Raw genomic sequence first — 57,671 nt, 5'->3', positions numbered from 1 at the left:
GCCCAGAATTGTATCGTCACCGAGATTACCGGCCAAGGAATCATCGGCAAAACCGCCGTCTAAAACATCATTACCTTTGCCACCAAAGAGGAAGTCATTGCCTTCATCTCCCAGTACCGAGTCATCGCCTAAATCGCCGCGAAGCGTATCGGAACCGATGCCGCCAAAAACCGTATCGTCAGCCTTGCCCCCGAATATTTGGTCGTTGCCGGAGTCACCGAAGAGCGAATCAGTGCCGTCATTGCCATACAAAGTGTCGTCACCGTCGGCACCGAGGAGATAGTCGTTGCCGTCACCGCCAAACAGTTGATCTCCGCCACTACCGCCGTTGAGAGAATCATTCCCGACATCCCCGTAGAGAAAATCTTCATCAGCATTCCCGAACACCGAATCGTCTCCGTCACCCCCCACCAGGCTGTCATTGCCAGTACCGCCGGCAATCACATCAAAGTTCGCGTTGCCGCGAATCACATCGTCGCCGGCATCTCCGAATAAGGTGTCTAACCCGTCGTTGCCTTCGATGATGTCGTTGCCCAAACCGCCGAGAATTGAGTCGTCGCCGTTTCCGCCTAAAGCAAAATCGCGGCCTTGGTTGCCAATGAGTTCGTCATTTCCTTCGCCCCCAAACAGCGAATCTCCTCCGTCGCCTCCGAGCAGTTGGTCGTTGCCCGCGTCCCCCTCTAGGGTGTCATCTCCACTGGCGCCCAGGAGCGTGTCATCGCCATCTAAAGCGCGAATTCGATCGCCCTGCGGAGTTCCTAAAATAAAGTCGTTGCTGTCTGTGCCAATCAGGTTTGCCATAGGGAATACACCGCTCCTCAATAAAAGAATTCTTTAAATTAGGTTAATAGCCTTGGTAGCAGGGCATTACTGCTTGCCTACGTTAGCATAGTTGAGATTTTGGCAATAGTCGCGAAGCAGCGGGGGAGATTGGTGCGAGTGTCTTGATGTGCGATCGACAAATAGGTTCGTAGTGCGTCCTCGCGTCCGCTGAAATTGATGAGCTGACTAAAGTCCGCGCTACGAACCTATTTTATTAAATGACGAAGGGCTGCAATTTTTGTTCGCTAACAGGTAAAACTATCACAAATTCACTCCCCTCTCCCTCATGGGAATTCACATCAATTGTGCCGCCATGTTTTTCGACTACAATCTGGCGGGCGATCGCCAATCCTAACCCAGTACCTTTTCCTACGGCCTTCGTTGTGAACAAATGGTCAAAAATCCGTTGTTTCACAGCTTCTGTCATCCCCGCCCCGTTATCAGCAATTGTAATTTTGATATGCCGATCGCCCGATCGACCAATCCTCACCTTGATACAATTGGGATTAGCTGCGATTGCCGCAAAACTGCGTCCTTGACTTGACTCTTCTAGAGCATCGATCGCATTTGCGAGCAAATTCATAAATACTTGGTTAAGTTGACCGGGAAAGCATTCTATTTGAGGAAGATTCCCGTAATCTGTGACAACTTCGATCGCCGGACGGTGTTCGTTAGCTTTCAGCCGGTGTTTAAGAATTAAGATGGTGCTCTCAATCCCTTCATGAACATTAAAGGGAACTTTGTAGTCTTGATCGGCTCTAGAAAACGTTCGCAAACTCGTGCTAATATCACAAATACGTTGAACGCCCAACTTCATCGAGTCAATTAGCTTCGGTAAATCGTCACGGATATAATCTAGGTCGATCGCCTCAATTTCATCTTGAATCACGTCACTGACATTGGGATATTCTTGCTGATACAACTCAAGCAAACCGAATACATCTTGAATGTAATCCACAGCCGGTTTAATATTGCCACTGATAAAGCCGACAGGATTATTGATTTCGTGTGCCACGCCTGCAACGAGATTGCCTAGCGCCGACATTTTTTCACTTTGCACAAGCTGCATCTGAGTGCGCTGGAGTTTTTCAAGGGCTTGTTCCAGATTTTGTTTTTGCTGTTTTAGTAGCTCTTGGGCCTGCTGACGTTCCGTAATATCTTCTGTTATTAATAAAATGCCGAACACACGATCGTTGGCATCGCGCAGAGGTATCTTATTGGTATCTAACCAGATTTGTTGACCATCTATTCCTCGCGATGGCTCAATAATATGGAGTTCTGCTTGACCAGAATCCATAATGCGCCGATCGCCGTTTCGATACGAGTCTGCTTCTTCCTGACTCCACGGAAAATCGTAGTCATTTTTACCAATAAGTTCATCAGGTGAACTTAAGCCCGCAGCTTTAGCAAAACTATGATTACAACCCAAATATACTGAATTGATATCCTTCCACGCCACCCATTGCGGGACAGTATCAAATACCAAACGCAGTAAGTTTTGGGTTTGTTGGAGGGTGTCAATTGATGCAAACAATTCCTGAGTTCGTTCAGCAACTCGTTGCTCCAGTTCCTCTGTGAGTTCTTGCAGTTCTGCATTTCTGGCTTCCAGAGCTTGACTCAATTGACTGAGCTTGAGATGCGATCGCACCCGTGCTAACACTTCACTCTGTTGAAATGGCTTAGTAATGTAGTCAACCGCCCCTAATTCAAAACCTTTAACTTTATTCACAGGATCGGACAAAGCCGTCATGAAGATCACAGGAATATTCGCAGTTGCCGGATTTGCTTTGAGACGCTCACAGGTTTCAAAACCATCAATTCCTGGCATCATCACATCGAGCAAAATCAACGACACTGGAGTATGTTGCAATTGTTGAAGCGCACCTTCACCACTGGTCGCGATTGCCACTTCAAAGCTGGCATCTGCTAGCGTGTCTGAAAGCACCTTCAAATTACTTGGCATATCATCAACGATCAGAATAATGCTAGTATCAAATAACGGTAGGGTAGGATTTGTTAACATTTTATTAAATTCAATCATGGTAAACATCTCGCAGATAGTTGGATAGAGCCGAATCTCAGGTTTCTGGAGGTAGATACGAAAGCTTTAAATAAAAGCTTGACATTCAAAAAGTGGGGCGTATCTGATGGAGGGTGAGAGCCGCTATAATAGAATTACGGAATTATTCTGCTGGCAGATAGCGTTCGAGAAAAGGTGGAATCTTTTCAATTTGGAAATTTTCTGCATAGTAACGAACTTCCTGTACAAACGGTTTGTACTGTCGATCGACCTCTAATATTTTAAGCTGTTGTTCGATCGCCATTAAGCGTCCCTGCAAGGCTAATTTGTGCAACTGAGACAACACCTCATTGGTTGGTGGCACGATCTCTGGGGTTGATGAAGATGGTTCTAAGGAGTCGGCTGTTGCGTCCTCGCTGGCGATCGACTCATTGTCGTAGAGCCATTCTAGGTTAAGATACTTCTGTACTAGCTCTAGCAACTTTAACGCTTCAATCGGTTTTGGCAAAAAGACATTTGCACCAGCCTGAATGCTCTCGTTCTGATTGCTCTCAAACACACTAGCAGACGAGGCGATCGCCGCAACATCTTGCAGTTGGGAACAGGAGCGAATCTGCCGCAGCATCTGATAGCCATCCATCTCTGGCATCATCAGATCGGTAATAATCAGGTCAGGATGATGCTCCTTTGCCTTCTCTAACCCTTCTCGACCATTACTGGCTTCCATCATCTCAAATCCCAACGGTTCCAGTAAACTGACTACAACTGATCGATTCTCCCAGCGATCGTCCACCACCAGCACCAAGCGCTTGCCGCCCCCAAATCCCACAATCTTACCTTCGTGGGTTGTTCGCAAAGTTGTTGCCCAATCCTTAGCTTCGGGGAGTTCCACCTCAAACCAAAAAGTGCTACCCTGTCCCAACTGGCTTTTCACATTGAGCGTACTACCCATCAGAGTAACAATTTGCTGACTGATTGCGAGTCCCAAACCAGTACCTTCTGCTTGTTTTTTGACCTCACCTACTTGTTCAAAAGGTTGGAAAATTTTTGTGAGTCCATCTGGCGATATTCCCACCCCTGTATCTTCGATCTCAAAGCGAATTTGATAGGTTGCACGTTCGATTTTGTGACTTTTCGTGCGAAACGTCACCCCGCCTTTGTCAGTAAACTTAATGGCATTGCCCAACAAATTAATCAACACCTGTCTGAGGCGTTTTTCATCGATTGTCACCCCAGTAGGTAAATCAGCATCAGGCTCATAGGTAAAAGGAATTCCTTTTTGGTTAGCGCGGACACGCACAATCTCCGCAATGCCTTCGAGAAAGGCTGGCAAATGTACCTCGCTAGAGCTTAATTCCAATTTACGGGCTTCGATTTTTGCCAGGTCAAGAATATCGTTGATCAGGTTAAGTAAATGATTGCCACACTGGTAGATGACATCTACGCCTTTCTTGCCCCGTTCCGTCAGCGGTTCGTTCCCCTGAAGAATTTGAGCATAGCCCAGGATGCCATTGAGCGGGGTTCTCAGTTCGTGGCTCATACTTGCTAGAAAGTCGCTTTTGGCTTGGTTGGCGCTATCAGCGAGTTGCATAGCTGCTTCGAGTTCAGTCGTGCGTTCTTGAACTCGTTGTTCCAGGGTTTCAAAGGATTCTTTGAGTTGTCCTGCCATGTGGTTGAATGATGTTGCCAACTCGCCCAGTTCATCGCTGCGATCGGTAGGTAATGTCTGACTCCACTCTCCGTTAGCAAGTTGTTTAGATGCCTGATTTAACTGTAGGATTGGGCGGACTACTAACGATTGAGCTAACCGCCTGATCGCAATCAATGTCAGCAACAGGACAACACCAAAAATCGTGATGGCGATCGCTCCCACTTGCAGCTCACTTTGAATAATCGCACTGGCATTGAGCTCAATCACTAACAGGCCATTGGTTCGCCCAAACTGATTTTTAATGGGTGAATATCCATATAAAACCGGCAGCCCCTCAGAGTTTTTCTGAATATCCCGCTCGACAGTTGGCTGTTGCAGATTAGCAATGCCAGCTTGCAGCACAGACGTAGAGTTCTCTAAAGGCTCCCCAACTACTGCAAGAGGACGATTTTTTTGAGGTAAATCCAAGACAAAAACAACTTGACCGTTGGATTGTTGCCGCAGGGTGTAAATGTGCTGAATGGATGGACTGGCAGTTTGAATATTTTGCAGCCGTTCCTGGTTGATTTTGTAGAAAGGCTCTTTCATGTTGTCTGCGGTGACAGTGAGGGCAAGATAGTCACTGTCAATTTGTGGGGTTGCCAAGCGCAGTAATTCCAACAAACGATCGCGCATCTCCTGACGCTGAACTGTGCGTAACTGCCAGTACAATCCCGATGTCAGCAATCCAGCGGCCAATGTGATGAGGAGCGAATACGCTAAAACAATTTTTCGGCTAAGACTCTGTTGACGCATACTTTTTATCCTCAAGATTGTAGACCCAGGCTAGACCGATAAACTGTTTTTTGGGAGTCTCGCCCGACTGCGTTGGTAATCTCCTCCCATCCCTGTTCAATTCGCTGCATTGCTTCCTGTTTTGTAATTTTGTCTGCTAAGAAATCCGCTCGCACAGTATCAAGGAAATTTATATATTCCTGAGTTTTAGGAATTTTGAGATCCAAAACCATGTTGGGACTACTCAAACTCACACCGATCGCCCCTAAGTAGTTATTGGCAGCAGTAAAGGACATCCCTGATTTAATCCAGGGATCGGAATTTTTAAATTGGGAGATCCGATAGGGATTTAAGCCCGTGTTACCATGAGTAACGTTAATATTAGCCTGGGCAGGCTGACTCATGTAAGAGAGAAATGCGTAGGCAGCATCCTTTACTTTTGGTGGTGATTTTGCCGCCACTACACCCACCCAGCCCCCGTTGGCAGCGTAGGGTGCGTGATTAACTCCGCCAATGGCGTAAGGACAGGTAAACTTATCGCAGGCGACCAGTTTGTTAGTTTTGCGATCGAGCACTTGAGTCGTCCCCGGTGTAATTGAAGCCCCCACTTTATCTGTCACCTTAGACACCGCCTTATCAATAGCGAAGGGGCCAATATCACCCCAATCAAGGGTCATGGCACACCGCCCACTCAGAAATATTTTTCTCGCTGTAGCTAGATTCAGATTTTGATCATCGGGAACTCCATATTTCATGGTTTGTTTATATATCTCTAGCGCCTTAGCAAATCCTGGATTATTTACTAGAGGTTTCATTGTCTCTGGATCAAAAAATATTCCTTGGGCTGTTCCCTGAGATTGTAGAAAGGGAGCAAAAAATGAACCCAAGAATGTTGTACTGATTTCGTTGGCAACCTTGGGGATACAAGAGCCGTAGTCTGGTTCCCCATCGCCATTAAGGTCTTTGCCATGAAACTGTTTAGCTACTGCTAGATAGTCATCCCAAGTTTCGGGAGGCTTTAACCCTGCTTGCTTCAACAAATCCGTGCGGTAATAAACCATATGAAAATCACCATCTAAGGGAATTGTGTAGGTGCGTCCCTTGTAGTTGGCGCTGAAATCTCGGAATAGGGGTGCAATATCATCCCACTCTAAAGCAGGATCGGATTTTCGGCGATCGGTTAAATCTTCTATATAGCCAGCATCAGCAAAATCGATTTGCCACTGAGGCAAAATAATAGCTAGATCGTACTCTGAAGCATTGCCAGACCAGTTCTTCTGTAACAAGTTGCGATAATTTATAAAAGGAACCTCCTTTAGATCGATCTTAGCTCCAGTCAATGCCTCAAACCCAGCAATATTTCTCCCATCCGCTAGATTAAGTCCTCCAGGATTGGTAACAACATTAATTGTCACTCCATCAAATCGCTGAGGGGGCAAGGTGGTAGCGATAGAAGTAGTTGGGGTTAGCCCTGGGGATGAAAGCGTTGGGGGATTGGATTGAAAGAAGCTACATCCGGGCACTGCGATGCTGAGCCATAAGGCTGTTAACATTACAGCCAGATACTGGAATGGTTTCCTCCAAGAGTGTAAGCGTTGCTGCCAAGAAAAAATCATGGGTAGTAAGAGTGTGTCAATGTGAGGTTTACGTTTTGCAAAGCAGCACTTATTCTCAAGATTGCAGACCTAAACTAGAACGATAGGCTGCCCGTTGAGAGTCGCGGCCTACTTTGTTGGTAATCTGCTGCCATCTTTGTTCGATCTGCTGCATGGCTTGCTCTTTTGTAATTTTGTCTGCTAAGAAATCCGATCGCACAGTATCGAGGACTTCCAGATATTCCTGATTGTGAGGAATTGTCAAATCCAATACCATGTTTGGATTGCTCAAACTCACGCCGATCGCACCTAAATAGTTGTTGGCAGCATCGGTTGACATCCCTGATTTAATCCAGGGGTCTACGTTTTTAAATTGCGAAACCCGGTAGGGGTTGAAGCCGGTTTCGCCGATCGTCACATCTACATTCGATTGAGCGGGTTGACTCATATAGGAGAGAAACGCATAGGCGACATCCTTCACCTTTGGCGCTGCTTTTGACGCCACGACACCAACCCATTCCCCATAGGCTGCATAGGGCGCGTGATTGACTCCATCAATGGCGTAAGGACAGATAAACTTATTGCAGGCGACGAGTTTGTTAGTTTTGCGATCGAGAATTTGAGTCGTACCCGGAGTGATAAAGGCTCCTATTTTATTAATCACTTTAGACTTGGCAGGATCGATCGCCAGCGTACCAACATCTCCCCAGTCAAGAGTCATCGCACACCTCCCACCCAGAAATAATGCTCTTGCTTTGGCTTGACTCAGATTTTGATCCTGGGGAACTCCATAGTTCATTGTTTGTTTATAGATTTCTAGTGCTCTAGCAAATCCGGGATTGTTGACTAAGGGTTTCATCGTATCTGGGTCAAAAAATACCCCTTGTGCCGTTCCCTGAGATTGTAAAAAGGGAGTGACAAATGAACCCAATATCGATGCACTATATTCCTTGGGAACCTTTTCAATACAAGAGCCCTAGTCTAGTTCGCCATCGCCATTCAGGTCTTTGCCGTGAAACCGTTTGGCTACTGCTAGATAGTCATCCCACGTTGCTGGAGGCGTTATACCATTTTTCTAAAGTTATGCTAGAGTTACATGAAAAGTAAAGGAGAACATTAAAATGTCTGGGCGTCCTCATATAACGATTACCGAATCTATAGAAGTATTGCTAGAGATTCGGAAAAAACAAAAAAGAATTTTAGCATATAATAAAGTTCAAATGCTTTATTTATTTCAGTCAAAACAAGTAGAAACAGTCCGAGAAGTATCGTCAGTTTTGGGTAAAAGTGAAACCACAATTCATCGCTGGCTCTTTCAATATAAAGAGGGTGGTCTGGAAAACTTGTTAAAAAATCGGCAGATTTTTGGCAGACCCAAGAAGTTTTCAGTTGAAGTAGCGGCTTCAGTACAACAAGAATTGAGAGACTCCGAAGGATTTTCCAGTTATAAAGAAGTTCATCTCTGGCTCTGGCTAATCAAAGAGATACCTAGTAGTTATCAAGCTGTATACTCCTTGGTAAAAGGGGAGTTAAAAAGTAAATTAAAAATCCCAAGACCTCGAAGTGTTGAACAAAAGCCAACGGCAATTAATGAATTCAAAAATAGTCTGTCTCATCAAGTCAAAACCTTACTGGAAAAAGCTCCTGATCAAGTCAACAAATACAAAAGATTTCTATTTTGATGTAGTGATGAAACTCGATTAGGACTACATACAATTCAGAGACGAAGGCTAACACTACGGGGTGTAAAACCCCTGGGAAAACATCAATGGAAATTTAAATGTTTCTGGCTTTACGGAGCCGTATCCCCATCTACTGGCAGAAGTTTTTTTTGGGAGTTTTCCCATTTAGATAAAGTTTGTTTTCAAGCATATTTGCAACAATTATCGCTTCAATATCCCGATGAATTGCATATCATTCAAGTCGATAATGCTCCCGGTCATCTTTTAAGCATATCTGAATTGCCAGACAATATTATTTTACTATTTCAGCCTCCTCACTGCCCTGAAGTAAATCCAACAGAAAGAGTGTGGGAATACATCAAAGAATTTTTAGCTTGGTTAGTTTTTAGTAATCTTGACGAACTCCGCGTAAAAGTTCAGGAAATCTTAGCATCTTTAACGAATCATGTCATTGGTTTTCTCACAGGATGGTCTTGGATTTTACATTCTTTATCTCTAGCACATCTTTAAAAAAATGGTATTAACCCCGCTTGCTTCACTAAATCCGTGCGGTAATAAACCATATGAAAGTCACCATCCAACGGAATCGTGTAGGTGCGTCCCTTATAATTTGCGCTGAAATTCCGAAATAGGGGAGCAATATCGTCCCACTGTAAAGCAGCGTCAGACTTCCTTCGTTCCGTTAAATCTTCCAAATAGCCAGCATCAGCAAAGTCGATTTGCCACTGAGGCAAAACAACTGCCATATCGTATTTTGAAGCAGTACCAGACCAGTTCTGTTGCAATATGTTGTATAAATCTTTAAACGGAACACCCGTCAGCTTAACTTTCGCTCCAGTCAATGCTTCAAACCCAGCAATGTGTCGCATAGTCGCTGTTTTTTGCGCTCCATCATGGGTGATGACATTAATCGTTACACCATCGAAGCGTTGAGCGGGGGAGGTTGTAGCGATAGAAGTTGTTGGTGTTGGCCCTGGCGATGAAACCGTTGGGGAATGGGATTGAAAGAAGCTACAGCCTGGAACTGCGATGCTGAGCCATAAGGCTGTTAGCAACATGGCAAGATACTTGAGTGGTTTGATGCAAGCGCATAAGCGTTGGTTTATAGAAAATTCATGGTTTGATACAGATCCAGTACAGGTGATAATAAAGACTATTTGATGGACATTTCGATCGCAAATTCTGTCCCCTCACCAACCGCAGAGTAGCAACTCAACTTACCGCCGTGGGTTTCTTCGACAATCTGGCGGGCGATCGCCAACCCCAACCCTGTACCCTTACCCACAGCTTTTGTAGTAAATAAATGGTCAAATATTTTTTGTTTAAGCTCTTCATTCATTCCCTTACCATTATCAGAAATGGTAATTTTTACTAGATTATCTGCCGTTGAAGTGGTAACAGTAATTCGGTTGAGATTGGCTTTAATTGACTGAAAGTTTCGTCCAACATTCGACTCATCCAATGCGTCAATGGCATTAGCCAAAATATTCATAAACACCTGATTTAGTTGTCCGGGGAAACACTCGATTTGAGGTAAATTGCCATAGTGGGTAATCACTTCAATAGCGGGACGTTGATCATTGGCTTTCAGACGATGTTTGAGAATCAAAATCGTGCTATCAATGCCTTCGTGAATGTTGAAAAGAACTTTATGATCGCGATCTGCACGGGAAAATGTTCGGAGTGAAGTGCTGATCTTACTTAACCTGTCGCACGCGATAGACATGGCATCAATGACTTTTGGTAAGTCTTCCAAGCTATAATTCAAGTCAATTTCTTCGGCATGAGCGATAATTTTCTCAGTTGGCTCTGTTAGCGTTTTTTGATATAGTTCTAAGTGTTCAACAATGTCATTAAAGGTTGGTTTGGCTTGGTGGAGACTAGCAGAAATAAAACCCAAAGGATTATTCATTTCGTGAGCTACCCCAGCCACAAGATTACCCAGTGCCGACATTTTTTCACTTTGGACTATTTGTAATTGAGCGTTTTGTAACTCGGTTAATGCTTGTGCTAAATCTTGCGTCTTTTGCTGCACAGCAAGTTCTGCTCGCTTGCGATCGCTAATATCAATTACCACTCCATCCCATAAGATTGCACCATCTGCTTGGCGCGCTGGCCTAGCAGCAGAGAAAACCCATTTTACGATTCCTGAAGGCACAATAATACGCCATTGTTGCTCAAATGGTGTTAGATTTTGGGCAGAGTAGATCATTGCTTGTGTAATAGTTAGGTCATCATCAGGATGATGCATAGCGTTAAGGCTATGTACACCTGCCATCACTAACTCTGGTGCTAACTCATATAAGTCGAAACAGCCAGAGCTGACATAAGGTGTTGAAATTGAACCGTCAGCCCCCAGACGTAATTGGTACACCGTACCAGGAATATTATTTGCTAAATTTTGGAAACGGATTTCACTAGCCTGCAATTTTGTTAGAGATTGTGTTAACTGTTGTGCATATTTTTGAGAATTTTCATAGAGTCGCGCATTTTCTAGGGAAATAGCAGCTTGAGCGCAAAGTAAATTTAGCAGTTCGACGCGATCGCGCGTGAAAGCACCCTTTGCTAAATTATTTTCTAGATATAAAATGCCCATCAACTTGCCTTGATGCAAAATCGGGCTGCACAAAATACTCTTCGGCTGCTGGCGCATGATATAATGGTCATTGGCTAAAGTCAGATCGGCACTCGCATCAACTATTACGGCAGTCTGCTGGTTGTGATTAACTTTGTAAATCAGCTTTAAGGGAATATCTTGACTCTCTTCAATGGGAAGGCGCTGAAACACAACTGGCTCCGTCCCCACGCTTATTGAGCCTTTAATGAGCAGGCGATCGTCTCGCAACAGCATTAACACGCATTTGTCAGCCCCCGCATTTTCAATGACAATGGAAAGCAACGATGAAAGTAGTTTTTCGAGTTCGATTTCACTGGAAATAGTTTGGGAAGCTTTAAGAATCGCTTTTAAATCTAGGGTATCTGAGACACTGCTGCTAGAAGTAGCCGAACTCGTGGATGTGACAGTTGCTAATGCGAAGATGGTTGCGTCAGTTGACAGGGGAGAACGGGTTTGTTTTAATATGGGGGCAAGTAATTGGGGATAGCGTTTTTCCAGGTCGGCGGCTTTGGCTATTGCACCCCAACGAGCGTAGCAATAGTAGGCGTCCTGCATATATCCGGCTGCTACTTTTGCTTTGCTCCATTCAAGGTAGAATCTAGCGGCGAGTTCGTTAGCAAGTGCTTCTTCTTGGATGTATTTGTTGGTTTTGGCTGTTGCGATCGCTCGATCATAGAACTCAATGGCTTCGGCTTTTCGCCCTAACACTCGACATTTTTCGGCTTCTACCAAATCAAATTTATGCTGATAATTCATCGGGGCATGGTGCGCCCAGTGTTGCAACTGAGTTTGGTTTTCTATTACACTCTGCAATTCTGCTGATGTTTCATCTAATTGTGGATTCAATTGTGCCAAAGTCAGCAGAGAATCATAAAGATAAAATACTGGTTCGGTGACTAATCCCGCACCAGCCATAAAATAGCGCCTGACTTCAACAGCATGATTTTTCGCTGGCTCAATTTCTCCAAATAAGAAACAAAGCAGCAGTTTATACAAATGGAAAATATACAATCCATATCCATCATTTGCCGACTGTAGCTGCTGGAGAAATTCTGTTTCTTCAAGGGCTTTTCCAGATAAAAAAGTGGGATGTTCTGCAAAACCTAGCAGATTTAAAACTGGTTGCCAATAGATCCGGCTATAATTTGCGGTTGTCAATTGATTTAATTGCATCAAACTATGGCAGTAGGCGCTAATATCCTGCTCTAAGGTAGCCAGGGATTGATTACACCAAAAAGAATTGAGACAAAAAGTGTGCCCATTATATCCAGCCATTACCAGGTTTCCAAATTCTAGGGCAGCGGTGTAACCTTCTTGCAACAGGGGTAGTGTTTCTTTAATGTGAGATTTGCGGTGTACAACAAATATCCCCAAGATCATCAAAACATCTGTTTTACTTGCTTTGGCATCGAGTTTTGAAATGATCTGGAGTCCCAGGGAACCAAATTGCGATCCTGTATCTACGGCTTGTAAGAAATTGCAGAGAATACTGCCATAGGTCGCATAGCCTAAAGCAGAAGTGGATGTGTTACCGTACTGAATTGAGAGTTTAACGGACAAACTATTCAGCAATTGGTACAGCGCAGAGCCAGAGAGGTAAGCTGCTGGGATTATGATATTGACAATCTTAAGAGTAGCGAGTTTTTCTGCATCCCTCATCTCAGGCAAGTTAACCAAATCGGCAATTTCCCTATCTCCAATGAGTTCCTCAATCTCTTGGATTTCCTGTTGAAGATCTGATGGTGCGGGTGTTTCAGGAAAGGTAACGCCAAGCTGTTGTAAGACTTGTTGGCCAATCGCGATCGCTGAGGTTAATTTACTTTGGGAAATATGAAATTGAATTCTAATACAGTAAACATTGACCTTTTCCGGTAAGGAGCGTGCCTGTTGAATCACAATATCAATGAACTTTTCCATCGCCTCAAATTCACCATTTAGCATTGCCACTTCCGCCGCTAATTCATAGAAGGCGAGACTCATTTCATACTGCTGTTGCCAAGTATTTTCTACTAACAGGGATAATCCCACTGTGGCATATTCACTCGCCGCTTGATAGGCGGTGGCACTTTTTGCTTTGCGACAGGCAATCAGATTGAGTTTTGCTAATTCTTCTCGTTCTGTTTGTTTGGTAATTAAAGAAGTTCCGTGATTTAATTGATTGACGATTTCAAAAATCCGGTCTTCTCTTGCTTGTGCGGAAATCTGTTGCAGCAGTAGTTGTCCGATTTTGAGATGAGTTGCTTGTTTTTGGTCATCGGGAATCAAAGAATAAGCGGCTTGTTGGACGCGATCGTGTAAAAATTTGTAGTTAACAGTCTGTTGATTTTCTTGAGTAACTGCTAGATTTTCTTCCCCAACATAAAACTTATAAACATCGCCGATCGGTAAAATCAATCCTTCTTGCAAGGCTTTCCACAATGCAGCCGCCGTCTCTACCTCCGATTGTTCCGAAACAATTGCCAAAGTATTTAAATCAAAAGAGTTGCCAATACAAGCAGCTAACTGCAATAATTCTTGAGTTGATGGCGGGAGTTTTCGTAGTTGCAAACTCATAAAAGCCACAACATCATCTGTAACCGATTGAATTGTCACTTCTGCAAGGTCACAATGCCAACAGCCTAATTTCACATCAAATTGAATCAGTTTTTCTTGATGTAATGCTTTGAGAAATTGGGTGGCAAAAAACGGATTTCCTTGAGTTCTCTGAGCTACCAATTTAGATAGAGGGGATGCCAAACTTAACGAACATTTTAGCGTCTCAGCAACTAACTGATTTACCGTTATTTGATTCAGGGGTGCTAAAGTAATTGTATTAATCGTTGCTTGGTTTTTTTGAATCTCACTCAAAGTCAACATCAATGGATGTGCTGGATTGACTTCGTTATCACGATATGCACCAATTAATAAAAGATGACTGCTATCAGACATTAATAGCTGCATTAACTTCAGCGATGCCGAATCTGCCCATTGCAAGTCATCTAAAAACATCACCAAGGGGTGTTCTGGGCTGGTAAAGACTTGGGTAAATTTCTGAAATAATAAATTAAATCGATTTTGGGCTGCTGTTCCCGATAATTCGACTGCGGGTGGTTGTTGTCCGATAATTATTTCTAGTTCGGGTATAACTTCGATAATTACTTGTCCGTTTTCTCCCACAGCTTCTAAAATCTTATTTTTCCATTGCTGGATTTGAGAATCACTTTCGGCGAGCAATTGCCCCATTAAATCTCGAAATGCTTGGACGAAAGCACTTAAGGGAATATTCCGTTGAAATTGGTCAAATTTTCCTTTGATGAAATAACCCCGTTGTCGTACAATGGGTTTGTGAACTTCGTTGACAACGGCTGTTTTTCCAATGCCGGAAAATCCAGCGACTAGCATCATTTCTGTTTTCCCTAAACTGACTCTTTCAAAAGCTTGGAGTAGGGTTTCTATTTCAGTTTCTCGTCCATAAAGTTTGTCGGGGATGATGAAGCGATCGCACAGATCCTTTTGAGCTATTTTAAAGCTTTCAATGTTCCCAGATTCTTGGAGTTGACGTAAACATTTTTCTAGATCGGATTTCAGTCCTAACGCACTCTGATAGCGCTCTTCCACATTTTTCGCCATCAATTTGCTGACAATCTCTGAAAGTACAAATGGAATTTGTGGCTTGATTTCATGTACTAATGGTACTGCTTTGGCGATATGGCAATGCACTAACTCCATTGGATCATTTGATTGAAATGGCAATTTTCCTGCCAGCAATTCGTAGAAAGTCACCCCTAAAGAATAAAAATCAGTCCGATAATCAATCCCCCGATTCATTCTGCCTGTTTGTTCTGGGGAAATGTAAGCCAGCGTTCCTTCTAACACATTGGGATTGAGCAAAGCTTGGGTTTCTCGTGGCAGTAGAGAAGCGATACTAAAGTCAATTAATTTAACTTGTTTGGTTTCGGGATTAATGAGAATATTACTGGGTTTGATGTCTTTGTGAATGATGCGCTCGCGATATAATACATCTAAGGCATCGCACAGAGCGATCGCTAGAACTAAAAACTCCCTCAAAGATAGTGCATTTTTCTCTTTAAGTGCCCATTCCTGAAGGGAAATCCCCCCAAAATCTTCCATCACCAAGGCATAGCCATTTCGATAGGGTTCTAGACTGTAGGTTTGGATAATTAGGGGTGAGTTAAGGTTTTTAGCAATAGTGTATTGATTGCGAAACTGCACCAGTTCGCTAAAGGTGGGATACTCATTTTTCAGTAGTTTAATAACAACAGGTAGTTGGTCATCGGTACGGATGGCTTGATAAACCAAGGTGCGAGTTCCTTCATCAATTGTTTTGATAATTTGACAGTTAAAAAGTTGAGATTTTGTGTTTTTGTTGTGGTTTGGGTGGGAGTTGTTCATGGCTATTGTTGACGTAAAATTAGTGAGTGGTTTGTTAATGAGTCTGAATGTCAGGAAAAAAATTAACTGTTTCGTTCTACTTAAGTTGGTAAGCTGATGATAAATTCTGTTCCCCTTCCCAGTATAGACTGAACGTTCAGGGAACCGCCATGTTTTTCGACGACGATTTGACGGGCGATCGCCAGTCCCAATCCTGTGCCTTTACCTACTGCTTTAGTGGTAAATAAATGCTCAAATATCTTAGCTTGAACTTCTTCATTCATCCCCTTTCCATTATCAGTAATGGTAATTTTAACGAGATTATTTTCGACGGAGGTTGTAATGGCAATGCAGTTATAATTTGCCTGAATCTCGGCAAAAATTCGACCTATATTTGATTCATCCAACGCATCGATAGCATTGGCAAGAATATTCATAAACACCTGATTTAATTGACCTGGAAAGCAATTAATCGCCGGAATTTTCCCGTAGTTAGTGACAACTTCAATCGCGGGACGAGTATCCGAAGCCTTGAGGCGATGGCGTAAAATCAAGATGGTGCTATCAATCCCTTCGTGCAGGTTGAACTTTTGTTTTTGGTCGCTATCGGCACGGGAGAAAGTGCGGAGACTCTTGCTGATGCTGGTGATGCGATCGCCCCCATCTTTCATGGCTCTAATTAACTTGGGTAAATCAGAGCGTAAATATTCCAGGTCAATTGTCTCTAATTCCTCTTCAATTTCCGTCCCAGGTTGGGGGAATTTATCGTTGTAGAGGTCAATCAGCCCAAATAGATCATTGATGGAATCTTGGACAGCACCAACGTTGCCAATAATGCAGCCGACGGGATTGTTGATTTCGTGGGCAACTCCGGCGACTAAGTTACCTAGCGCCGACATTTTTTCACTTTGGACAATTTGGAGTTGGGCTTGTTGTAACGAGTTTAAGGCCTTTTCTAAGGCAAGGGATTTCTGCTGTAGGGCAATTTCTGCTTGTTTGCGATCGGTAATATCTAAATATAATCCATCCCAAACCATAGACCCATCGGCAAATCTTTGGATTTGAGATTCCCCATGAATCCACTTGATAATTCCTGATGGCGTGATGATTCGCCCTGACCACTGCCAGGAAGATTCGCTTTGAATGGTGTGAGTTTGGGACTGTAGAAAACTTGCGATGTCATCTGGATGCACCATATTTTGGAAAAACTGCCAATTGGACATAGCTTGCTCTGGGGTAATTTCCAGCAAGCTGTAACAGTCAGCACTGATGTAGCTCAACGATATAATCCCATCGGCACTCATGGGATATTGAAAAACTACCCCAGGCACATTGTTTACCAAGTTATGGAAGCGAGTGTTACTCGCACTCAACGAGTTCAGTGATTCCTGTAGTTGTTGAGCATATTGCTGCGATCGCTCATAAAGTTGGGCATTTTGTAGGGAAATAGCCGCTTGAGCGCACAGCAAGTTAAGCAGTTCCACGCGATCGCTCGTGAATGCCCCCGTTACTAAACTGTTTTCCAGATATAAAATCCCCAGCAATTTACCTTGATGCAAAATCGGGCTACATAAAATACTCTTGGGTTGCTGGCTCACAACATAGGGATCATTAGCTAAGGTCGGATCAATACTGGCATTGATTAACACCACAGTCTGCCTATTATTCTTGACTTTGTTGATCAACTTTAGGGGAATCTCTTGACTCTCCTCAACGGGTAAGCGTTGCAACACCAATGGCTCTGAGCCTAGGGTCATTGATCCTTTAATGAGTAAGCGATCATCTTGCACGAGCATTAACACACATTTATCAGCCCCCGCATTTTCAATGACGATCAAAAGCAGAGTTGAAAGCAGTTTTTCCAGTTCAATCTCACTAGAAATACTTTGAGATGCTTTGAGAATCGTCGCTAAGTCTAAAGCAATGGAGGCACTATTACTACTGGAACTGGCAGAACTAGTATAGGTAACAGTCCCTAAAGTAAAGATAGTTTCCTGAGTTGAGAGAGAAGAACGGGTTTGTTGGAGGATAGGGGCGAGTAATTGGGGATAATGTTTTTCTAAGTCGGCGACTTTGGCTTTAGCTCCCCAACGGGCATAACAATAATAGGCTTGGGTCATATAGTCTTGAGCAATCCGTTCTTTGCCCCAGTTGAGGTAGAATTTAGCAGCTAGTTCGTTTGCTAAAGCTTCTTCGTTAATATATTCGTTGGCTTTGGCTCCAGATATGGCACGATCGTAATGTTCAATTGCTTCGGCTTTATTGCCTAAAACCCGATGCTTTTCTGCCTCAACTAAATACCATTTATGCTGATGATTCATCGGGGCATTTTGCGCCCACTGATGCAGAACAGTTTGATGGGTTGTGGCAACAGCAAGCATTTCGGCTTGTTCTAGTTCCGGTTGTGTGGGGAATAGTGCCAGATGAGTTAGTGCAGCATAAAAATGAAAAATGGGAATAAAAACTAATCCCGATACTGCCATCAAGTAGGACTTGCTTTGAGCGATGTAGTCGAAGGCAGCCTGGTAATTGCCAAAGTAGTAGGCAAGCAGCAGTTTATAGATGTAGGCAACGGCGAGCGAGGTGAGAGCTTTGTCCTGTCGGTGCTTAGGCAGCATCACTGTTTCATCGTAAATAGTGCCAATTAAGCAATCGGGTTGGCTCACCGTTTCTCTCAAATGCTGCACCGTCTGCCGCGCTATGTCCAAATTAATACACGCCGAATCTTGTTTCATCTGAGCCAGGACAACATTGTAAGCAGCCAATTCGGATGACAATGCGTCCACCTCTACGCCTGCCAACAGCGCATCCCAGGCGTAAGTTGTTATGTTGTAGCCCCCGGAGAGAAAATCGCCTGTTTCTATGCCAGTTGTGTAGCCATCTTTAAACGTCGGTAATGTTGCCAAGAGTGCTTGCCGATGATGTTGAATGAAAGACCCAAACACGTTGAGAGTGGATGACTTCATGGCCTGAGCATTCAACCTCTCTAGTAACGAGAGCGCTAATCTACCAAACTCGTAGCCTGTTTCGACTTCACCCCAAAAGGCACAAAGCACCAAACCATGAGTGCAATAGCCAACCGCTGAGGTGGGAGTATTGCCAAACTGGAGTGACAACCTCACCATCGTCGCGCTCATGAAGGGTAGTAAACCTGGCATTCCCTGGAACACTGGTCCCAAGAGGATTACTAACATTTGCATCGCGGCGATCGCAGTGCGATCGCTCATCATCGGCAAGTCAATCAGTCCAGCAATCTCTCTGCCGCTTTGTTGCTGATTTAGGTCTTGTAAGGCTTTATCAATCTTGGCTGATTCTACTTCCGTCGGCAGTTCTACCCCCAACTGTGCTAGAACCTCTCTGCCCATTGCGATCGACACTAAAATTTGGCTTCTAGCCGTTTGTGCCGCGATTTGAATTTCGTAGATTTTAACCTTGTCGAAAATTGTCAGTGCTTCCTGCAATACCAACCCTGCTAGCTGTTCCATATCCTCAAAGTCACCATTCAAATAGCTGGCTTCCGTTGCTGCCACATGGAGGTTCAAGGCTAATTCGTACTCTGTTTTCCAGCAGTCTAGTTGTAATAGCTCAATCCCTGTTTTGAAATAACTCCTTGCGGCGGCGTAGGCTGTGGAATTTTTCGCCTTACCTCCAGCGTTCAAATTCATCTGTGCTAATTCTGTCCGTTCCGACGGTTGAATCATCAGATATCTGCCAATATTAAGATGATTGACAATATCAAACAGTTTCTCTTCCTTTGTACTCGGTGACGCATCTTGCAGCAAAAGTTGCCCGATTTGCAGATGAGTAATTTGTTTTTGGTCATCGGGAATCAGGGAATAAGCAGCTTGCTGGACGCGATCGTGGAGGAACTTATAATTGAGCGTTTCAGTTTGTGTGTTTTGGGTTGTATCCAGTTCGCCCACATAGAACTTATAAATTTCACTTTGAGGGATAATTAGTCCTTCCTGCAAGGCTTTCCAGAGGGCAACGGCGGTATCAGATTCCGATTGTTGGGAGACGATCGCCAGCGTATTCAAATCAAACTGTGCGCCAATACAAGCGGCTAATTTCAGAATATCTTGCGTATCAGAGGGCAGCTTTTGTAACTGTAATGCCATAAATTCCACAACATCATCTGACATGGCAACAGAGCGAATCTCTGCCAGATCACACTGCCAATTTCCTAGGTTGCGATCGAACTGAATCAATCCATCTTCATACAATGCTTTGAGAAACTGGGTAGCAAAAAAGGGATTACCTTTTGTTTTGAGGGCAATCAGTTCTGCTAAGGCTTGTGCGCTCAAGATATGGCAGTTGAGGGTGTCAGCGACTAGCTGGTTTAAGCTACCCTGACTGAGGGGATCTAAGGTAATCGTATTGATGGTGGCGTTGGCTTTAGCGATTGTATCCAATGTCAACATTAAGGGATGCACTGGTGAAACTTCATTATCTCGGTAAGCCCCGATCATCAATAAATAGTGGCTTTCCAACTCATTCATTAAAAGTTGCATCAAATTGAGTGAGGCAGAATCAGCCCACTGTAAATCATCCAAAAATATCACTAAGGGATGTTCTTTAGTTGTGAAGACTTGAATGAACTTCTGAAATAGTAAATTAAATCTATTTTGTGCCGCTGTTCCTGATAATTCTGTTGCAGGTGCTTGCTTACCAATGATGCGTTCTAATTCGGGAATGACTTCAATAATTACCTGCCCATTGTCCCCTAAAGCCTGAAGAATCTGAGTTTTCCAGATGTGTAATTCGCCATCGCTTTCACTAAGCAACTGCCCCATCAAATCGCGGAAGGCTTGCACAACTGCAGAGAAGGGAATATTGCGATTGAATTGGTCAAATTTTCCTTTGATAAAATAGCCGCGTTGCCTAACGATCGGTTTATGAACTTCGTTGACAACCGCAGTTTTCCCAATCCCCGAAAAACCAGCTACCAACATCATTTCTGTTGCCCCTTGGCTAACTCGTTCAAATGCTTGCAGTAGGGTTGAAACTTCGGTTTCTCGTCCATATAATTTATCAGGGATGAGGAAGCGATCGCACACATCCCTTGTTGCAATTTCAAAATTCTGAATTTCACCAGTTTCTCTTAGCTGCTGTAAACATTTTTCTAAATCAAATTTTAATCCCAATGCACTTTGATATCTATCCTCAGCATTTTTCGCCATTAACTTGCTGACGATTTCTGAGAGGACAGAGGGAATTTGCGGATTAATTTCATGTATTAATCTTGGTGCTTGGGCAATGTGAGAATGTACCAACTCCATCGCATCATTTGATTGAAAAGGTAAAACTCCAGTCAGCAATTCGTAAAAAGTTACACCAAGGGAATAAAAGTCTGTCCGATAATCAATTCCCCGGTTCATTCTCCCGGTTTGTTCGGGAGATATATAAGCGAGTGTACCTTCTAAAACATTAGGATTGATTAATGTTTGCGTTTCTCGCGGTAACAAGGAAGCAATGCTAAAGTCAATTAATTTAACTTGTTTTGTTTCGGGATTAATTAGGATATTGCTGGGTTTGATGTCTTTATGGATAATCCGCTCTCGATAAAGTATATCTAAGGTGTTGCAGAGTGCGATCGCCACTTCTAAAAATTCCCCCAATGAGAGTCTATTTCCCTCTTTCAGGGCCCATTCTTTCAGGGAAATTCCCCCAAAGTCTTCCATCACCAAGGCATAGCCATTGTGATAGGGTTCTAGACTGTAGGTTTGGATAATTAGGGGTGAGTTAAGGTTTTTGGCAATGGTGTACTGATTGCGAAATTGTACGAGTTCGCTGAACGTGGGATACTCATTTTTCAGAAGTTTGATAACTACAGGTTGTTGGTCATTGGTACGGATGGCTTGATAAACTAAGGTGCGATTTCCGTCATAAATTGTTTGGATAATTTGATAGTTGATAATTTGAGCGATTGTGTTTAGATTGTGGTTTTGGGGAGAGTTATTCATGGCTATTTTTGACGTAAAGTTAGTGAATGGTTAAATGAATCTGAAGCTCAGGAAAAAAATAACTCTTTGGCTCTACTTAAGTTGGTAAGCTGATGATAAATTCTGTTCCCCTTCCCAGTATAGACTGAACGTTCAGGGAACCGCCATGTTTTTCGACGACGATTTGACGGGCGATCGCCAGTCCCAATCCTGTGCCTTTACCTACTGCTTTAGTGGTAAATAAATGCTCAAATATCTTAGCTTGAACCTCTTCATTCATCCCCTTTCCATTATCAGTAATGGTAATTTTAACGAGATTATTTTCGACGGAGGTTGTAATGGCAATGCAGTTATAATTTGCCTGAATCTCGGCAAAAATTCGACCTGTATTTGATTCATCCAACGCATCGATCGCATTAGCCATAATATTCATAAACACCTGATTTAATTGTCCGGGGAAGCATTCGATCGCCGGAATATTCCCGTAGTGAGTGACAACTTCAATCGCTGGACGAGTCTCATTAGCTTTGAGGCGATGGCGTAAAATCAAGATCGTGCTATCAATCCCTTCGTGGAGGTTGAACTTTTGTTTTTGGTCGCTATCGGCACGGGAGAAAGTGCGGAGACTCTTGCTGATGCTGGTGATGCGATCGCCTCCATCTTTCATGGCTCTGATTAACTTGGGTAAATCAGAGCGTAAATATTCCAGGTCGATTGTCTCTAATTCCTCTTCAATTTCAGTCCCTGGTTGAGGGAATTTATCGTTGTAGAGGTCAATCAGCCCAAATAGGTCCTTGATGGAATCTTGGACAGCACCAACGTTGCCAATAATACAGCCGACGGGATTGTTGATTTCGTGGGCTACCCCGGCAACTAAGTTACCTAGGGCAGACATTTTTTCACTTTGGACAATTTGGAGTTGAGCATTTTGCAGGTCGGTGAGGGTCTGCTTGACTTGATTGTAAAGCCGGGCATTTTCTAGAGAAATAGCCACTTGGGAGCAGAGAAAGTCTAGAATAATGATGCGATCGCTGGTAAACACACCACTGGTTAAGCGATTCTTCAGATACAAAATACCAACCAAATTTCCTTGATTGAGAATTGGTAAACACAGGACACTTTTCGGCTGCTGTAGTGTCAAATAATTATCAATTACGGGTAAATCGGTTTCTAGATCGTCAATCACCACGACTTTGTGAGTGTTTTTGACATATTGAATCAGTTTGATGGGGAGATTGGGGTTGTTTTCCAGGGGTTCGGTGTACAGTTCGGTGGCGGTGGGTGTGGCGATCGCCCGTACTTCCCAAACTTGATTCTCCGAAGGTAAGATTAACGCACAGCGATCGCCCCCCGAATTTTGCAGAATAATTTGCGTCAGTTGGTAGATCAGATCCTCTAATTGAATCGTCCTCGCAAGTGCTTGGGAGGCTTTGAGAATGGCAGCAAAATCAAGGGTTGTATTGATGCTAGAACTGCTAGAACTTTTGCGGGTGTTGGAGTGAAGGGAATAGCCGGGAGATGCGATCGTTGTTAGTGTGCCTAACATTGTCATCGAGGGTTCGGACTGCTGCAAAATCGGGCAAAGCAATTCGGGATAGCGGTTTTCCAAATCATCAGTTTTGGCTTTTGCTCCCCAACGGGCATAACAATAATAGGCTTCTTGCATATAACCTGCGGCAACTTTCTCTTTACCCCAGTTGAGGTAGAATTTAGCAGCTAGTTCGTTTGCTAGGGCTTCTTCTTGGATGTATTCGTTGGCTTTGGCTCCAGCGATGGCGCGATCGTAGCAATCCCCTGCTTCATAATTCTTGCCTAAAACCCGATGTTGTTCAGCTTCTACTAGGTCATATTTATGTTGAAAATTCATCGGTGCGGAAACTGCACGATGGTGGAGTATGGCTTGATTTTTGGAAACCCGCTCCAGCAGTTCGGTTTTGTCTGTGGCTTCGGTATGGGTAGCTAGTGCTGTCAGGGAATCGTAAAAGTAAAAAACTAATTCGCTAATCCCGCTTCCTGCAACTGCTATGGTTTGACGCACTTCTATTGCATCTTGAATTGCCTGTGGATATTGATTGAGGAGATAGGAAGTAGTCAGGCTATAGACCCAATAATAATGCAATCCAATTAAATCATTAGTAGCGGTGAGTGCAGCGTGTATTTGCTCTGTTTTATTTGTCAAAATTGACTGGTTTTGACTATTTTGGAGCCGCTCAACTGCTTGTAAAATAATGTAAGAGTAGTTTAAAGATGTTTTGAGATTGAGCTTGGATAGGGTATTTAAATAAGGTTCTGTTTCTGTCACCAAAGTATTTAAATCCTTACCAGCTATATAAGCGCACTGACACAAATGGTGGACGTTATAGCCTGCAAACTCTGAATCGCCGACTTCCTGGGCTGTCTGGAAACCTTCCTTGTATAAAGCTAAACTGTTGCGAAAATGAGATTTATAATGGATAAAAAATGCGGCTAAGAGAAGATTAACTTTTGGCTCCATAAAACGTGCATTGAGCTTTGCCACTAATTGTGATGACATCTGAGCAAAGTCATAAGCTGTATCCAAATCCCCTAACATCTTGTTCAATAAAACCGCATAGTTACTGTAACTAAAGGCTGATAGGGAGTTATTACCTTTCTGAATCGACAATATAACTTGAGTCAGAACAATAAATGGAAATAGTTGGGAAGCAGAAAGATAGGCTGCGCCGGTAACACTAGAAAGTAACTGCATAATTGCCAATGCTTCTGGTTCGGTCATCACCGGCAAATCGAGTAAATCTTCAGCAGTTCTACCATTAAGCAATTCCGTTACCTTTTCTACAGCCGATGTTATATCTGTCGATGTCGGTTGCTCTGGAAGATAAGTGTTAAATTTGGTTAAAGCAGTCTGGGCAATCGCGATCGCCTCTTGAAATCTCCCCTGGGTTGTATAGGCTTGAATCTGGATTTCGTAGGCTTTAACGTACTCGGTCGCTTGGAGATTGGCAGCTAAAATCACCTTTACTCCCTGCTCAATTTGCTCGTAATTACCGCATAAATACGCCGCTTCTGTTGCTCCTTCCTGCAATCCTAACATCAGGCTGGTTTGGGTCTGCCAAGCACCATCAGACAGTAAATTTATACCTGTAGTGAAATATTTGAAAGCTGGTTCGTAAGCATTCGAGGCTTTAGCTTTGCGTCCAGCAATTAAATTAAGTTTGGCAAGATTATCTTTTTCCGATTGGTCAAGGATAATTGCGATCGCCCTGTTCCAATGGTTGACAATCTCGAAAATTTTGGCTTCTAGTTCGGTGTCTGGGGTGCTTTGTCGCAGCAACCGAGCGATCGCTAAATGAGTTGACTGTTGTTGATCTTCAGGAATTAGGGAATAAGCGGCTTGTTGAACGCGATCGTGGAGGAACTTATAATTGAGCGTTTCAGTTTGTGTGTTTTGGGTTGTATCCAGTTCGCCCACATAGAACTTATAAATTTCACTTTGGGGAATAATCAGCCCTTCCTGTAAGGCTTTCCAGAGGGCGACGGCTGCATCAGATTCCGATTGTTGGGAGACGATCGCCAGCGTATTCAAATCAAACTGTGCGCCAATACAAGCGGCTAATTTGAGAATATCTTGGGTATAATTCGGCAGTTTTTGTAACTGTGATGCCATAAATTCCACGACATCATCGGAAATGGCAACAGTGCGAATCTTTGCCAGATCGCACTGCCACCCCCCCGTAGCCCCCCCTTGGTAAGGGGGGGTTGGGGGGGTGAACTGAATCAATCCATCTTGATACAGTGCTTTGAGAAACTGGGTGGCAAAAAAGGGATTGCCTTTTGTTTTGACGGCAATCAATTCTGTCAAGGGTTGAGCGCTCAAAATATGGCAGTTGAGGGTGTCAGCGACTAGCTGGTTTAAGCTACCCTGACTGAGGGAACCCAAAGTAATAGTATTGATGGTGGCGTTGGCTTTGGCGATCGCATCTAAGGTCAACATTAAGGGATGCGCTGGTGAAACTTCATTATCTCGGTAAGCCCCGATCGTTAATAAATAGCGACTTTCCGACTCATTCATCAAAAGTTGTATCAAATTGAGTGAGGCAGAATCAGCCCACTGTAAATCATCCAAAAACATCACCAATGGATGTTCTTTAGTTGTGAAGACTTGAATGAACTTTTGGAACAGTAAATTAAATCTATTTTGTGCCGCAGTTCCTGATAGTTCTGTAGCGGGTGCTTGCTTACCGATGATGCGTTCTAATTCGGGAATCACCTCAATCATTACCTGCCCATTGTCCCCTAGCGCCTGAAGAATCTGAGTTTTCCAGATGTGTAATTTGGTATCGCTTTCACTAAGCAACTGCCCCATTAAATCGCGGAATACTTGCACAAAGGCAGAGAAGGGAATATTGCGATTGAATTGGTCATATTTCCCTTTGATAAAATAACCGCGTTGCCGCACAATCGGTTTATGAACTTCGTTGACAACTGCTGTTTTTCCAATCCCCGAAAACCCAGCTACCAGCATCATTTCTGTTGCACCAAGGCTGACTCTTTCAAACGCTTGGATTAGGGTTGATACTTCAGCTTCTCGTCCATAAAGTTGATCTGGGATAATGAAGCGATCGCACAGATCCCTCTGAGCTATTTCAAAACTCTGAATTTCACCAGTTTCTTGAAGTTGAGTTAAACATTTTTCTAAATCATATTTCAACCCTAAAGCACTTTGATATCTATCTTCAGCATTTTTAGCCATCAGTTTCATGACGATATCAGAAAGGACTTGGGGAATAGGAAAATCAACCTCACCCGCCAACCGCCGACTGTTGGGGTGAGGTTGATTCATATTTGGTGATTGTTTTGCAATATGAGAATGTACTAATTCCATCGGGTCATTTGATTGAAATGGTAATTCTCCCGTGAGTAATTCGTAGAAAGTTACACCCAAAGAATAAAAATCTGTACGGTAGTCAATTCCCCGATTCATCCTTCCTGTTTGTTCGGGAGAAATATAAGCAAGTGTTCCTTCTAAAACATTGGGATTGATTAAGGTTTGGGTTTCTCGTGGTAGTAAAGATGCAATACTGAAGTCAATTAATTTGACTTGTTTGGTTTCTGGATTAATAAGAATATTGGCGGGTTTGATGTCTTTATGTATAATCCGCTCCCGATACAATATATCTAAGGTGTTGCACAGTGCGATCGCTAAAGTTAAAAACTCCTGTAAAGATTGTAGATTTCCGCTCATTACCCATTCTTTCAGAGAAATCCCCCCAAAGTCTTCCATGACTAAGGCATAGCCATTTTGATAGGGCTCCAGGCTATAGGTCTGGATAATTCCAGGTTGATGAAGGTTTTTGGAAATGGTATACTGGTTGCGAAACTGCACCAGTTCGCTGAAGCTAGGATACTCATTTTTCAGCAGTTTGATGACGACAGGTAGTCGATCTTTGGTACGAAGGGCTCGGTAGACTACGGTTCGACTTCCTGAATAAACAGTTTCAACAATTTGATAGTGGGGAATTTGATGGGTTGTCGTTAGGTTGTAGTTTGTGGAGGAGTTATTCATTGTTATTATTGGCGGAAAGTTAATGATGGGTTTGTTGAATGAGTCTGAATGTCAGGGAAAAGTTAATCTGTTTATTTTTCCTGAAGGGGTAAAGTGATGATAAATTTTGTTCCCGATCCCAGTATAGAATTAACATTCAGGGAACCGCCATGTTTTTCTACGACAATTTGCCACGCGATCGCCAGTCCTAATCCCGTACCTTTTCCGACAGTTTTCGTAGTAAATAAATGGTCAAAAATCTTTGATTTTACCTCCTCACTCATCCCCTTAGCATTATCAGTGATGGCAATTTTTACCTGTTTATTTTTGACCGATGTTTGAATGGTTATACAGTTAGGATTCGCTTTGATTTCTGCAAAACTTAGACCGATATTTGATTCTTCTAAAGCATCAATAGCATTAGCTATAATATTCATAAACACCTGATTTAATTGTCCGGGGAAGCATTCGATAGCCGGAATATTCCCGTAGTTGGTGACAACTTCAATCGCTGGACGAGTATCATTTGCTTTGAGGCGATGGCGTAAAATCAAGATCGTGCTATCAATTCCTTCGTGGAGGTTGAACTTTTGTTTTTGGTCGCTATCGGCACGGGAGAAAGTGCGGAGACTCTTGCTGATGCTGGTGATGCGATCGCCTCCATCTTTCATGGCTCTGATTAACTTGGGTAAATCAGAGCGTAAATATTCCAGGTCGATTGTCTCTAATTCCTCTTCAATTTCAGTCCCTGGTTGAGGGAATTTATCGTTGTAGAGGTCAATCAGCCCAAATAGGTCATTGATGGAATCTTGGACAGCACCAACGTTGCCAATAATGCAGCCGACGGGATTGTTGATTTCGTGGGCAACTCCGGCGACTAAGTTACCTAGGGCAGACATTTTTTCACTTTGGATAATTTGGATCTGGGCTTGCTGTAACGAGTTTAAGGCATTTTCTAATGCAAGGGATTTCTGCTCTAAGGCAAGTTCTGCTTCTTTGCGATCGGTAATATCATCTGCCAGCGAAGCAACTCCTATTAACTCGCCATCTGCATTCATAAGTACATTGTTATACCAAACACAAATAATCGTTTTGCCATCCTTTGTAAGATTTTCATTAATACTGTAATTACCACCCTGCTGCGATATAATATCGACGCTGACTCCCTTTAGTTGTGCTTGAATCACTTCAGGAACGATAAATGTGAAGTGACGACCCAAAGCCTCCTGCTTGGTATAGCCAAAGATTCGTTCTGCTGCTGGGTTCCAGTCAGTAGCCAGAAAATTGATATCCCACTCTATGACGGCTACTGGAGTTTGCTTAACCAATAGCTGGAGTCGTTGCTGGGATGCTTGCAACCGAGATTGTTCTGCACTCAACCGATCGAGCGATCGCTCTAATTGTTGAGCATAATGCTGCGATCGCTCATAAAGTTGGGCATTTTCTAAAGAAATAGCAGCTTGAGCGCATAGCAAATTGAGCAGTTCCACGCGATCGCTCGTGAACGCCCCTATTGCTAAATTATTTTCTAGATATAAAATGCCCCTCAACTTGCCTTGATACAAAATCGGGCTACACAAGATACTATACGGCTGCTGACGAATGATATACGGGTCATTAGCTAAAATCCGATCGGCACTCGCATTAATTAGCACAACAGTCTGCTGGTTGTGCAAGACTTTGTAAATCAGCTTCAGGGGAATCTCCTGACTGTCCTCAATAGGAAGGCTTTGCAACACGACTGGCTCCATCCCCACCGCCATTGAGCCTTTAATCAGCAAGCGATCATTTCGCAAGAGCATTAACACGCATTTATCTGCTCCCGCATTTTCGATAACAATGGAAAGCAACGATGAGAGCAGTTTTTCGAGTTCGATTTCGCCAGAAAGAGTTTGGGAAGCTTTAAGAATAGCGGCTAAATCTAAAGCAACAGAGACACTGCTACTGCTGGATGTAGCGGAAATTGTGGATGTGACACTCCCCAATGCGAAGATAGTTTCGTTAGTTGACAGGGGAGAACGGGTTTGTTGGAGGATGGGAGCAAGCAGTTGAGGATAACGTCTTTCCAAGTCGGCGACTTTGGCTTTTGCGCCCCAACGAGCATAGCCATAGTAGGCTTCAATCATGTATTCCTGGGCAATGCGCTTTTTGCCCCAATCTAGATAAAATTTGGCGGCTAGTTCATTGGCCAGAGCTTCTTCTTGAATGTAATCGTTTGCTTTAGCAAGAGCAATGGCGCGATCGTACAAATCTGTGGCGTTGACTTTTTCACCTAGAACTCGACACCGTTCTGCGGCAACTAGCGCACAATGGTGAGTCTGATTGCTGGGTGCATGAAATGCCCATTCCTGAAGTTTCTCCTGATGGGCAGAGACCTTATCTAGAATAGCTGCTTGCTCTGTGTGACTGGCAGTTGGATAAATCGCTAATTGTAGCAGCGCATCGTAGAAGGAGAAGAGCGGAACGTGCATCAGTCCTACTGCTGTGTGCAAATACTGTTCTGTCAAACGGGCATTTAAGACCGCTTGTTCATAGCGATGGAACAGATAGGAAAGGAGCAGTTTATTAAAATAGAGTTGATAGAGCGCTATCAATTGATTGCCTTGTAGATGAAGCTGAATCATCTCATCCTCATCATAGTCTTTGCTACACAATCGATCTGGTTCACCCGTAGGTTCCAGCAAATTTAGTACCGCTTGATAGTAAATACTTTGAATGCGAAAATAGCCATTCTGACGGAATTGCTGGATGACTTTGCGGTGTTTATCCATCGTCTGTTTGAGAGCAGAAAGTTCCTGCCCACTGAAATAAGCCGTGTAGCTGTAGCACATCAGGCTGAGGACAACATATTCAAGATCGCCCGTTTCTAGTCCACTGGCGTAAGCTTGCAGATACCCGTCAAGGGTATCTTTTGCGGGTTCTCGCCAATGTCGGAGGGAGGTGTTGAATCCAAAAATCGTTTTAGCAGCGACCTTGCGGGCATCAATGCGCTGTAACAGGTTCATCCCTAATTGCCCAAAGCGATAGCCTGCATCAATATCTTTCAAAATGGCAACCAACATCAACCCATACTGGACATAACCATAGGTTGACTCCGTTGTATTCCCGTATTGCACGGATAAATCGACTTGAATAAAGGTGAGTAAGGGCAACAGGTTTGGAGCAACTTGATAAGCAACAGACATGATGTTCGATATAATAACCATTACTGCTTTTTGCTCCGGTGCAGTCATTTCGGGTAACTCTAACAGTGATTCAATCGATCGCCTGCCCAGAAGTGTTTGGGTGTGCTGAAGCCCCTGCTTGATTTCTACCTGTGTAGGTTGCTCTGGGAGATACACCCCCAGTTGATTCAGCACTTCTCGCGCCAGCCGCAAAGCTTCTAGATGTTGATTTTGGGCGATGCAAGCCTGGATTTTAGCCTGATATGTAGTCACCCGATCAAGCCAGGAATGGGTATGAGTCAGCACCGTTGCTGCTAACTGTTCCATCTGTTCAAAATCGGTGTTGAGGTAAGCTGCCTCTGTTGCGCCTTCATAGAGGGCGAGACAGAGCTGATATTGATGTTGCCAGCGATCGCCTGGGAGCAGGTCAATACCCGTTGTAAAATAGGCGATCGCAGCTCTGTAAGCCGTTGCTGCTCTGGCTTTGCGTCCGGCTGCAAGATTCAACTGGGCGACTTCATGGCAAAGGTATGGTTGGGTAATCAGAGATTTCCCGACATTGAGATGATTGACGATATCGAAAAGTTTTTCTTCGCGATCGTTGAGCGAAGTCTTCTGCAACAACAGTTGCCCAATTTTGAGATGAGTTGCCTGTTTTTCCTCCTCTGGGATCAGAGAATAGGCGGCTTGTTGGACGCGATCGTGTAAGAATTTGTAGGTAGCGGTTTGAGACTCTTGAGACGTAATAGCAAGATTTTCTGGCTCCATATAAAACTTATAAATTTCACCTTGAGGTAAAATCAACCCTTCTTGCAACCCTTTCCACAAATTGGCTGCTGTTTCTACTTCTGAGTTTTCCGAAACAATTGCCAATGTTCCTAAATCGAACTGATTGCCAATACAAGCCGCAAGTTTCAGAATATCTTGAGTAGCTAAGGGCAATTTCTGTAACTGCAACGCCATGAATTCAATAACATCATCGGTCAAGGCTTGTTCCTTGACTCGAACAAGATCGCATTGCCAACCGCCTAACTCTAAGTTAAATTGAATGAAATTATCTTTGTATAAGGCTTTGAGAAATTGAGTGGCAAAAAAGGGATTTCCTTGGGTTTTCTGAAACACCAATTGGGAAAGAGGTAAAGCTAAATTTTCTGTACTTTTGAGGGCATCTGCGACGAATTGATTGATGGTCTCTTGACTCAATGGTGCTAAGGTAATGGTATTAATTATTGCTTGTGCTTTTTGAATGTCACTCAAACTTAACATTAATGGATGCGCTGGATTAACCTCGTTATCGCGGTACGCTCCAATTAGTAATAAATAATGAGTATCTGCCATTAAAACTTGGATTAACTTCAGTGATACAGAATCTGCCCACTGCAAATCGTCCAAAAACATCACTAAGGGATGTTCTACACTGGTAAAGACTTGAGTAAACTTCTGAAATAATAAGTTAAACCGATTTTGAGCGGCTGTTCCTGATAATTCTGTTGCAGGTTGTTGTTCGCCAATAATCTTTTCTAATTCGGGAATCACTTCAATAATGACTTGTCCATTTTCTCCAACTGCCTCTAATATCTTCTTTTTCCATTGTTGAATCTGGGTATCGCTTTCTGTAAATAATTGCCCCATCAAGTCCTGAAAGGCTTGCACAAATGCACTGAAGGGAATATTACGATTAAATTGGTCAAACTTACCTTTGATAAAATAGCCACGTTGTCGCACAATAGGTTTGTGAACTTCGTTGACAATCGCAGTTTTACCAATTCCTGAAAAACCAGCGACGAGCATCATTTCTGTTGCCCCAAGGCTAACTCTTTCAAAGGCTTGGAGTAGGGTTTCTACTTCGGTTTCTCGTCCATAGAGTCGATCGGGGATGATGAAGCGATCGCACAAATCCCTCTGAGCTATTTCAAAACCTTCTATCTTACCACTTTCTTGTAATTGACGCAAACAAAATTCTAAGTCAAATTTCAGCCCCAAAGCACTCTGATAGCGGTCTTCAGCATTTTTTGCCATCAATTTGCTGACAATCTCCGAGAGTACCGGCGGAATTTCCGGCTTGATTTCATGTAGTGATGGCGGCTGCTTGGCAATATGAGAGTGTACCAATTCCATCGCATCATGGGATTGAAACGGCAACTCTCCCGCCAGCAATTCGTAAAAAGTCACGCCCAAAGAATAGAAATCAGTTCGATAGTCAATGCCGCGATTCATCCTTCCAGTTTGTTCTGGTGACAAATAGCCAAGTGTTCCTTCGAGTACGTTAGGATTGATCAGGGTTTGAGTTTCCCTGGGCAGCAAAGATGCAATACTAAAGTCAATCAGTTTGACTTGTTTTGTTTGGGGATTAATTAAAATATTGGCGGGTTTAATATCTTTATGAATGATCCGGTGGCGGCAAAGTATATCTAATGTATTGCTGATGTCGATCGCCATTTGCAACAATTCACTCAAATTCGGTAGAGTTTCCCCTTGTTCCATCCATGCCTTGAGAGAGATTCCCCCGAAGTCTTCCATTACCAGCGCATAGCTGTTTTGGTGGGGTTCTAAGCTGTAGGTTTCGATGATTCCGGGTAAATTGAGGTTTTTGGCAATAGTATATTGATTGCGAAATTGCACGAGTTCGCTGAAGCTTGGATACTCGCTATGCAAGACTTTGATGGCAACGGGCTGTTTGTCGCAGAGCCGAGTTCCGCGATAAACTAGGGTGCGAGTTCCTGAGTAAATGCGATCGAGCGTTTGATAACCTGTCAATGTAAAATTTAGAGTAGTCATACTTTTATTATTATTCACCTCATCTCCGGGCTATTTGTAGCTTAACAGAAGCAAATAGAGTTTCCAGCCCAGTGATTGTTAAGTAAAGTTATAATAAAACGTAGATCGCTCAATGGGTGTGATTCATGTCACTGAAATAAGGTAATTTTTAAACTCAATAAATTCTCTTTTCATTAAAACTTGAATAGCAAAAAAACTTAAATAGTCCAATCCATATTGGAATCGTGAATAATAAAGTTTGATGAGCGGATTTTATAAATATAGGACGATCGACTAAATCTTTACTACACTACTTACTTACATCTATTACTTTTGCTAACCGCCACTAAATATTAATGCTTATTCAGCCTCGCAGATAATTTTTGCTACAGGCCTTGACATCAACAAAAGCGCGTGTCATGATAAAGTTGAACAATAGGTCAACATGGGTGAAAACTATGGCACGACAAGCAAAACAATCATCTCAGGTCAAAAGTTCCAGCAGCCAAGCAGCCTCAAATAATCGCACAAAATTTACCCTCTACAATTTTGCCGGAAACGCAAAGGCATTCTATTTAGTCGATCGCACAAATCTAGAAAGAAAGCCCGGTGATATCCCAGAAAAATCCGTCGCCCACAGCATCATCATTATCGATCGTTCCGGCTCAATGTATTATGACTTAAAACCGCTGAAAGAAACCCTAATCAAGCTTTTGACCTTAGACGAATACAACAATTACCAGCTAATAATCAGCTTAATTTCCTATGCTGATAATGGGGACGTGATTTGTCACTTCCAGCGAATTCCGATTCAAGAAGTGATGAAAATGGACTCTCAATATATCAAAGCAATTCAAAAAATCCACACCGCTGGCTGTACCTGCATCTCGCAGTCGATGGAACTCGCTAAATCTCTGGTAAAAGCGGGAGAAGTGACAGCAATTAATTTGCACACAGACGGTTATGCAAATGACCCAAGTGCTAATTCTGAATCGGCGAAATTAGGGGAAATTTGTGAAGAACTCAAAGACATGGATGTGTTTGCAAATACCATATCCTATGGCTGTGCTGACTTTAAACTGCTATCCAAAATTGCCAACACCTTATCGGGAAATTGTATTCGCGCTGGCGAAGTTAAAATGGTTTATGATGCTCTTTACGACAGCACTAAATTGTTAGGCGGTTCCGTGGCGCCGCCGCTGGAAGAACCGTTAATTAAGGAATACGATTATCAAGTTTTTGTCTCCAAAAGTGGCAAGAAAATAAACGGTTCATCGAGCACTCTGAAAATCTGCGGGCTGAAAGCAGACGATCAGGGACTGTTTTACAAATATCAGCAAGTCACCCAAGCTGAATATGACAAACTAGAGGTTCCCGTTGCTCAAACTGATGAGTCGGTGTTTGCTTTTGCGAAAGCTAACCTCGCTGACGGCAATTTGAATACGGCGAAGTATGCGCTGGCGAGCACCTTTGATGCTACTTTGACTGAAAAACACGCTAAAGCTTTGACAAATGCCCAAATAGCAGGGTTTACGGAAGATTTGGAAGGGGCTGTGTTTGCGCCTGATGTGTTGCAAAATCATCAAATGGGCGATCGGGTAAAAGTCAGCGACAAAATTTCCCTGCTGGAGTTAGTCAAGATATTAGAGGAAAACAGCAACAGCATCATCATCAACTTAAAACACTTGCAAGAAAACTATCAGCGCAAAGGTTTAAAGCGAGTTGAAGGAAAGCGCGACGAAAACGGTAAAATTGTCAAGCCTTGGCTGAAAACTGAATTTTTAGATGGCGGCGAATACGTGCGGATGGGTTCATTTGCGATCAATCAAAATACAGCTAGCATCAATATGCTGATTACCCGAAAAGTTAAGCTGGTAAAAGTTGAGGATGAAACTTTAATCGCAGAAGTTGCAGGAATTCTGGTAACAGACCTCAATACTTTCAACAATTATACTATTGTCAGCGACGGCGAAGTTAATATTAAGTCGCTCAGAACCAAAATCAGCAGCAAAGTAGTGTTTGATTTGCTCAACAAAAGCGGTGTACTTGAAAAAGACGGCTCGCCTGTGGCAGAATTTGACTTCCATGCAGAGTACGATATTAAATTAGAGAGTTTGCCGCTAGTGCCTTTTGACGGGCGTTACGGTAGCCTTGACGGAGTGTTTGAGGAACTGGCAAACATTAAAATTATCTCCAGCATTCTCTCGGCTCATTTGAAGGAAGAATCCGATGCTTATACGGCGGAACAATTGGAAGAATTGAAACAGCATTATCTATCGAAAAGCCTTTACATCAACTTTCCGACGACTACGGAATATACGGAATTGAAAAGTGCGATCGCCAACGGTGAAGTAGATTCGCGAGTCAGCTACAAAATCGACATCGGCAGCAAAAACATCCTCAACTTCGGCAAATTGCACTCAGCCAACAAATTTCTCGATCGCCTTTACGAAGTTTACCATAAAAACACAGGCGAAAAACTAGCAAAACCGACATTTGACATCACCTTAGACGAGCCTGTCGTCTTCGCACACAAAACGCTGTCATCCCGAACAAAAATCACCAAAGTTGACGACTTGATGAAACTGATTTTCGATGAGTTTCTGGGATTAGAGAATAACGGTATTGTTGCCACTACTTTATCAAAAGTTGGTGCAGACAGCTTGCTGCGCCTTTTGCAAGCAAAATGGCAGGAAGAAGATGTCAAGCGAGACGAATTTGTCGCTGCTTTAGCTAGTGCGAACGAGCGACTAGAAGCTTATGCTGAAAAAGTGTACAGGGAAAAAGTTTCACCGCTGGTTTTCTATATCGGTTCTACCGGACTTATCCCCGATGAAATGGAGGCAAAAGCGGCGACTGCGGATGAACTCAGCTCTAAGTATGGCAACTTACAATTTTCTAAAGATGAGCAAGAGGGGATGTTTTTTGAAGTCGGCGACTGCATTATTAGCGTCTATGCTAAAAATGAGTATTTCACGGTAAGGAAGTAGGATTTAGGGTGGGCTTTTGCCCACCTTGCTCAAATATGGCGGATTAAAATCAACTGCAAAGGCGCAGCGGTGGCGAGCGGGAAATAGGTAGGTCGGGCCAGTGTTAGGTTGCCAAGACGAAAGGAGCGATCGCAAATTTTCTATGATGGGAATCGTTCGGGTTCGTAACTTTCCTTTGGTGTTGCTTTTGCGAAAGTTTATCCTATGGTAGGATAGATCTCAACGCTGTATAAAAAAATAGTAGCCAAATTCTCTGGAATTAGGTTACAATGATATTACGCGAATTCTCATAAGGAGGGCAAGCCAATGACACAAACATTATCAATGTCTGTTCTCTATAAAAAACTCTCGGCGATCGGTTTCCCAAAACGTTTCGTTCAAGAAAAAGGTTTGCCCAGTTGGTGGAATGAAGAACTAGACAATAAACCCGTCGCCGTCCTAGAGGGTGCTGGTCATATTGCCCAACGTCTACACATAGACCTCAAGAGCCTCTTAGCCGAGAATCAGAAGCCTCAGTTTAAGCCCTTACTCCACACCAAATTCAAGTACCATCAACAGGATAAAGTAGATGTACCTGATGTGGCTCATCAACTTGCCTCACGGGTTGCTGAAGTTGTTGCTGACGCTATAAAGCTCGAATTTAAACCCATACCATCTGACCCTCATCAAGTCCGCTCAGAGATCGTTGCCAAACATCCTCAAGTCACTTTATACAGCTTGCTCGATTACTGTTGGGAACATGGTATCGCTGTTGTCTATTTTAAGAATTACCCTCAAAATACCCGCAATATTAGAGGCATGATCCAATGGCAAGCCGAGCATCCCGTGATTGTCTTGAGTAGCGGTAAGACACAACCAGTATGTCTAGCATTCGATCTTGCCCATGAACTGGGCCATCTTGCCCTTGGTCATATTAAAGAAGGTATTTTGATTGATGATGATATTAAGCAAGACTCTGATGATCTAGAAGAAAGAGATAGCAATCAGTTTGCAGTTAAACTGCTAGTCAATAGTTTTGATAACTCCCTCGGCCAGAAAAAATTTAACAATGCAAAAGACCTAAAGAATAAAATTATTCAACTTGTTCAAAGTGACTCAACTATTGATCCATCTGCATTAGCTTTAAATTATGGCTGGTATAATAGAAATTATTTTGCATTGTCTATGGGATGTGTAACTTTAATCAATCCTACTAAAGAAGGACATAAGACTATTAACAATTTTTTAGAGCAGCATCTAAATTGGGAGGAATTAAGTGACGATAATGCTGATTACTTAGACCAGATTTTAGGAGAATAGCTTTGTCTAGTTGTATCTATTGCATTGATAATGACATAATTAAAAAGCTTGCTACATTCCAGCTATTCGATAAGACTCTTCAATTATTTGATGCTAGTTCTGAGCAAGTTAATATCCTAGAGACGGCACAATATAAATTTGAAGGCGATTGGAAAAAATTTGAAGGAGGGAAAAGTCGAAAACCCGAAGATCCTTTGATTAATTATAAACAAGTTCTTTACCTTTCTAAGACTTTACCAAAAATATCTGAATCTGATATTGACCAAGAAATTTTTATTCAATTATCCAATATTGAAAATATCGATCAAGGTGAAGCCATTCTCACAAGTCATGCTATACAAATTATCCAAAAAGATAAATCTGCTCAGATTTTTACTGGAGATAAAAGATTCATCAAAGCCTTAGCAACAGTTAACTTACCTATCATTAAAGAGTCTCTAAATCATAGATTATGGTGCTTAGAGCAACTTGTTCTCAGAAATATTGAAGCCGATGGCTTTGAGACTATTCGAGATTTCATTGTTCCTGTTCGAGAATGTGATACAGCAATTAAGAGTGTTTTTGGTTCAGGGCTTAATTCAACATCTGACAACTCCCTAGCTACTTTAAAAAATTATATTGAGGAGTGTCGGCAGGAGGCAGGTAATCTACTAAATCCTTACAACTAGATTTAAGTGTGACACTTGCCTTAGTCCTGACTTAAAACGGAATTTCCTCGTCTTCATCTTCCACAGTCTTAGCCGTCATCCGCCAACTGGTAATATAATCAATTTTCACATCAATTTTGTTAATCGCTTCCCCTAACTGCCTTTGAATGTATTGAGTCAGCGTCACCATAAAATCTAACTCAACTCCCACAGATAGCGCAAGTTTTGCCAAGCTAGCAAAATCTACCTTCAAAATCGAGGAACTGGATAACTTAAAATCGGGAGTATTTCTCTTATTTTGCACCAACATTGCTTTTTTAATGCGCTCTTTCAGATGCTCAACTTCTGAATCCAGCAACTTCCATTCAGGCAAAATTTCTTTGTACCTTTCCCCCAATGCTGTTAAATCCTCGCTAGCCGGTTCCGGCGCAATTTTCTTAGTAGTTGATTTTCGACCCTGCTTGATCGTAGAATTCAACCGCCAACTAGCAATATCTTCAACTTTCAAAGATGGATCGGCGATGACTTCCCCTAACTGTTTTTGAATTTCTTTTGTCAGCGTCACCGGAAAATTCAACTCAATTCCCTCAGCTTGCGTTAGTTTCGCCAGCGTCATAAAATCAACTTTCATCGCTATCGAACTGGAAAGCTGAAAATAAGAACTATCTTTGAGATTTTGCGCCAGCATCCCCGCTTTAAATCGTTCCTTAACTTCAGCAATTTCTGCATCTAGGGGCTTCCACTGAGATTCTATTTCCTGATATTTTTCCCCCAAGGCGGTCAATTTTTCTGTGGCGGGATCGGGGTAAGATTGGGCAAGGATTTCTCGCAGGCGCTGATGCACTTTCGCTAAATAAACCGCGTCCATTTTGGCATATTCTAGCTGCTTCTGGGACAGGGGACGCTTGGCCCAATCGCCGCTTTGTTCTGTTTTATCTACATAAGCAATGCCGCAAAGTGTTTCTATTAATGTTTTGAGTTGTCGGTTGGGTAATGGTAGAATGTAAGCTGGAATCTTTCTTGCCATTTGCAACGTGCAAGTGACATTTTTGGCATCGTCATTGCCCAGAAACCTGATGTCATAGCTGGCGTTGTGCAATACTTTTTCAATATCTGGATTTACCATGATTTGGCTGATGAAATTTTTTGCCCATTCAGGTTTATCTAATACATCTAGTAAAAACGTGGCATCTCCTGTCGCATCGGTGGAGTCTGCTAACACTTGAATCAGAGATAATCTGGGGTTGGATTTATAGTCTGCTATTTCTGTGTCAACCCACAGTATTTTAGCTTGGGAAAATTGAGAAATGACTGCTTTGATGTCGTTTGCTACTGTTAAATAAGGCATTTTTACAGACTTTTGCTATTAATTTTTTGATTCTATTATGCTATAGCAATTATCGTGTCAATTGTCAACGATTCCAGCGCCGGACACAGGTAGACCTCAGAAACCCGGTTTCTAGCCTCCCGTTAAAAAAAGAATGCAGTCGATCGCACTATTGAGGATTCCCGCGAACTTCCTCTAAAAACCAGTTGCCTACTTCTGTATTGTCCGTCTGGCGACTGCGGCGCAAACCTTCCTCTAATAAAGCAACTTTTAGCCCCGGCAAAACTTGAGATTCCGTCAGACGTTCGCTTCCCCGGTTAGCAATTATTTTGAAAGCAATAACTTGCGCTTTTTGTACGTCTACTACCCAATACTCAGACACTCCTAATTCTTCATAAATCATTCTTTTTGTTCCCAAATCGTCAACGAGAGAACTGTCGGCAATTTCAATTGCTAAATCTGGGGAAACTGCGCTATCTAAATTCACTACCGAACTGCCGCGAGGTGCCATTTGTACGCGGTCTCCGATGTAGTAAGAAGCATCAGGTTGAGCGCCTCTGACACCTGTTTTGGCGTAGCTACAGTTGACCAGCAGTCTCATTTTTATACCTTTAGCAATGCCAAATAAATTGATTAAGATGACGATAATTCCGTTGTCATCAGCATGATCTGCCCCGACTGCTGCCATTTCAATCCTCAACTGTCCGTTGTAGTAGTAGCATTTTGCTCGATCGTACTCCGGCTGTTTAATAATTTCTATATATTCATCCCAAGTCGCTGTAACCCAGGTATCAGTTAGTAGTTTGGTTTGGAGTTGACTCATCATTACCTCACCGGAAAAAATATTTGACTTTTGAGGGAAGATTTCATTGGTGTCAACCTAAGCCTAGAATACTTGAAAATTTTGCTTTTAGCGTAGTCTCGATCCCCCTAAATCCCCCTTAAGAAGGGGGACTTTGAGAATACTCTGTCCCCCCCTTTTTAAGGGGGGCTAGGGGGGATCTGGCACCAATCGTCAGACAGCAGACTGGTACTACATCAGACCTTAAGTTGACACCAATGGTGCACCGCAGCGCACCCTACAAACTATTAATCTATGACTCCTCTGTCGCTTCCTCAGATGCCGATTCTTCGATCGACTCTTCACCCGAAGCCGGCACCAAAGCCACAGCTACGATCGAATCATCCTCGTCCAACCGCTGCACCCGCACACCCGTTGCTGTGCGCGATTGAGTAGAAATTGCACTCACAGCCTGACGGATAATAATACCTCGGTTGGTAATGATCATCAATTCGTCATCTTCATTGACAATTCGCAGGGCAGCTACCTGATCCTTGCCCTTTTTCGACTTGAATTTAGTAGCCGTCAATCCCTTGCCAGCCCGTCTTTGTAGGCGGAATTGAGAAACTGGAACCCGCTTGCCGTAGCCGTTGGTGGTGATTACCAACACCGAAGGAACTTCGCTGCTAACTGTGGGGATTTCTTCGGCATCTTCGCCTTCAATTTCCTCAGCTTGCAGTTCTAATTCTTCATCTTCTAATTCCACATCTTCAGTTTCCAATTCAGCAATTTCTGCTACTTCAAAATCCGCGTCTTCAGTTTCTAATAGAGCAATATTAGCTCCCTCAAAGTCCGATTCTTCAGTTTCCAATTCAGCTATTTCGGCAACAATTGAACTAGGCAAAATGTCCATGCTGATCAACTCATCGCCCGATCGCAATTTCATTGATTTTACACCCCGCGTCGCGCGGCCTACCGGGCGCAACTGCTCGTGATTGGTGCGGAAATGAATCGCCATACCTTGGCGCGTGCCGATGATAATGCTGTCACCAACTTTCGCTCTCCGTACCCAGCGCAGTTGGTCGCCTTCTTCTAGAGAAATTGCGATCAAACCGTTAGTGCGGATGTTGCCAAAAGCAGAAAGTGCGGTTTTCTTGATATAGCCGCCGCGAGTTAGCATCACCAAATATTCTTCGCTGGTAAATTCTGTCACTGACACCATAGAAGTGATTTTTTCTTCTATAGGAATCGGCAGCAGTTGCACCACGGGAGTGCCGCGAGCAGTCCGCGAACAGACGGGGATTTGATAAGCTTTGACAGAGTAAACTACGCCCCTGTCACTGAAGAACAAAACGCTGTCGTGATCGCAACAAGAAAGGAAATGTTCTACTCCGTCATCTTCCTTCATTTTCGCGCCTGCTTTGCCGCGAGTAGCGCGACTTTGAGCCTCGAAAGTGCTGACAGGCATCCGCTTGATGTAGCCTTGCTCTGTAATCAGAATAATTGCTTGTTCGTTGGCAATTAAATCTCTTTCATCGATTTCTCCTTCGGCGTGTTCGATGACGCTGCGCCGGGGAGTGGCGATTTTGGTTTGGATTTCGACTGCTTCAAATTCGGCGATTTCTAAGATGCGTTCCCGGCGCGCTAAGATATCTTCCAAATCGGCGATTTTAATTCGCAGTTCTTCGTGCTCTTGCTGAATTTTTTGCGCTTCCAAGGCTGTCAAACGCCGGAGCTGCATTTGCAGAATTGCGTCAGATTGCTGTTCGGAAAGACCGTAATTATCGATCAATTCCTGTTTGGCTGCTGCGGAATCGGCAGCGGCGCGAATTAGGTGAATAATTGCATCTAAGTTGTCTAGGGCAATTAATAAACCTTGCAGGAGATGGTCGCGTTCTTCTGCTTTGCGGAGTTCGTATTGAGTCCGGCGAGTAATTGTCTCAATGCGGAAGTCTAGGAAGACATTGAGGAATTGGGAGAGCGTAAGTAGTTGGGGTTCCCCGTTTACTAGCGCTAACATATTGGCTCCAAAGTTGGCTTGGAGGGGTGTTTGTTTGTAGAGGTTGTTGAGGACGACGCGGGGATAGGCATCGCGCTTGAGTTCGATCACGATCCGCATTCCGTCTCTATCGCTTTCGTCGCGAATGTCGGAAATTCCATCTAATCTTTTGTCGTTGACAAGTTCGGCAATTTTCTCAATTAGGGCTGCCTTGTTTGTTTGGTAAGGCAATTCGGTGATAATAATTGCTTCTTTGTCGGGGCGGCCGGGATGTTCGATGGTTTCAATGCCGGCGACTCCGCGCATTGTAATCGAACCGCGCCCGGTGGTGTAAGCATCGCGAATGCCACCTCTCCCCAGAATTTGCCCTCCGGTGGGAAAGTCCGGGCCGGGGATGTACTGCATCAATTCCAGGTCGGTCATTGCTGGATTGTGGATTAGCGCTACCAAACCGTCAATTATTTCGCCCAAATTGTGCGGTGGAATGTTGGTTGCCATCCCTACGGCAATCCCGGAGGAACCGTTGAGCAAAATTTGGGGGATGCGTGCCGGGAGTACGAGGGGTTCTTGTTGGGAACCGTCAAAGTTGTCGCCGAAATCTACTGTTTCGGAGTCGATGTCACGCAGCATGGAGTCGCTAGTCAGGGCTGTGAGGCGACATTCTGTGTACCGCATGGCTGCGGGCGGGTCGTTGTCAACGGAGCCGAAGTTGCCGTGGCCGTTGATTAGGCGTTCCCGCATGGAGAAATCTTGAGCCATCCGCACCAGCGCATCGTAAACCGCTGTATCTCCGTGCGGGTGATATTTACCCAGCACCTCCCCGACGACGCGGGCGCATTTGCGGAATGGTCGATCGGGAGTCAAGCCCAATTCGTTCATGGCGTAGAGAATGCGTCGGTGAACGGGCTTGAGACCGTCCCTCGCATCTGGTAGCGCCCGACCGACAATTACGCTCATGGCGTATTCCAAGTACGATCGGGACATCTCACCACCCAGATCCGTCGGGATTATCCGCGACTCAGACATACTCATAGGTTGAAAAACTCCGTTAAAACTTTAAATTTGACCGCTATAAATGCCAAAAATGCGATAAAATCGATTTGGATTCAGTAGAGCTGCCAAATATTGCAAATTACTCCTAAAATTATATCACAATTTGCCTTTGAGTTTAGCCGAAAGTTGCCAGAAAAGTTAAGGGACGAAACGAGGGAAATTCGTAAGTTGGTAGTTGGTGATTTAGTCATCAATTTGCCGGAGCTAGAAATGGTTTTTGAGGCGGTCGGCTTTCATGTTTTGGTGAGTTTTTTTGAGTGCTATCTAAAAAATTAAAAGAAAGCATCGATCGCGCCAGCTTTAATGGGTGCTATGGAGAGTTCGCAGGGGGTTAGATCCGGAAGCGAGTTCTCAACAGCGCACATTAAGAAAAAATCTTTTTACAAAGCCCCAGATGATCTCAATTAAAATGGTTGCCCGGACGCAATTTTAATTTCACAAAGCCGAATGTCGAATTAAATCAAAATGAAAATCTAAGATATAAAAAATTAACTCTAAAATCTGCTGATGCTACCCGTTATCTACTCCCCCGATTTTTTGCTGCACAAGACTGGAATGCTTCACCCAGAGCGACCAGAACGTTTAACGGCGATCGTCAATGCTCTGAAAGCTGCTCCTTGGGCGGCTCAAATTGAGTGGCAACTGCCCACCCCAGTGGCGCAGCGCGAACAAGCACTGTTCTCGGCTATCAAAAAAGTTCACTCGCAAAGATACATCAAAGAAGTCCAACATTTGGCTCACCGGGGAGGCGGCTACCTCGACGGTGATACGCCGATTTCTGCAGAAAGTTACGACGTAGCGCTGCTAGCGGCAAGTGCTTGGCTCGATGGGGTCGATCGAGTGGTGGCTGCGGGGGAACCGGCTTTTGTGCTGGCCAGGCCGCCGGGACACCACGCCGAAAACGCCCGCGCGATGGGTTTTTGCTTGTTTTCCAATGCTGCGATCGCCGCTCACTACGCCCTGGAACAGCCGGGAATCAATCGCGTCGCCGTCCTTGACTGGGACGTGCACCACGGCAACGGCACTCAATCTTTGGTGGAAAACTGCCGCCAAATTGTCTACTGTTCCCTGCACCAATCTCCGTGCTATCCGGGAACGGGAGATGCCGAGGAGCGCGGGGCCTACGACAACGTGCTGAACATTCCCCTGTATCCGGGCGGCGGTATAGCTGAATACCTGAGCGCCTTTGAATCTCTTGTCGTGCCGTTTTTGTCAAAATTTGAACCGGATTTGTTGATTGTCAGCGCGGGTTACGACGCTACTGTTTCCGATCCCCTGGCGAGCATGACTCTGGCTCCGTCAGATTTCGGTACTTTCACCGGATACTGCCTGCAACTCACCCGTCGCATCGCCTTTGGATTGGAGGGGGGTTACGCGCTGAAAGACTTGGCTGAGTCGGTTGTGGCGACTATTGACCGATGCCTCAATTAGCTGGAAAATTGGCATAGGGAAAAATAGGCTTCTTGCAAAAGTCCTTTTAAGTAAATTTTCGGACGGGCAAGATGCCCATCCCACAAGAGAAAAAACTTTTTGTGGGATGGGCATCTTGCCCGTCCCAGCTATTTTTGCAAGAGGTCTAATGATGTTGAGAACCGATTAGAACGGGATTGAGGGCTTTTGAGGGCGATCTGGAAAGCTGAGATTTATCGCTGTCGCGATCGACCCTCTGCCCTCCTTCCCTCTTCCCTCTCACCTCTTCCTTCTTCCTTCTTCCCTCTTCCTTCGATCAACTGTCAACTGTCAACTGTCAACTGTCAACTGTGACAAGCATCACAAATTTAAGAGATCCAAGTCACTGGGAATCAAAGTCTCGGTCACAGATTTTTAACCAAAAAATCACACCGTGTCAATGTGTTCGATCGCCTTTGAAGTCGCTCCCAGAGTGCATAATACAAATACAACAAGCCTGTTAAAATTTTATCTGTCTCAATCAACTAGGAGGTTTATCATGTCAGTATCCCAAATGACACTCGAAGAGTTATTTGGTCAGGTCATGTTCTCCAGCGTCGTGACTCGCCACGACCGGAGACAGCTCAGATCTGCACTCTTAGAAAGAACACTGAATGAAGATGAGTATGCCATCATCAACCGACTGCTTTACAACGTTCGCCGCGGTTGGGTAAAAATTGTCGATTAAAGACGTGGCAGCCAACTTTCTTTAGGGGAGTTAATACCATTTTCGATTTGCGATTTTTGATTAAAGAATTGGTAATGACTGATCACTATCGGGGGTTGAAAGCACGGGCATACAATTACATTTGTTGGGGTACTCATTACAAGTATAACTTGCCACTTCGGGAAGTTTTTTGTGTTTAATAGTTGGATCGAAAGTGTGATGTGTTTGACCAGAGTGTTAATTATCAAAATCTCGCTACACATCAGCCTATAGGTAGAGATAATTATAAAATAACAGGTTTCGGGTGCATCTCTACTTGTTGAAAACTTGTGAGTTTTGAGTTGTTAACTAAAAAGTTATAATTAACTCAAAACTCATAATTTTTTGGATGTGAGATGGGAGATTGGAGAGTGGAAAAACTGATGAATATCAGGGTTGAAAACCGCTATAAAGTTAATATTTTTTAAACTGATATTAAGAATCAAAACTATAAGCAGTTTCCGGTTGAGGAGGATGGTGCGATCGCCACAAGCACAGGAAGTCGGAATGGTCGATCGCCCATTCCGGCAAATTCAGCCCAGAAGTGTCAAAATATTAACAACCAGTTCATCCTTAAAATATATGGCTCCCGCCGTTTTAATTGAAAATCTTCAGAAACGCTACGGCACTGTAGAAGCCGTTAAAGATGTTTCCTTCAAGGTAGAACCGGGGGAAATATTTGGTTTGCTAGGCCCCAACGGTGCTGGTAAAACCACTACCCTGCGGGTACTTTGTACTTTAACATCGCCAGACAGCGGACGGATTGAAGTGTCTGGCATTTCAGCAGTCAGCCAGCCGAGAATTGCTCGACAGAGACTAGGCTATGTGGCTCAAGAAGTGGCTCTCGATAAGGTGTTGACCGGCCGGGAACTCCTGCAACTGCAAGCAGCCCTTTACCATTTACCGCGCCCTACGATTAAAGGGCGGATTGACGAAATGGTGCAACTCCTCGGTTTGGAGGAGTGGGAAAATAAAAAGACTGGTACTTATTCCGGCGGTATTCGCAAGCGCTTGGATTTGGCGGCTGGGTTGCTTCACCAGCCGGATGTTTTGGTGTTAGACGAACCGACTGTGGGGCTCGATATTGAAAGTCGGGTTGTGGTGTGGGATTTCCTGCGGCGCTTGCGGGAGGAAGGTACTACGGTTTTGATTACGAGTCACTATCTCGAAGAGGTGGATGCTTTGGCCGATCGCGTGGCGATTATTGACAAGGGTACAGTAATTGCACAGGGCTCGCCGGAGGAGTTGAAAAATCGGGTTGGGGGCGATCGGGTGACTCTGCGGATTCGGGAGTTTTCGCCGATCGAAGAAGCCCAAAAAGCCCAAGCTTTAATGCAGTCTCTGCCTTTTGTACAGGAAGTAATTATCAACAGCGCCCAAGGAAATTCTCTCAATTTGGTAGTGAGTGCCCAAAGCGATGCGCTGGTGAGTATTCAGCAAGCTTTGAAAGATGCGGGATTGCCTGCGTTTGGGATTGCTCAATCTCGGCCGAGTTTGGATGATGTGTATTTAGCCGCGACTGGTAAGACGCTGTTGGATGCGGAGTTGGCTGCTGCTAGCAACCGCGATTTGAAGGCGGAACAAAAGGCGGCGATGCGATCGTAGTTTGAGGGAAGGGAAAAGTTCGTCAGAAACAGGCAAGATGCCTGTTCCACAAAGAGTGAATTTTATTGTGGAACAGGCATCTTGCCTGTTCATAAACGAGATAAACCGATATTTAAGCTGAATTTGAGATCATACATCCAATACTTGCTCTGCTGTCAGTGCTAATTCTGGGAAAGTTCGGGATATTATGCGATCGATCCCTCGGTAAGCAGTCATTTGATAAACCCCATTTTCATCAAGCAGGTAAACAAAAACAGTCGGTTCTTTCGGGTTTCCCAAATAGTTTCTGCTTCCCAAAGCTAAATAATCGACAATCCAATATTCAGAAATTCCCAGCCGCTGATATTCATCCAGCTTGTCGATATAATCATCTTCCCAATTTGTTGATACTATCTCTACTGCTAATTGCAGCGGTTCAATTAGTGCTGAGTAAGCGAAAGGAGCTGAGTCCCAGACCGTTTTATCTACTACACTCACATCAGGATTGCGACCTTGTTCTTTACCATTTGGAGTTAACGTCCTCACCACAATTCTGCCAGATACCCAGTAGTTGAGCTTGAGTCTTTTTACCTCGTCTTTGAAAGCATCTGAAAGAAATTCAGCGAGGGTTTCGTGCAGTCTGATTGGTAATATTCTCACAATTTCTCCATTGACGAGTTCATAGCGGCCTTCTTCATCGGGAAGTTGCTTGACAAATTGCTCGAAACTGAGCATCTGCTTAGGTTGGAGAGGAGTTGCGGTCATGGTTTTATCTCATTTAGGTAGATATTTAAGACTATTATGCAACCATTTTAACATACTGTTTTAACACAGGTGGAATCGTGAAAACGGTTTCAGCTTCACAGCTCAATTTTGCAATTATTGCCCGTCGGGCTAAAGATTGAATTGCTTTACATAATTCGCGTTGTGAGCCTTGACATTTTGCCATCAATTGGGTAAACGAGGCAGGTTCGATTTCGTTGCTGATTTGAGCGATGATCGCCTGTTTCTCAAATAATCAGACAGTGGCGATCGCTCTTGGGGTTTGGGGTTATAAAACTTACTAAGGTGCTTCAGAGTGTGTTATTATTTGAATGATCGAGCCTCTCGCAGCTAGTGGCGTTCACCAATACTCTCAGAGTCGTCGATGCTGATCCTGATGATATGGTTGTAGAGTCTGCGATCATTGAAAATGCCAGCTATATTGTTACGGACGACAAGCATATTCTTGAAGTAAAACTTAACAAAGATAACTTATGAGTTTAACATCACTCTTGTCGGGCCGAAATAATCAAGAACTTCGAGATAAATTCAAGACTGAATTTTTAACACCATTTTTTAATTTAAAGGCGGAACTTAAAGCACCACCATTGACAAATAATTATGGAATTGTTGGGACAGCTTTTGACTATTTACTTCGATTTTATTTACAGCACCACAATAAAGATACTTTTCTTCAAAACGACTATTGGGTGGCAGACGGTTCATTTAAAATGCTATCTCGATGGCTTTTATTGTCAACAGAAATAGCGACTGGCTTTCATCGTGACAAAGTTTTCCAAACAAAAGACCTTTTAATAATTATTACTAACCAATATGAACAGACAAAAGTTAACTATAAAAATTATGTTCACACTGGACTGCTAACTGATGAATTAATTTGTAATACAATTTTTCTTGCAAAGCTTGATGTGTATTATAGAGCAGGTATTATTGACGAAAATTTCGACAATTATAACCATGAAGATATCAAAGACATAAAATCAATCATTTCACTTGTGGATAATAATAATTTTCAAGCAAAAGAGAAATGCTATTTGAATCCAACGTTTGGCGCAGGCTCAGGGTTAGTTGGCGGTGCAGATGCTGACCTAATTATTGATAATACTCTAATAGACATAAAAGTAACTAAAAATCTTAAATTAGACAGAAACCATATTAACCAAGTTTTAGGCTATTACCTTTTATCACTTATTGGTGGCGTAAATGGCAATCCAAATGACAGATCCATTGAAAACATCGGAATATATTTTGCCAGACACGGAGAATTGTGGACTATTCCTCTTGTTGAATTTGGCGACAAACAAAAATTTGAAGGTTTCAAAGAATGGTTGATTTCTTATATTAATAATTATCCTAAAAACCAGAAATTAAGATTATTAGATATGGCGATTCTGAAAGAAGAAACACAAAAAGAAGACAAGAAGACATAATTAGATGTAAAGAAAAAAACTTCAACTAAAAAACATCAACTGAAAGCAAAAAAACTAAGACCGTGACCAAATCAAAACCAGCGATAGAAAAAAAAGACGACAACAGCTAAAAGAAAGAGCGCTCGCTCTTTATAAGTGACTACTAATACTCTAATTCTTGCCATTCTCTATCTTCCTGGTAATGCTGCAACATTACCTCAGCTTGTTTTGCCAGAATATTTCGCCTCTCTTCTAACGGCAATTGCATAAATTCTCGGCGGCTGGGATAGTTGGCTATTGTTGGTATTTCTAAAACTATATCTGTCGGCTGCTTTTGAATCTGACGATCGCAACTCAATGCTTCTATTCGATCGCCCTCAGCTTCTTCCGCTGCAATGTCAGCATCAATTTCCTCTCGGTTAGCATGATAATAAGTCAAAGCTGCATAGACTTGGGTGAGAGTTAAATGCCCGATGCGATCGCCAATTTATTCCGCATTCAAACCTTGCTTGTACCAAATAGCAATGCGCCGGACTGTAACACCCGTCCCGGCAATAATTGGACAGCCACCGTGTATGTCAGGATTGCGGCTAATTAAAGTGCCAATATCGGTGATAGTTGACAAAATTTTTTCCTCCCTATTCCGATCCCTCTCTTATCTAGGATAACACTGTCACAGCAAGTGCGATCGCCCTTCCTTAACCCAAGTGCGATCGCCTCTTTCTATATATCTAAAGATTTCTCAAAAAATCTTCAACAGAAATCCCTGCCTGATTTAGAATACTTTTGAGGGTTCCAACTGCCAAAGTTTTGCGCTGCACTGGTACTACACAGCCAACCTCGATCGCGCCTTGAGGATTCGACTCATCATCGATCGGTAGTTGTTTCTTCAAAATAGCATGACTGCCTCGCTGCCGTACTTGAATAAAGCCTAAGCGTTCCAAAGCCCGGATGGCTTCTGCACTACTAACTCGCGGTAGTTTAGGCACTCAATACCTCAAATGTAGTTAGCAGACGGGGGGAAGTTTTAGGCAGAGGGAATTCTTCTAAATAAAGTTCCGTTGCTTCTTTGAGATTGGCGATCGCCTCTTCGATCGTTTCTCCTTGGCTAGCCGTTCCCACTTCAGGACACTCGGCTACATAAACATCCTCTTCCCAATAAACAATTGCCGTGAAAGTACAAGACATTTTTTTGCCAAATTCTTCATACTCAATGTAGCATATTCAGTAGCGTTAATGAGAGCTTATACTTAATTTGACCACAATATCTCCTCTAAAAAAATCAAGCAATTTCCTCCGCTAAAAGCCGACCATCGCAGCGCTCATACTCATCTTCCAAAAGCCATGAATGAGCCTCATCATAGCTTGAACTTAAAAACAGAGACTTATAGTTTGCTGATGGGTCATAAATACAAAAACCTCCATTCTTTCCACTCACTAACATCAAAATACGAGGGGGAAAAACAATCGGATCTACCCACAATTCGATAAATTCCCAATCATTAACTTGTTCGGCGAGGTCTGGTGCGTGGGATAACATGATATTCAGTTTACCAAAACTCCACACAAAAAGCGATCGCCCCCCCAACCACACCAATACCTCCAGACTTGCTACCCTAAAGATAGTTAGATTTAATCAACAAGCAATTATGAGCGGTACTGTTACATCCCCCAACAACCTCAACCAGCAGCGGCCACTCGCCACGCCATCCGCTGACACTTCGAGTTCCCTGCTGGGCGACTTTATCCAAGAAACCCTCGCCTTAACCAAACGCCTGTTTATTCAATTGCAGCGCCGCCCCTCGACGCTAGTTGCAGGAATTATTCAGCCGCTGATGTGGTTGGTTTTGTTCGGCGCGCTGTTTGAAAATGCTCCCGCAGGCTTGTTCGGCGAAAGCCAAAATTACGGACAATTTCTCGGCGCAGGCGTGATTGTTTTTACTGCATTTGCCGGGGCGCTGAATGCCGGTTTGCCGATCATGTTCGATCGCGAATTCGGATTTCTCAACCGCCTGTTAGTCGCGCCCCTAGCTTCCAGATTCTCGATCGTCCTAGCTTCGGCTATTTTCATCGTCACCCTCAGCTTTATCCAAACAGGGGCAATCGTTACAGCAGGCGCGTTTTTGGGCGCGGGATTCCCCGGACTTGCGGGACTGGGGGCGATCGCCCTAATAGTCCTGCTGTTAGTTTTGGGCGTCACCGGCATCAGCCTCGGTTTAGCCTTCGCGCTTCCGGGCCACGTAGAATTAATCGCAGTTATTTTTGTTACCAACCTGCCCCTATTATTTGCCAGCACCGCCCTCGCGCCGCTGTCGTTTATGCCAGAGTGGCTGCAAGTTGTAGTAACTCTCAATCCTCTGAGTTACGCGATCGAACCCATCCGCTATTTGTACCTGCACAGCGATTGGTCGCTAGCTAGCGTCGTCATGCACGCTCCTTGGGGTAATGTTACCTTTGGAGGAGCGCTGTTAGTCTTGCTAGCCTTTGATGTCGTAGCGCTGCTGAGCATTCAACCCCTGCTGCGCCGCCGGTTTGCGTGAGGAAGGGCGATCGATTTTTGTGGGGCGGTCTTCTAGCCCGCCCTTGACTAGCTTTTGAGTGGTACAATATTTAGCCACAAGTCAGCATATTGTTGAGATACAATTGTTTTTTTGAAGGTTAAACTAATAAATTATGAAAGCCAAAACTTCTCGATCGGGCAAATTGATGATTTGGGTTGCTGCAAGCGCGATCGCCACCTGTGCTATTTTATCACCTCAAGCAACCTTCGCTCAAGCCAGCAGTTTAAATAATAATAACGCCCAACCGCTGCAAGACTTTCAAACTCAAGACAACACCGACCCTTTTTCCGGCCGCAGCAGCGGCAGCGGAATATTTGACTTAATTCACAGATCCCGATTGGGAGGCGGCCGCAGCATGGAAGAATTTAATACCGAACAGCGCCAAAATTTGAACGATGCGGCCGCAGAATTTCGGAACAAACAGCGCCAACTACTGGAAAAGCAAGCAGTACCTGCACCGGGGGCGATCGCACCTACAGAAATTACCGCCCCCGCCCCTTAAATTGACAAATGGTGTTTGCTCATTTCTTAGTCCGCGGAGGCGGACTTTGTTTGTCTAGAGGCGATTTCAATCGCTCAATTTTAATCCTTAAATAATTTAATTAACAAATCCCCCAAACACCGCCATACCGTAATACTTCCAAGGAACCGCCACAGTCTCAAATCCCGCATTTGCCAGCATTTCCAACTGTGCCGCAAGTGTAGCTAGGCGATCGGGATTAGAATACCCGTAAGAAACACTCGTCCCCACCTTTGCCCGAATTTGTGCTAAAGTTTCCGCCTGACTTAGCGCCCAATCTTCCCGCGCTGCTTGATAAATATCTTTGATTGCTGCCGATTCTGCCACCACAGGATCGGCATTCCAAAAACAGCCGCCAGCAGTTAAACTTTCGCCAATCCGTTGAAACAATTTCAGCTTCATCTCATCCTCAAGATGGTGAATTGCCAGAGATGAAATGCCAGCATTAAACTTATCGCCCAAACCTGAAAAATTTGGATTGTTCGCCCATTCTCCAAAATCCAATTCTATGCCAGTCCACCTAGCTGCATATCCTGCCGACTCTATTTTGGCGCGGGCAAAATCCAGCATTCGCGGCGAATAATCCACAGCAACAATTTCCGCCGACGGGTAGCGTTCCAGAACTTTTAAACTCAGTTCCCCCGTACCGCAGCCCAGTTCTAAAATCCGCTGGTTGGTGCTAGCAATGCAGGCTGCTAATACATCCAGCATTTCGTCATATTTCGGTAAAAGCCGCCGAATGCCGGTATCAAAATCCGCAGTATTGACGAAAACTTCTCCCGGAAAAATTTCCTTGTTAGTAGGTGAGACAGTAGAGTCAGAATTCACGATCGCCAACCATAGACTACAATTGCTATCCTAACCGAGATAGAACAAAAAATGCGTGAACTAGGGACACGGTACTGCCTTGTGCTTACTCGATCATCTGTACTTCACTCAACAGAAAACCACTATCAAGTTATGCGTATTCTTACGGATAAGCGAAACACTCGCGGTAAACAATAATTAACCATCCTTTGCACTCTCCAGTCTGGCTTTACCCCTGACGCCAGCAAAACACTCTGAACAAGCAGTGTTATGTTAGTAGTGCATAAAATCAAATCAAGCTTAAACCTCACACTTGAGGATACCATGCGCCAGTTGATTTCTCGCATTCGGGCTGCCATCAGCCAATTAATTTACAAGCGAATTCTGCTTGCGGTGACAATTTTATTTTGTGTAGGTGTAGGAGTAGCGATGGCACATATGTCTCGTCTTTCCTCAACCCTAATCGAATCGCAAGCCCTCCAAAATGCCACCCTCTACGCCCAAGCTATTAAAGAAGCACGCACCCTTTACAGTTCCGATGTTGTCAATCCTCTAAACACCGCTAAAGCAATTAACTTTACCCACGACTACAACCCGACAAAAGTAACAGTTCCCGTACCTGCCACATTCTTAATAGAACTCGGCAACAATATCACAAAGAAAAATCCCGAAGTATCAGTTCGTCTCTACAGCGACTACCCGTTTCCCTGGCGGCGAAAAGAAGGCGGAGTCCGAGACGACTTTGAACGGCAAGCTATTACCTATTTGATGAAAAATCCGACAGAAAAATTTTTCCGACGTGAGGATTTTCACAGCAAGCCAGCATTTCGATATGCCGAGGCAGATATTCTAACTCCTAGCTGCGTTAGCTGTCACAACACTAACTCCTTCAGTCCCAAAAAAGACTGGAAAGTGGGAGATGTACGGGGGATATTAGAAATTACTCAACCTCTCGATACCATCACTCAAAATACTCGCAGTGAACTGAAATACCTGTTTTTACTGTTAGCAGGACTTTCAATTTTAGGGGTGACAGGATTAACTTTATCTATCAGCAGGTTGCGCCAAAATGCTAAACAATTAGAACAGCGGGTCAGGGAACGCACCGCACAATTGCAAGAAACTAATGTAGAATTGCTGAAAGAACAGGAAAAGAGCGATCGCCTGCTGCTCAATATTTTACCCGAGTCCATTGCTGCTAAGCTAAAAGATGGTCAAAGCAGTATTGCTGACGGTTTCGCAGAAGTCACGATTTTGTTTGCGGATATCGTAGGCTTTACCGTGCTTTCAGCACAAATATCTCCCGAAGAATTGCTCAAGTTTCTCAACGAAATTTTTTCAGCCTTCGATGGTTTAACGGAAAAGTACGGCTTGGAAAAAATCAAAACAATTGGAGATGCTTACATGGTAGTGGGAGGTTTGCCAAATCCCAGCACCAACCACGCCGAAAGCATTGCTGAAATGGCTTTAGATATGCAGGAGGAATTAGCAAATTTTAATGCCAAACATCATGCAGGAATTAACATTCGCATCGGCATCAATACCGGGCCTGCAATTGCGGGGGTTATTGGCACTAAAAAATTCATTTACGACCTCTGGGGCGATGCCGTTAATACAGCAGCCCGCATGGAATCCCACGGGGTTGCCGGCGCGATTCAAGTCACACAATCAACTTACGATATCTTGCAAAATAAGTATCTGTTTGAAGACAGAGGAATTATCCAGGTCAAAGGCAAGGGCGATATGAATACTTATCTGCTTCTAGGCAGGTTAGTCAGCGCAGTTTCGGTTTAATTTGTTTATTATATTATTAAGGGGTCTGCTAGTTAGTCCGAAGTCAGTCAATTTTAGATTTTAGATTTTAGATTTTAGATTTTAGATTTACTGCACAGGTGAATCTGGGATCTTGAACTTTGGTCTAAAATTTTTATATATCCACGAGTTAAGTCGGGGGCTGGTATCCGTTTTTGGGCGGGGTCATCAGTCATTCGTTGTTAGTCGTCAGCCAAGAACTAACAGTTAATAGCTGCTGGCTGTTGACTGCTGACAATTACAGGAATTACACAGAGGATGTGAGGAACCCGGTTTCGGCGCAGTTGATTTGTTGACCAACCCAAAATTTATTACGAGAAACCCGGTTTCTTTTCCTATGTCCTAAATTAGCCATTTGCAAAATAGTAAATTTTATGCCATTGCGGATTTTATCATTCTTGGGTTTTTTCAAATCTCGCTTGTCTAGGCAAATAGCTTTGTGGGTATTTGCTAGCATTCTTGTGATAGAGGGAATTATTTTAGTTCCCTCTTATTTTAGGCGAGAAAATGAACTTTTAAGTCAATTAGAACAGGTATCTCGGGCGACTGTTGATTCCCTAGAGTTTTTGCTGCAACAAGATATTTCCGATCGCACTTTCTTGCAAGAAGAAGTGAAAAATATTACTAAAGATTCTCAAGTAGTCTTAGGACTATCTATTTACCATGCTAACGGTGAGCTAATATATACACTTGGCGAACCCCCAGAAATCAGTTTAGAGAAACTAAAAAAAGCTCGTATAGTTCACAATCACAATTTCGATGGCAAGCGCTACGATATTGCTTGGACGGAGCGACATTTGGGAGGCGATTACATCTTAATTGTTCGCCACGATGCTTCCACCGTTCAACCGGAACTCTACGCATTTATCGGGCGGATTGCGGTTCTAGTCATCATTATATCAGCCTTTGTCACTTCTGTGACTATGTTATTTTTAGGGGTGACAGTAATTGCACCTATCTTGAGATTGCGCGATGACTTGATCGCTGCAGGAGACGCTTTGAGCAAAGATCGAGAAAAACCTGATTTCTACTCTCTGTCTGTCAAGCGCGATGACGAGTTGGGAGAACTCATGGTCGCATTCAATCAAATGTTTCACCGAGTATACAAGGAAATCGCACAGCGGAAACAAGCTGAGGAAATATTGCGCGCCGAACAAGAAAAGTCGGAACGTTTATTACTAAATATCTTACCGGTAATGATTGCCGATCGCCTAAAACAAGGTCAGATAAATATTGCCGACGGATTTGCCGAGGTTACGGTTTTGTTTGCTGATATTGTGGGCTTTACCGAAATATCCTCCCGCACGTCTCCTGAAGAATTAGTCGAATTGCTTAACAAAATATTTTCAGCTTTCGATCGCTTGAGCGAGCAATACGGCTTAGAAAAAATTAAGACGATCGGCGACAATTATATGGTAGCAGGCGGTTTGCCGCTTCCCTGTACAAATCACGCCGAATCTATTGCGGAAATGGCCCTAGAAATGCAGCAAGAAATTATGAAATTCCGCGACGAATGCGGTAAACCTCTCAATATCCGCATTGGCATTAATACTGGGCCTGTTGTAGCAGGTGTCATCGGCACTAAAAAGTTTATTTACGATTTGTGGGGAGATGCTGTGAATACAGCAAGCCGCATGGAGTCTCAGGGACTTCCTGGTAAAATTCAAGTTAGCAGCTCAACTTATGAGTTGCTGTGCGATAAGTATTTGTTGGAAAAGCGCGGTAAAATTAATGTTAAAGGTAAAGGGGCAATGACGACTTATTTGCTTAAGGGCAGAAAATTGTAACTGTCGCCCGCAGGCGGTATGGCTGGAAAGGTTGCAGCCCAGCTATTTCCAACCAACTAATTTTTTTTAACGAACCGCGAAGGCGCGAAGGACGCTAAGGAAGAGAAGAAGAAAGAAGAAAGAATAAAAAGTTCATAAGTGAGTAAAATTTGCTATATTAAAAAGGGAGTTGATGTTAGTTAGACGGGAAAAAATGACGGCTAATCAGGAGCATATTTTTTCAAGTTCACCGATTTGGCAGCCTTTCACGCAAATGAAAACTGCTCCCCCGCCGCTGAAGGTGGTTCGCGGCAAAGGAGCGCTGCTGGAATTAGAAGACGGGCGGCAAATTCTCGACTGTATTTCTAGTTGGTGGGTGACGATTCATGGGCACAGTCATCCGGTTCTGGCTGAGGCTCTTTACAAACAAGCTCAAACTTTAGAACACGTAATTTTTGCCGGATTTACGCACGAACCAGCCCAGAAACTTGCCGATAAATTGATAACTCATACTCCTGATTCTTTGACGCGGATTTTCTTTTCTGATAACGGTTCGACTGCTGTTGAAGTTGCTCTGAAAATGGCATTTCAATATTGGCTAAATCTCGGAGAAACTAACCGCACTAGCTTTATTGGTTTTGAGGGAGGTTATCACGGTGATACTGTGGGCGCGATGTCTGCTGGCAGAAGTTCGCTGTGGTGGGAACCTTTTGCACCTTTAATGTTTCCTGGCGATGTTGTGCCTTTTCCTGCGACTTTTGATGGCGATGAGGAGGTGGAAAGCAAGGAGACGCGGTGTTTGGAGAAACTGGAGTCTTTGTTGAAGCATGGAAAGGGCTATGCAGGAATTTTTATCGAACCTTTGGTGCAAGGTTCTGCGGGAATGCGAATGTGCCGCCCTGAGTTTTTGCGGGCGATCGCACAAATGGCCCGCCAATATAATGTATTGTTGATTTACGATGAAGTGATGACGGGTTTTGGGCGCACGGGCGAACTGTTTGCCTCGCTTAAATCTGGAACTGCACCGGATATTCTGTGTTTATCTAAGGGATTGTCTGGTGGCTGCTTGCCACTTTCTGTCACAATGGCATCGGAGGATATTTATCAAGCTTTCTGGCGAGATGAATCGGACAAAGCTTTTTATCACGGTCATTCTTACACCGGAAATCCCTTAGCTTGTGCGGTGAGTGTGGCATCCCTGGAGCTTTTGGAGCAAAATCCAAATATGTATGAAGGGATGGAAAAACTGCACCACAAAT

At 43.7% G+C, this 57,671-nt stretch carries 31 protein-coding genes and 2 pseudogenes (2 of these 33 cut by a window edge); 13 read left to right on the top strand and 20 right to left on the bottom strand.

The annotated features are described in order from the left end of the window. The 5 genes from QUA44_RS05475 to QUA44_RS05455 all read right to left on the bottom strand — a co-directional run. Positions 1–801 carry the 5' end (the start) of a calcium-binding protein gene (locus QUA44_RS05475; RefSeq protein ID WP_333251982.1) on the bottom strand. Its footprint begins 822 nt before the window's first position, so 801 of the gene's 1,623 nt are visible here — the first part of the coding sequence; the start codon lies at positions 799–801; its stop codon lies off the left edge, out of view. A gap of 235 nt (positions 802–1,036) precedes the next feature. Further along, on the bottom strand, positions 1,037–2,863 hold the full coding sequence (locus QUA44_RS05470) for a response regulator (RefSeq protein WP_333276559.1): 1,827 nt from the start codon (positions 2,861–2,863) through the stop codon (positions 1,037–1,039). Between the two features lie 142 nt (positions 2,864–3,005). Next, on the bottom strand, positions 3,006–5,288 hold the full coding sequence (locus tag QUA44_RS05465) for an ATP-binding protein (RefSeq protein WP_333251980.1): 2,283 nt from the start codon (positions 5,286–5,288) through the stop codon (positions 3,006–3,008). 11 nt (positions 5,289–5,299) lie between these two features. Beyond that, positions 5,300–6,820, bottom strand: a complete 1,521-nt coding sequence (locus QUA44_RS05460) for an extracellular solute-binding protein (protein ID WP_333251979.1) — start codon at positions 6,818–6,820, stop codon at positions 5,300–5,302. 118 nt (positions 6,821–6,938) lie between these two features. Next, on the bottom strand, positions 6,939–7,793 hold the full coding sequence (locus QUA44_RS05455; protein ID WP_333251978.1) for an extracellular solute-binding protein: 855 nt from the start codon (positions 7,791–7,793) through the stop codon (positions 6,939–6,941). Between the two features lie 190 nt (positions 7,794–7,983). On the opposite strand from QUA44_RS05455, the pseudogene QUA44_RS05450 reads away from it, so the two are divergent. Beyond that, positions 7,984–9,054, top strand: a pseudogene (locus QUA44_RS05450) (IS630 family transposase). Here QUA44_RS05450 and QUA44_RS05445 read toward each other — a convergent pair. The 5 genes from QUA44_RS05445 to QUA44_RS05425 form a co-directional block, all read right to left on the bottom strand. Continuing rightward, positions 9,051–9,602 carry an extracellular solute-binding protein gene (locus QUA44_RS05445; RefSeq protein ID WP_333251844.1) on the bottom strand — a complete coding sequence of 184 codons (552 nt, stop codon included), beginning with the start codon at positions 9,600–9,602 and terminating at the stop codon, positions 9,051–9,053. The pseudogene QUA44_RS05450 and the gene QUA44_RS05445 overlap by 4 nt on opposite strands. Before the next feature lie 95 nt (positions 9,603–9,697). Further along, positions 9,698–15,553, bottom strand: coding sequence for an AAA family ATPase (locus tag QUA44_RS05440; protein ID WP_333251845.1), 5,856 nt, complete (start codon positions 15,551–15,553; stop codon positions 9,698–9,700). An 80-nt stretch (positions 15,554–15,633) separates the two neighbouring features. Beyond that, entirely contained in the window at positions 15,634–21,495 is a 5,862-nt protein-coding gene (locus tag QUA44_RS05435; RefSeq protein WP_333251846.1) for an AAA family ATPase, read from the bottom strand. Between the two features lie 76 nt (positions 21,496–21,571). Next, on the bottom strand, positions 21,572–27,019 hold the full coding sequence (locus QUA44_RS05430) for an AAA family ATPase (protein ID WP_333251847.1): 5,448 nt from the start codon (positions 27,017–27,019) through the stop codon (positions 21,572–21,574). Between the two features lie 71 nt (positions 27,020–27,090). Then, entirely contained in the window at positions 27,091–32,940 is a 5,850-nt protein-coding gene (locus QUA44_RS05425; protein WP_333251848.1) for an AAA family ATPase, read from the bottom strand. Between the two features lie 437 nt (positions 32,941–33,377). Between QUA44_RS05425 and QUA44_RS05420 the strand changes: the two genes are divergently transcribed. The 3 genes from QUA44_RS05420 to QUA44_RS05410 all read left to right on the top strand — a co-directional run bounded on the left by QUA44_RS05420 (position 33,378) and on the right by QUA44_RS05410 (position 37,876). Then, complete coding sequence (locus QUA44_RS05420; protein WP_333251849.1) at positions 33,378–35,909, top strand: vWA domain-containing protein; 2,532 nt, start codon at positions 33,378–33,380, stop codon at positions 35,907–35,909. A gap of 306 nt (positions 35,910–36,215) precedes the next feature. Next, complete coding sequence (locus QUA44_RS05415; protein WP_333251850.1) at positions 36,216–37,208, top strand: ImmA/IrrE family metallo-endopeptidase; 993 nt, start codon at positions 36,216–36,218, stop codon at positions 37,206–37,208. A gap of 2 nt (positions 37,209–37,210) precedes the next feature. Further along, the gene (locus QUA44_RS05410) at positions 37,211–37,876 is read left to right on the top strand and encodes a hypothetical protein (RefSeq protein ID WP_333251851.1); all 666 of its coding nucleotides are present in this window, start codon (positions 37,211–37,213) and stop codon (positions 37,874–37,876) included. Between the two features lie 31 nt (positions 37,877–37,907). On the opposite strand, the gene QUA44_RS05405 is transcribed toward QUA44_RS05410, so the two are convergent. From QUA44_RS05405 to gyrA, 3 genes are all read right to left on the bottom strand, one after another. Then, on the bottom strand, positions 37,908–39,203 hold the full coding sequence (locus QUA44_RS05405; protein WP_333251852.1) for a ribonuclease D: 1,296 nt from the start codon (positions 39,201–39,203) through the stop codon (positions 37,908–37,910). 148 nt (positions 39,204–39,351) lie between these two features. Next, entirely contained in the window at positions 39,352–40,008 is a 657-nt protein-coding gene (locus QUA44_RS05400; protein ID WP_333251853.1) for a Uma2 family endonuclease, read from the bottom strand. A gap of 268 nt (positions 40,009–40,276) precedes the next feature. Beyond that, positions 40,277–42,994 (bottom strand): DNA gyrase subunit A, encoded by a 2,718-nt coding sequence (gene gyrA / locus QUA44_RS05395; protein ID WP_333251854.1) that lies wholly within the window; start codon positions 42,992–42,994, stop codon positions 40,277–40,279. 528 nt (positions 42,995–43,522) lie between these two features. Here gyrA and QUA44_RS05390 point away from each other — a divergent pair. From QUA44_RS05390 to QUA44_RS05380, 3 genes are all read left to right on the top strand, one after another. Then, the gene (locus QUA44_RS05390) at positions 43,523–44,446 is read left to right on the top strand and encodes a histone deacetylase (protein WP_333251856.1); all 924 of its coding nucleotides are present in this window, start codon (positions 43,523–43,525) and stop codon (positions 44,444–44,446) included. Between the two features lie 517 nt (positions 44,447–44,963). After that, positions 44,964–45,152, top strand: coding sequence for a hypothetical protein (locus tag QUA44_RS05385; RefSeq protein ID WP_015175516.1), 189 nt, complete (start codon positions 44,964–44,966; stop codon positions 45,150–45,152). A 600-nt stretch (positions 45,153–45,752) separates the two neighbouring features. After that, entirely contained in the window at positions 45,753–46,775 is a 1,023-nt protein-coding gene (locus QUA44_RS05380; RefSeq protein WP_333251912.1) for an ATP-binding cassette domain-containing protein, read from the top strand. 129 nt (positions 46,776–46,904) lie between these two features. Here the strand turns inward: QUA44_RS05380 and QUA44_RS05375 are convergent, their stop codons facing one another. Next, a complete protein-coding gene (locus QUA44_RS05375) occupies positions 46,905–47,519 on the bottom strand; it encodes a Uma2 family endonuclease (protein ID WP_333251857.1) in 615 nt (204 codons plus the stop codon). Positions 47,520–48,010: 491 nt separating this feature from the next. Between QUA44_RS05375 and QUA44_RS05370 the strand changes: the two genes are divergently transcribed. After that, the gene (locus QUA44_RS05370) at positions 48,011–48,967 is read left to right on the top strand and encodes a hypothetical protein (RefSeq protein WP_333251858.1); all 957 of its coding nucleotides are present in this window, start codon (positions 48,011–48,013) and stop codon (positions 48,965–48,967) included. A gap of 142 nt (positions 48,968–49,109) precedes the next feature. Here the strand turns inward: QUA44_RS05370 and QUA44_RS05365 are convergent, their stop codons facing one another. The 5 genes from QUA44_RS05365 to QUA44_RS05345 form a co-directional block, all read right to left on the bottom strand. Continuing rightward, positions 49,110–49,385: a hypothetical protein gene (locus tag QUA44_RS05365; RefSeq protein ID WP_333251859.1), complete on the bottom strand. Its 276-nt coding sequence runs from the start codon at positions 49,383–49,385 to the stop codon at positions 49,110–49,112. A 48-nt stretch (positions 49,386–49,433) separates the two neighbouring features. Next, positions 49,434–49,571 carry a DUF433 domain-containing protein gene (locus QUA44_RS05360; RefSeq protein WP_333251860.1) on the bottom strand — a complete coding sequence of 46 codons (138 nt, stop codon included), beginning with the start codon at positions 49,569–49,571 and terminating at the stop codon, positions 49,434–49,436. A gap of 106 nt (positions 49,572–49,677) precedes the next feature. After that, entirely contained in the window at positions 49,678–49,935 is a 258-nt protein-coding gene (locus QUA44_RS05355; RefSeq protein WP_333251861.1) for a type II toxin-antitoxin system HicA family toxin, read from the bottom strand. Beyond that, on the bottom strand, positions 49,928–50,134 hold the full coding sequence (locus QUA44_RS05350) for a type II toxin-antitoxin system HicB family antitoxin (RefSeq protein ID WP_333251862.1): 207 nt from the start codon (positions 50,132–50,134) through the stop codon (positions 49,928–49,930). The genes QUA44_RS05355 and QUA44_RS05350 overlap by 8 nt, the downstream gene beginning before the upstream one ends. 94 nt (positions 50,135–50,228) lie before the next feature. Further along, positions 50,229–50,486: a hypothetical protein gene (locus QUA44_RS05345; protein ID WP_333251863.1), complete on the bottom strand. Its 258-nt coding sequence runs from the start codon at positions 50,484–50,486 to the stop codon at positions 50,229–50,231. 109 nt (positions 50,487–50,595) lie between these two features. Between QUA44_RS05345 and QUA44_RS05340 the strand changes: the two genes are divergently transcribed. Next, the gene (locus QUA44_RS05340; protein ID WP_333251913.1) at positions 50,596–51,486 is read left to right on the top strand and encodes an ABC transporter permease; all 891 of its coding nucleotides are present in this window, start codon (positions 50,596–50,598) and stop codon (positions 51,484–51,486) included. 133 nt (positions 51,487–51,619) lie between these two features. Continuing rightward, on the top strand, positions 51,620–52,009 hold the full coding sequence (locus QUA44_RS05335; protein ID WP_333251864.1) for a hypothetical protein: 390 nt from the start codon (positions 51,620–51,622) through the stop codon (positions 52,007–52,009). Positions 52,010–52,105: 96 nt separating this feature from the next. On the opposite strand, the gene QUA44_RS05330 is transcribed toward QUA44_RS05335, so the two are convergent. After that, positions 52,106–52,855 (bottom strand): methyltransferase domain-containing protein, encoded by a 750-nt coding sequence (locus QUA44_RS05330; RefSeq protein WP_333251865.1) that lies wholly within the window; start codon positions 52,853–52,855, stop codon positions 52,106–52,108. Positions 52,856–53,308: 453 nt separating this feature from the next. Between QUA44_RS05330 and QUA44_RS05325 the strand changes: the two are divergent. From QUA44_RS05325 to bioA, 3 genes and pseudogenes are all read left to right on the top strand, one after another. Then, positions 53,309–54,628, top strand: a pseudogene (locus QUA44_RS05325) (adenylate/guanylate cyclase domain-containing protein); the annotation flags it as partial. Positions 54,629–55,020: 392 nt separating this feature from the next. After that, positions 55,021–56,433, top strand: a complete 1,413-nt coding sequence (locus QUA44_RS05320; RefSeq protein WP_333251866.1) for an adenylate/guanylate cyclase domain-containing protein — start codon at positions 55,021–55,023, stop codon at positions 56,431–56,433. 172 nt (positions 56,434–56,605) lie between these two features. Next, positions 56,606–57,671 carry the 5' portion of an adenosylmethionine--8-amino-7-oxononanoate transaminase gene (gene bioA / locus QUA44_RS05315; RefSeq protein ID WP_333309541.1) on the top strand. Its footprint extends 263 nt past the window's final position, so 1,066 of the gene's 1,329 nt are visible here — the first part of the coding sequence; the start codon lies at positions 56,606–56,608; the stop codon falls past the right edge of the window.

This window comes from Microcoleus sp. N9_A2 (assembly GCF_036701775.1).
Lineage (GTDB): Bacteria > Cyanobacteriota > Cyanobacteriia > Cyanobacteriales > Microcoleaceae > Microcoleus.
The sequence above is the reverse complement of the archived record's forward strand: the minus strand, read 5'-3'. Positions and strand labels throughout refer to the sequence as shown.

Bases quoted from the DNA above. Each gene is read 5' to 3' on its own strand.
- QUA44_RS05470 (WP_333276559.1), bottom strand. From the start codon at position 2,863: ATGATTGAATTTAATAAAATGTTAACAAATCCTACCCTACCGTTATTT.
- QUA44_RS05465 (WP_333251980.1), bottom strand. From the start codon at position 5,288: ATGCGTCAACAGAGTCTTAGCCGAAAAATTGTTTTAGCGTATTCGCTC.
- QUA44_RS05460 (WP_333251979.1), bottom strand. From the start codon at position 6,820: ATGTTAACAGCCTTATGGCTCAGCATCGCAGTGCCCGGATGTAGCTTC.
- QUA44_RS05445 (WP_333251844.1), bottom strand. From the start codon at position 9,602: ATGTTGCTAACAGCCTTATGGCTCAGCATCGCAGTTCCAGGCTGTAGC.
- QUA44_RS05440 (WP_333251845.1), bottom strand. From the start codon at position 15,553: ATGAACAACTCCCACCCAAACCACAACAAAAACACAAAATCTCAACTT.
- QUA44_RS05435 (WP_333251846.1), bottom strand. From the start codon at position 21,495: ATGAATAACTCTCCCCAAAACCACAATCTAAACACAATCGCTCAAATT.
- QUA44_RS05430 (WP_333251847.1), bottom strand. From the start codon at position 27,019: ATGAATAACTCCTCCACAAACTACAACCTAACGACAACCCATCAAATT.
- QUA44_RS05425 (WP_333251848.1), bottom strand. From the start codon at position 32,940: ATGACTACTCTAAATTTTACATTGACAGGTTATCAAACGCTCGATCGC.
- QUA44_RS05420 (WP_333251849.1), top strand. From the start codon at position 33,378: ATGGCACGACAAGCAAAACAATCATCTCAGGTCAAAAGTTCCAGCAGC.
- QUA44_RS05415 (WP_333251850.1), top strand. From the start codon at position 36,216: ATGACACAAACATTATCAATGTCTGTTCTCTATAAAAAACTCTCGGCG.
- QUA44_RS05405 (WP_333251852.1), bottom strand. From the start codon at position 39,203: ATGCCTTATTTAACAGTAGCAAACGACATCAAAGCAGTCATTTCTCAA.
- QUA44_RS05400 (WP_333251853.1), bottom strand. From the start codon at position 40,008: ATGATGAGTCAACTCCAAACCAAACTACTAACTGATACCTGGGTTACA.
- gyrA (WP_333251854.1), bottom strand. From the start codon at position 42,994: ATGAGTATGTCTGAGTCGCGGATAATCCCGACGGATCTGGGTGGTGAG.
- QUA44_RS05390 (WP_333251856.1), top strand. From the start codon at position 43,523: ATGCTACCCGTTATCTACTCCCCCGATTTTTTGCTGCACAAGACTGGA.
- QUA44_RS05385 (WP_015175516.1), top strand. From the start codon at position 44,964: ATGTCAGTATCCCAAATGACACTCGAAGAGTTATTTGGTCAGGTCATG.
- QUA44_RS05380 (WP_333251912.1), top strand. From the start codon at position 45,753: ATGGCTCCCGCCGTTTTAATTGAAAATCTTCAGAAACGCTACGGCACT.
- QUA44_RS05375 (WP_333251857.1), bottom strand. From the start codon at position 47,519: ATGACCGCAACTCCTCTCCAACCTAAGCAGATGCTCAGTTTCGAGCAA.
- QUA44_RS05370 (WP_333251858.1), top strand. From the start codon at position 48,011: ATGAGTTTAACATCACTCTTGTCGGGCCGAAATAATCAAGAACTTCGA.
- QUA44_RS05350 (WP_333251862.1), bottom strand. From the start codon at position 50,134: ATGTCTTGTACTTTCACGGCAATTGTTTATTGGGAAGAGGATGTTTAT.
- QUA44_RS05345 (WP_333251863.1), bottom strand. From the start codon at position 50,486: ATGTTATCCCACGCACCAGACCTCGCCGAACAAGTTAATGATTGGGAA.
- QUA44_RS05340 (WP_333251913.1), top strand. From the start codon at position 50,596: ATGAGCGGTACTGTTACATCCCCCAACAACCTCAACCAGCAGCGGCCA.
- QUA44_RS05335 (WP_333251864.1), top strand. From the start codon at position 51,620: ATGAAAGCCAAAACTTCTCGATCGGGCAAATTGATGATTTGGGTTGCT.
- QUA44_RS05320 (WP_333251866.1), top strand. From the start codon at position 55,021: ATGCCATTGCGGATTTTATCATTCTTGGGTTTTTTCAAATCTCGCTTG.